The 44,652-nt window shown below is 68.2% G+C and carries 42 protein-coding genes; 18 read left to right on the top strand and 24 right to left on the bottom strand.

Going from position 1 to position 44,652, the window contains the following annotated elements; genetic code table 11:
* Nucleotides 1-251: 251 nt before the first annotated feature.
* The 3 genes from VLA96_05845 (at nt 252) to VLA96_05835 (ending at nt 2,307) form a co-directional block, all read left to right on the top strand.
* On the top strand, nt 252-800 hold the full coding sequence (locus VLA96_05845) for a dihydrofolate reductase family protein (GenBank protein HSE48713.1): 549 nt from the start codon (nt 252-254) through the stop codon (nt 798-800).
* Between the two features lie 182 nt (nt 801-982).
* Nucleotides 983-1,891, top strand: a complete 909-nt coding sequence (locus VLA96_05840; GenBank protein ID HSE48712.1) for a hypothetical protein — start codon at nt 983-985, stop codon at nt 1,889-1,891.
* Between the two features lie 128 nt (nt 1,892-2,019).
* Nucleotides 2,020-2,307 (top strand): hypothetical protein, encoded by a 288-nt coding sequence (locus tag VLA96_05835; protein ID HSE48711.1) that lies wholly within the window; start codon nt 2,020-2,022, stop codon nt 2,305-2,307.
* A 31-nt stretch (nt 2,308-2,338) separates the two neighbouring features.
* Here the strand turns inward: VLA96_05835 and VLA96_05830 are convergent, their stop codons facing one another.
* On the bottom strand, nt 2,339-2,509 hold the full coding sequence (locus VLA96_05830; protein ID HSE48710.1) for a hypothetical protein: 171 nt from the start codon (nt 2,507-2,509) through the stop codon (nt 2,339-2,341).
* 69 nt (nt 2,510-2,578) lie between these two features.
* On the opposite strand from VLA96_05830, the gene VLA96_05825 reads away from it, so the two are divergent.
* The 3 genes from VLA96_05825 to VLA96_05815 all read left to right on the top strand — a co-directional run bounded on the left by VLA96_05825 (nt 2,579) and on the right by VLA96_05815 (nt 4,758).
* On the top strand, nt 2,579-3,643 hold the full coding sequence (locus VLA96_05825) for a methyltransferase (GenBank protein ID HSE48709.1): 1,065 nt from the start codon (nt 2,579-2,581) through the stop codon (nt 3,641-3,643).
* A 121-nt stretch (nt 3,644-3,764) separates the two neighbouring features.
* Nucleotides 3,765-4,097, top strand: a complete 333-nt coding sequence (locus VLA96_05820; protein ID HSE48708.1) for a hypothetical protein — start codon at nt 3,765-3,767, stop codon at nt 4,095-4,097.
* Nucleotides 4,098-4,206: 109 nt separating this feature from the next.
* The gene (locus VLA96_05815; protein ID HSE48707.1) at nt 4,207-4,758 is read left to right on the top strand and encodes a hypothetical protein; all 552 of its coding nucleotides are present in this window, start codon (nt 4,207-4,209) and stop codon (nt 4,756-4,758) included.
* Nucleotides 4,759-4,803: 45 nt separating this feature from the next.
* Here VLA96_05815 and VLA96_05810 read toward each other — a convergent pair whose 3' ends face one another.
* Together VLA96_05810 and VLA96_05805 are read right to left on the bottom strand one after the other, a co-directional pair.
* The gene (locus VLA96_05810; GenBank protein ID HSE48706.1) at nt 4,804-6,117 is read right to left on the bottom strand and encodes a heparan-alpha-glucosaminide N-acetyltransferase domain-containing protein; all 1,314 of its coding nucleotides are present in this window, start codon (nt 6,115-6,117) and stop codon (nt 4,804-4,806) included.
* A gap of 142 nt (nt 6,118-6,259) precedes the next feature.
* A complete protein-coding gene (locus VLA96_05805) occupies nt 6,260-7,396 on the bottom strand; it encodes a hypothetical protein (protein HSE48705.1) in 1,137 nt (378 codons plus the stop codon).
* A 59-nt stretch (nt 7,397-7,455) separates the two neighbouring features.
* Between VLA96_05805 and VLA96_05800 the strand changes: the two genes are divergently transcribed.
* The 3 genes from VLA96_05800 to VLA96_05790 all read left to right on the top strand — a co-directional run bounded on the left by VLA96_05800 (nt 7,456) and on the right by VLA96_05790 (nt 9,710).
* Nucleotides 7,456-8,205 carry a hypothetical protein gene (locus VLA96_05800; GenBank protein ID HSE48704.1) on the top strand — a complete coding sequence of 250 codons (750 nt, stop codon included), beginning with the start codon at nt 7,456-7,458 and terminating at the stop codon, nt 8,203-8,205.
* 92 nt (nt 8,206-8,297) lie between these two features.
* Nucleotides 8,298-8,891, top strand: coding sequence for a Holliday junction branch migration protein RuvA (ruvA, locus tag VLA96_05795; GenBank protein HSE48703.1), 594 nt, complete (start codon nt 8,298-8,300; stop codon nt 8,889-8,891).
* Nucleotides 8,892-8,966: 75 nt separating this feature from the next.
* Nucleotides 8,967-9,710: a hypothetical protein gene (locus tag VLA96_05790; protein ID HSE48702.1), complete on the top strand. Its 744-nt coding sequence runs from the start codon at nt 8,967-8,969 to the stop codon at nt 9,708-9,710.
* Between the two features lie 72 nt (nt 9,711-9,782).
* Here the strand turns inward: VLA96_05790 and mnmE are convergent, their stop codons facing one another.
* From mnmE to VLA96_05775, 3 genes are all read right to left on the bottom strand, one after another.
* The gene (mnmE, locus tag VLA96_05785) at nt 9,783-11,132 is read right to left on the bottom strand and encodes a tRNA uridine-5-carboxymethylaminomethyl(34) synthesis GTPase MnmE (GenBank protein HSE48701.1); all 1,350 of its coding nucleotides are present in this window, start codon (nt 11,130-11,132) and stop codon (nt 9,783-9,785) included.
* A gap of 56 nt (nt 11,133-11,188) precedes the next feature.
* Entirely contained in the window at nt 11,189-11,584 is a 396-nt protein-coding gene (locus VLA96_05780) for a thioesterase (protein HSE48700.1), read from the bottom strand.
* A 101-nt stretch (nt 11,585-11,685) separates the two neighbouring features.
* Nucleotides 11,686-12,372, bottom strand: a complete 687-nt coding sequence (locus VLA96_05775) for an iron-containing redox enzyme family protein (protein ID HSE48699.1) — start codon at nt 12,370-12,372, stop codon at nt 11,686-11,688.
* Between the two features lie 163 nt (nt 12,373-12,535).
* On the opposite strand from VLA96_05775, the gene mnmG reads away from it, so the two are divergent.
* Complete coding sequence (gene mnmG / locus VLA96_05770) at nt 12,536-14,473, top strand: tRNA uridine-5-carboxymethylaminomethyl(34) synthesis enzyme MnmG (GenBank protein HSE48698.1); 1,938 nt, start codon at nt 12,536-12,538, stop codon at nt 14,471-14,473.
* A gap of 65 nt (nt 14,474-14,538) precedes the next feature.
* Here the strand turns inward: mnmG and VLA96_05765 are convergent, their stop codons facing one another.
* Both VLA96_05765 and VLA96_05760 read right to left on the bottom strand, forming a co-directional pair.
* Nucleotides 14,539-15,816, bottom strand: coding sequence for an MFS transporter (locus tag VLA96_05765; GenBank protein HSE48697.1), 1,278 nt, complete (start codon nt 15,814-15,816; stop codon nt 14,539-14,541).
* Nucleotides 15,817-15,986: 170 nt separating this feature from the next.
* The gene (locus VLA96_05760; protein ID HSE48696.1) at nt 15,987-16,679 is read right to left on the bottom strand and encodes a hypothetical protein; all 693 of its coding nucleotides are present in this window, start codon (nt 16,677-16,679) and stop codon (nt 15,987-15,989) included.
* Nucleotides 16,680-16,780: 101 nt separating this feature from the next.
* Here VLA96_05760 and VLA96_05755 point away from each other — a divergent pair, with 101 nt between their 5' ends.
* The 3 genes from VLA96_05755 to VLA96_05745 all read left to right on the top strand — a co-directional run bounded on the left by VLA96_05755 (nt 16,781) and on the right by VLA96_05745 (nt 19,389).
* The gene (locus tag VLA96_05755; protein HSE48695.1) at nt 16,781-17,575 is read left to right on the top strand and encodes a gamma-glutamyl-gamma-aminobutyrate hydrolase family protein; all 795 of its coding nucleotides are present in this window, start codon (nt 16,781-16,783) and stop codon (nt 17,573-17,575) included.
* Between the two features lie 112 nt (nt 17,576-17,687).
* Nucleotides 17,688-18,458, top strand: a complete 771-nt coding sequence (locus VLA96_05750; GenBank protein ID HSE48694.1) for an SDR family NAD(P)-dependent oxidoreductase — start codon at nt 17,688-17,690, stop codon at nt 18,456-18,458.
* 82 nt (nt 18,459-18,540) lie between these two features.
* The gene (locus VLA96_05745; protein ID HSE48693.1) at nt 18,541-19,389 is read left to right on the top strand and encodes a hypothetical protein; all 849 of its coding nucleotides are present in this window, start codon (nt 18,541-18,543) and stop codon (nt 19,387-19,389) included.
* 3 nt (nt 19,390-19,392) lie between these two features.
* Here the strand turns inward: VLA96_05745 and VLA96_05740 are convergent, their stop codons facing one another.
* Nucleotides 19,393-22,002 (bottom strand): protein kinase, encoded by a 2,610-nt coding sequence (locus VLA96_05740; GenBank protein ID HSE48692.1) that lies wholly within the window; start codon nt 22,000-22,002, stop codon nt 19,393-19,395.
* Between the two features lie 99 nt (nt 22,003-22,101).
* Here VLA96_05740 and VLA96_05735 point away from each other — a divergent pair, with 99 nt between their 5' ends.
* The gene (locus tag VLA96_05735) at nt 22,102-24,054 is read left to right on the top strand and encodes a serine hydrolase (protein ID HSE48691.1); all 1,953 of its coding nucleotides are present in this window, start codon (nt 22,102-22,104) and stop codon (nt 24,052-24,054) included.
* A 9-nt stretch (nt 24,055-24,063) separates the two neighbouring features.
* Here VLA96_05735 and VLA96_05730 read toward each other — a convergent pair whose 3' ends face one another.
* The 10 genes from VLA96_05730 to VLA96_05685 form a co-directional block, all read right to left on the bottom strand.
* The gene (locus tag VLA96_05730) at nt 24,064-26,652 is read right to left on the bottom strand and encodes a protein kinase (protein HSE48690.1); all 2,589 of its coding nucleotides are present in this window, start codon (nt 26,650-26,652) and stop codon (nt 24,064-24,066) included.
* Nucleotides 26,653-26,730: 78 nt separating this feature from the next.
* Nucleotides 26,731-29,337 (bottom strand): protein kinase, encoded by a 2,607-nt coding sequence (locus VLA96_05725; GenBank protein ID HSE48689.1) that lies wholly within the window; start codon nt 29,335-29,337, stop codon nt 26,731-26,733.
* Nucleotides 29,338-29,370: 33 nt separating this feature from the next.
* The gene (locus VLA96_05720) at nt 29,371-32,040 is read right to left on the bottom strand and encodes a protein kinase (protein HSE48688.1); all 2,670 of its coding nucleotides are present in this window, start codon (nt 32,038-32,040) and stop codon (nt 29,371-29,373) included.
* Nucleotides 32,041-32,101: 61 nt separating this feature from the next.
* Nucleotides 32,102-32,251: a hypothetical protein gene (locus VLA96_05715; protein ID HSE48687.1), complete on the bottom strand. Its 150-nt coding sequence runs from the start codon at nt 32,249-32,251 to the stop codon at nt 32,102-32,104.
* 13 nt (nt 32,252-32,264) lie between these two features.
* On the bottom strand, nt 32,265-33,425 hold the full coding sequence (locus tag VLA96_05710) for a hypothetical protein (GenBank protein ID HSE48686.1): 1,161 nt from the start codon (nt 33,423-33,425) through the stop codon (nt 32,265-32,267).
* Nucleotides 33,426-33,428: 3 nt separating this feature from the next.
* Entirely contained in the window at nt 33,429-35,198 is a 1,770-nt protein-coding gene (locus VLA96_05705; GenBank protein HSE48685.1) for a YCF48-related protein, read from the bottom strand.
* 190 nt (nt 35,199-35,388) lie between these two features.
* The gene (locus tag VLA96_05700) at nt 35,389-36,276 is read right to left on the bottom strand and encodes a ParB/RepB/Spo0J family partition protein (GenBank protein ID HSE48684.1); all 888 of its coding nucleotides are present in this window, start codon (nt 36,274-36,276) and stop codon (nt 35,389-35,391) included.
* Nucleotides 36,273-37,118, bottom strand: a complete 846-nt coding sequence (locus VLA96_05695; GenBank protein ID HSE48683.1) for a ParA family protein — start codon at nt 37,116-37,118, stop codon at nt 36,273-36,275. Before VLA96_05695 ends, VLA96_05700 begins: the two co-directional genes overlap by 4 nt.
* A gap of 584 nt (nt 37,119-37,702) precedes the next feature.
* Entirely contained in the window at nt 37,703-38,335 is a 633-nt protein-coding gene (rsmG, locus tag VLA96_05690) for a 16S rRNA (guanine(527)-N(7))-methyltransferase RsmG (GenBank protein HSE48682.1), read from the bottom strand.
* Nucleotides 38,335-38,811: a RidA family protein gene (locus VLA96_05685; protein HSE48681.1), complete on the bottom strand. Its 477-nt coding sequence runs from the start codon at nt 38,809-38,811 to the stop codon at nt 38,335-38,337. Before VLA96_05685 ends, rsmG begins: the two co-directional genes overlap by 1 nt.
* Nucleotides 38,812-38,927: 116 nt before the next feature.
* On the opposite strand from VLA96_05685, the gene VLA96_05680 reads away from it, so the two are divergent.
* The 3 genes from VLA96_05680 to VLA96_05670 are packed head-to-tail and all read left to right on the top strand — an operon-like array spanning nt 38,928 to nt 40,876.
* The gene (locus VLA96_05680; protein HSE48680.1) at nt 38,928-39,716 is read left to right on the top strand and encodes a hypothetical protein; all 789 of its coding nucleotides are present in this window, start codon (nt 38,928-38,930) and stop codon (nt 39,714-39,716) included.
* Complete coding sequence (locus VLA96_05675) at nt 39,713-40,231, top strand: hypothetical protein (protein ID HSE48679.1); 519 nt, start codon at nt 39,713-39,715, stop codon at nt 40,229-40,231. The genes VLA96_05680 and VLA96_05675 overlap by 4 nt, the downstream gene beginning before the upstream one ends.
* Nucleotides 40,232-40,261: 30 nt before the next feature.
* Nucleotides 40,262-40,876 (top strand): transglycosylase domain-containing protein, encoded by a 615-nt coding sequence (locus VLA96_05670; protein HSE48678.1) that lies wholly within the window; start codon nt 40,262-40,264, stop codon nt 40,874-40,876.
* A gap of 64 nt (nt 40,877-40,940) precedes the next feature.
* Here VLA96_05670 and VLA96_05665 read toward each other — a convergent pair whose 3' ends face one another.
* From VLA96_05665 to VLA96_05650, 4 genes are all read right to left on the bottom strand, one after another.
* Complete coding sequence (locus tag VLA96_05665; protein ID HSE48677.1) at nt 40,941-41,228, bottom strand: HU family DNA-binding protein; 288 nt, start codon at nt 41,226-41,228, stop codon at nt 40,941-40,943.
* Between the two features lie 422 nt (nt 41,229-41,650).
* Nucleotides 41,651-42,217 carry a 2-amino-4-hydroxy-6-hydroxymethyldihydropteridine diphosphokinase gene (gene folK, locus VLA96_05660; protein ID HSE48676.1) on the bottom strand — a complete coding sequence of 189 codons (567 nt, stop codon included), beginning with the start codon at nt 42,215-42,217 and terminating at the stop codon, nt 41,651-41,653.
* A 4-nt stretch (nt 42,218-42,221) separates the two neighbouring features.
* Entirely contained in the window at nt 42,222-42,908 is a 687-nt protein-coding gene (locus tag VLA96_05655) for a PilZ domain-containing protein (GenBank protein ID HSE48675.1), read from the bottom strand.
* A 40-nt stretch (nt 42,909-42,948) separates the two neighbouring features.
* Entirely contained in the window at nt 42,949-43,323 is a 375-nt protein-coding gene (locus VLA96_05650) for a hypothetical protein (GenBank protein ID HSE48674.1), read from the bottom strand.
* 225 nt (nt 43,324-43,548) lie between these two features.
* Between VLA96_05650 and VLA96_05645 the strand changes: the two genes are divergently transcribed.
* Nucleotides 43,549-44,301, top strand: coding sequence for a response regulator (locus VLA96_05645; GenBank protein ID HSE48673.1), 753 nt, complete (start codon nt 43,549-43,551; stop codon nt 44,299-44,301).
* On the opposite strand, the gene VLA96_05640 is transcribed toward VLA96_05645, so the two are convergent.
* The coding region (locus tag VLA96_05640) for a UDP-3-O-acyl-N-acetylglucosamine deacetylase (protein ID HSE48672.1) at nt 44,270-44,652 on the bottom strand (383 nt) is incomplete at its 5' end. The two genes, VLA96_05645 and VLA96_05640, sit on opposite strands and share 32 nt — an antisense overlap.

The raw sequence follows: 44,652 nt of genomic DNA, 5'->3' as shown, positions 1-44,652 counted from the left end.
GGGATCTGCCACGTCTTCACGGGCGCATTCTATCTCGGATCGTTTGTGCGCTCCTTCGCGCTGACGCGCTCGGTCGCGCGGGTTTTCTTTGGGGGGCGGGTGGCCCACCCTTCCGGCCCGACGAGGTTCTTGAGGGTGCCCCATCCTTTGCCAAGCGCGTTTTTTCGCGAGGCAAAGGGTGGGAGGCCGGGGTGCCCGACCCCAGCCGCTTTTGCTTGGGTGGGAGATTCCCCCGGCGGTACGCTTACCCGATGCGACCTCTACGGTACTCCATCAACGTCACCCTGGACGGCTGCTGCGACCATCGTGCGATCCCCGCCGACGAAGAGCTCCACCGTCACGCAAGGGCGAACCTCGAGCAGGCCGACGCCCTGCTTTTCGGGCGCGTGACCTACCAGATGATGGAGGCAGCCTTCCGTCCGTCCGCACAGGCGGTAGCGCGACCCGACTGGACCGACCCGTTCGCCCGCACCATCGACGCCGCGAAGAAGTACGTGGTGTCGAGCACCCTGGACCGGGTCGATTGGAACGCGGAGCTGGTGCGCGGCGACCTGGCGACCGCCGTGCGGAAGCTGAAGAGCGAGCCGGGCAGGGGACTCGGCGTGGGCGGCGTGAAGCTCCCGCTGGCCTTGGCCGAGCTGGGATTGATCGACGAGTACGAGTTCATCGTGCATCCCCGGGTGGTGGGCCACGGGCCGGCGCTGCTCGCCGGGCTCGCGCGGCCCCTCGACCTGAAGCTCGTAAGCCGGCTGGAGCTCGGCTCGGGCGCGGTCGCGCTGCGCTACGAGCCTAGAAGGTAGTCCTTCTCACGCGTTGCCTCTCACCGCAGGGCTCCTATCAGCGGAACGTGCTCCAGTCCCGCCCTGCGGGACGGCGAGCGATCCATCCCGTCGGCTCGCTCTCCACGTCACCGGCGGCGCGCGTCCTTGAATTCGGCTCTTCGCAGGCGCACAATCCGCGCATCCGTCTCCCGAGGTGCCCGATGAGTTGGAAGAAAGCAGCCGGGCTCGCGCTGTTCGTCGTGATCCTTCTGGGCGCCGGCCTCCTTGCCTGGCGCTACCGCATGAAGCAGCCGGAGTTCGTGGTGGAGCTCTCCGTCCCCAGCTCGGCCTTCACCCATGTCGTCCTGCTCGCCGACGGCCGCCCGGTGGCCGAAGGCTCCACCGCCTTCCGCGGAGTGGATCGGCCGACGCTGAGCGCGCACATCGCCGGGCACCCGCGCCGCAGCTACGGTCGCGAGATGTTCCCGGAGCTGAGCGCACGGCTCGAAGGTCCCTGCGGCAGCGAGACGGCGGAGGTCCGGCTCCAGACCCGGCTCGACCCGTCGGAGATGCAGCGCGCGCTCGCCCGTGGTGTGGCGATGACCGTGCAGGCCTACACCCAGCGGCGGGGGGAGCTCGCCGACGAGTCGGCGGACGTCTGGGTCGACAACCGCGAGCACGCCGAGGTCAAGCTAGTGGTCGGCGGGCACGAGGAGCACGTAGCGGCGAACAGCAAGGGCGTCTACCACATCTCATATCAGCCGGCGTGTGCGGCGGGCCGCGAAGTGCGCCTCGACGATCAGCTCATCGGCGAAGTGCGCGAGAGTGTCACCGACATCCCGCTGGACGGGACCGAGTACCACCCACTCGACATGAAGTACTCACGCAACTACCTGGTCGATACCTCCGGCAAGCGCTGCTACACCTATTCGTTGCTGTGCTACGTCCGCCCGGGGGGCTTTGGCTGCTCGGAGGCTCGCTCCTACCGCGGCAAGCTGCTGCATCGCATTCCGGGCGAGAAGGTCCATTACTTCCTGGAGCCGTCGCCCGAGCGGCTGGAGGTCCCGGGCCATGTCACGATGGAGTGGCGGTACCGCCTTAGCTCCGGCTCCTGCGGCTGGTACGAATAAGAAACGGGAGGAGAGCAGGAGCCAGTCGTGAGCTCCTCGCGTCTCATCGCTGCCGATTCTATCCGCGGGAACAATCCTCTCGCCGCGGTGTCCATTCCGGCATGGAGGGTGAGGACATGCATGAACCGATGGCCGCGAAGCGAGACCTGAAGCGCGCGCCCATCCACCGCTCCCTGGTGCTTTCCGCCTGGGTCCTCGTGCTGGTGATGGCGCTGGGCGTGGGCGCCGTGCTCACGCGGCCGGAGATCTTCGGCCAGCTGAAGCAAGACGACGCGACACACGGGCTCGGCAACCTGACCGCCGAGATGGGCGGTGTCGCGGTGCTGAGCATTGTCGCCGGGCTCGCGGTCGGCGTGCTGTTGCTCGCGCGCCGCAAGATGGAGCGCCTCGACACCGACCGCATCTACCGGATGTGAGTGGCGGGCGAGTCGCCCGCCTCCCCATGAACTACGCCCCCTTGCGGTGGCCTTCTTCCTTGTGGTGCTTCATCACGGTGCGCGCCGCGACCTCCTTGGCGCGCTTGCCGTAGCGGCCTTCCTTCTCCGCGCTCTCCTTGATGTGCTCGTACATGCGCTGCTCCTTCGATCCGACCCCGCGAACGTGCTTCTTCCCTGGCATATGCCCTCCTCACTGATGGGAGTGTCGCGGCGCACTGCGCGTTGCCGCCCGGCGTGCTACGATTTCTGGATGTCCACGGCGCCGAAACCTCCGCAGTCCGCCTCTGCCGCGCAGTCCGAACCCCTGGCTCCGCCGCGTCCCGACCAGCTCCTGATGCAGCTGGCGACCGGCTACATGGCCTCGGCCGCGCTGCACATCGCCGCCAGCCACGGCCTTGCCGACCTGCTCGCGAAGGGCCCGAAGCCCGTGGCCGAGCTGGCGCGTGCCGCTAACCTCAACGAGGACGCGCTCTACCGCGTGCTGCGCGCGCTGGCCTCCGCCGGCGTCTTCGAGGAGCGCGCGCCGCGCGTCTTCGCCAACACGCTGACCAGCGACCTGCTGCGCCGCGACGCCGGCCCGCTCCGCGCCATGGTCGAGTGGATGGGCGACCCCGTCCACATGAAGGCCTACGCGCACTTCCCGCACTCCGTCGCCACCGGCGAGACGCTCTGCCAGCCCGCCTGGGGCATGAACTGCTGGGACTACTTCGGCACGGACCCGCGCTTCGCCCGCATCTTCGACGACGCCATGACCGGCTTCAGCGCCGTCGTCATCCCCGCCGTGCTCGAGACCTATGACTTCGGCGGCATCGGGACGCTGGTCGACGTCGCCGGCGGGCACGGCTTCGTCCTCACCGCCATCCTGGAAAAGTATCCCGCGATGCGCGGCGTGCTGTTCGACATGGAGCGCGTCACCGCGGGCGCGCGCGAGCGCATCGCCAAGCTGCCCGCTGCGATCTCCAGCCGGGTGCGCGTCGAGTCCGGTGACTTCTTCCAGCAAGTGCCCCAGGGCGACGCCATCGTGATGAAGCACATCATCCACGACTGGAACGACCCCGAGGCGCGCGCGATCCTGCAGAACTGCCACCGCGCGCTCCCCGCCGGCGGCAGGCTCATGCTCATCGAGAGCGTGCTCGTCCCCGGCAACGACCCCGACCTCGGCAAGTGGATCGACCTGGAGATGCTGGCGCTGCCCGGCGGACGCGAGCGCACCGAAGAGGAGTTCCGCGCGCTGTTCGCCGGCGCCGGCTTCCGCCTCACGCGCGTGGTGCGCAACGCCTCGCCGCTCGCGGTGGTCGAGGCCGTCAAGCAGTAGCCGCTAACCCACACGATCGACGGGCTCAGAACGGCGGTAACGTTATCTCGTAATGGAGGTAACGTTACCCTCATTACCTCAGTAATTTGTGCGACTTCCCGGTTTAGGCCATCCTCAGGGTGTGAGCAAGACCAACCACATCCTGTCGGTATGCGCCGACCCTGACCTGGCCGCGGCGCGGGCGCTGCTGCTGCGCGATCACGGGCTCCAGGTCTCCACCGCGGCCACCCGGATCGAGGCCGAGCAGGCCATCGCGGGCGGCGAATTCGACGCCCTCGTCGTCGGACACACCGTCCCTTCCGAGGTCGCCACCGCCGTCACCGAGGCGTTCCGCAAGATCAACCCCAAGGCGCGCGTGGTGTTCGTGGCTTCGGGGTGGTTCATCCCCATCCGCGCCGACCGCGTGGTGCAGGTGGGCGACGGTCCCCACGCCCTGCTCGCCGCGCTGACCTAAGCACTGCCGGGCGCGCCTGCTTGACCGTTGCTCGGCGCGGGCGTAGGCTGCGCCCACTACATCCAGCCTAGAACCCTGGCCAAAAAAATCAGCGCAAGGAGCGATTCGAATGGTCCCTCTGGTCTCGCTATGGCTTCCCATCGTGGTGGGCGCGGTGATCGCGTTCGTCGCCAGCGCCATCCTGCACATGGTCCTGCCCTATCACAAGAACGACTACAAGAAACTGCCCGACGAAGAGGCGGCGCGCGCGGCGATGCGCGGCGCGGCGCCCGGCCTCTACATGACGCCGCACTGCACCCATGAGCAGATGAAGTCGCCCGAGGCGAAGGAGAAATTCAAGCAGGGGCCCAACACCATCGTCACCGTCATGCCCGCCGGCGAGGTCACCATGGGCAAGTACCTCGGCCTGTGGTTCGTGTTCCTGCTGATCGTGAACTTCTTCGTGGCATACCTGGCCTCGCGCACGCTCGCGCCCGGCACGCACTACCTGCAGGTGTTCCGCGTGGTGGGCACCGGCGCCTTCCTCGCGCTCGGCCTGGCCAACATGGCCAACGGCATCTGGAAAAGCATGCCGTGGAGCTTCGTGGTGAAGGAGATGGCCGACGGCCTGATCTACGCGCTGCTCATCGCCGGCAGCTTCGGCTGGTTGTGGCCCAGGTAGCGCCGCGGAGCTCAGCATCGCCGGCTGCGGCCGGCGATTTCTTTTCTACAAGTAGCTCAGCCACCAGTCGCGTCGCCGCTGCTTCAGGTGCATGAACCACCGGCAGGGGAAGTACAGGATGGCGATGGCGAGCGCCCACGTGGCGTAGAGGAACGGCAGGTGGTGTCCGTAGCCGGCGGGCAGCGGGTTGGCGAACATCGCGCCGCGCAGCAGCCAGTGCGCGGGCTGCCCGGTGGCCAGCGCCGCGAAATACGCCAGCAGGTGCACCACGTAGAGGTGCAGCACGTAATAGAAGAACGGCACGCGCCCGAAGACGACGAAGAAGCGCGCGACCGCGTTGCCCAGGCCCGCCCCGTCGATCTTCATGCGGTCGAAGAGCGCGATCAGGAGGAGCGTGGGCCCGAGCGTCATCAGCAGGAACTGCAGCGACGGCGGATACTTCTCCACGTCGGTGAACAGGATGAAGGTCTTGGCCAGCGTCGGCTGGAGGTGGAAGGTGGCGTCGATGTCCGGCCCGGCGGCGGCCAGCGTCTTGGGATTGCCGTACAGGTTGAACGCGCGCAGGACCACGAACGCGGCCGTGAGCGCGGCCCCGGCGCGCAACATCCAGCGCTGGCGCTCCGCGGCGGCGCGGCGCAGCACCGCGCCGAAGACGAACCCCAGCGACATCACCCCCACCCACGGGATCAGCGGATACACCACGAAGATCCCGAATGGGAAGTTCGGCGGCACGTGCAGGAACGCCGGCGGCTTCACCGGGATGAATCCCTGCGTGTGGAAGAGCACCCAGTACCACGGCACCTTCCCGAAGTTGGCGAAGCCTCCGGGCGGCTGGATGTAGTCGAGCAGGTTGTGGCCGGCGACCAGGAGCGCGCCGAAGGCCGCCACCCAGCGCAGCGGCAGGCGGATGAGGAACGAGTTGATCACCATCGACCACCCGATCACCCAGATGACCTGCGCGAAGCCGAACGGGAACAGGAACGACCACCCGAACCCGATGATGGTGTACTCGGCGAAGACCAGCCACAGTCCGCGCGTCCACAGGAAGCGCGAGGTGCGCGCGACGTCGCCGTGGCGCGCGTACGAAAGATACGCGCCGGTCCCCGCGAGGAAGACGAAGGCGGGCGCGCAGAAGTGCGTGATCCAGCGCGTGAGCCAGAGGGCGAGCGAGGTGGTCGTCCAGTGCTCCGGCGTGGGCTGCGCGAAGCTCATGTAGTCGCGCACGTGGTCCAGCGCCATGATGACCATCACCAGGCCGCGCATGACGTCGATCGCGTCGAGCCGCAGCTTCCCGGGGACGAACGGCCCCGAGACCTGCGGCGGCCGCAGCTCGCGCTCGACTTGGGAATCGGCCGCCATGGAAGCGCGGAAGGGTACCACGGTTGGACGGGCGGACCTCAAAACCGTTAACCACGAAGGCCACGAAGGGTCACGAAGGGAGCGGGGTCTCGAAACACAAATGCCTTCGTGCTCCTTGGTGACCTTCGTGGTTACAGATCCCCTAGCGCGAGCTGGACAGCACCTGCGAGAGGAAGTGCACCAGCTCCACCTCGTCGCCGCCGGTCGGCTTGGTTTCCGTCTCGACGTGCGAGATGACCGGGCTGATCAGCAGCGCGCGCACGCGCGTGATGCCCAATTCCTGCGCCAGCCACTCCGATTCGGCCGACGGGATCACGTTGTCGCCCGCCCCGTGCAGCAGGTAGACGCGGCTGCGCACGCCGTCCAGCTTGCCCGCGGGCGAGACCGCCGCGAACTCCTCCTTATGTTTCTCGATCGACTGCAGCAGCGCCGCGCGCAGCTCGGGCGCCGGCTGCCATTTCACCGCCAGCGACTCCAGCAGGGCGCGCGAAGGAGGCGAGAGCCTCGCGGCAGCGGCGCGCGCCTCTGCCTCCTTCTCCTGGAGCGCGAGCCGCAGCGCTTCCTTCGCGATCGGCGCCTCCTGCGGCGAGAAGAAATCTTCCGGATGGGTGTAGATGAGGATCATCGCGCCGTAGGGATGCGCGGGCAGCTTCTGCACGCCGGCGGCGGGGCGCTGGTCCTCGTCGGTGGCGTAGTAGCGCGCGACGCGCGCCATGTCGTGGTGCGCGCCGACGGCGAACACGTACGCGATGGAGCGGCGATAGCGCTCGTCGGCGGCCGCCAGCAGCGCGAGCCCGCCGGCGAAGCTCAGCCCGAAGACGCCGACGCGCCGCCCGGTGCGCCGCTGCATCTCCTGCGCGGCGGCGCCGACGGACTCGATCTCGCTCGGCTCCACGCGCAGCTCGGTCAGTGCGGTGACGTGCGGCGTGAGCACCGGGATGCCGGCGCCCGCCAGCGCGCGCGCGAAGCGCCGCATGCGCGGGTCGTCGATGCCGTCGAAGTGCACGCCGTGCACCACCACCATCGCGGTCCCCGCCGGATGCACCGGCTGGTAGAGCCGGGCGCGCATCGGCCCGCCGGGCGCCGGAACGGCGATCTCGCTCTCCACGAAGCTGCGCTCCACCAGCGCGGCCAGCGGCGGCCTGGCGTTCGCGTCCTCCAGCTTCAGCAGGACGTAGAGCGCGCGCAGGTGCCACAGCAGCGAGGGCGTGCCGAGCGCCGCCACCACCAGCACGACCACCGCCACGCTGCCGAGCACGCGTTGGGTCTTGCGCTGCATGGGATGAGGGCTCGTCGCGATAGTAACCGCGCGCCCACAGGCGATAAAATGAAATCCGCATGTCGAGCACAGCCCAGGCCGGCACCCGGACCGCCCAAGAGGTCATCCGCCACGCGCCGGTGTCGCAGGCGCCCAACGGCGTGTGCTTCGCCGCGGCGGGCGAGACCGCCATCGCGGCCGCGGAGCTGGAGCGCATGGTCGCCGCCGTGCCGCGCGGCATCGCCCGCGCCCTGGTCGACGCCCGCAAGGCCTACTACTTCGTGCCGCTGGCGGTGAACGAGGGCGACGAGACCCTGGTCGCCGACCGCTACGACGTTGCACTCTCCGACCGCGCCGTCTGCCATCGCAACCTCACCGTCGGCGACGCGCAGTGCGTCTTCATCTCCACTCGCCTGATGGACGACAAGTTTTCCGTCGCCTTCGAGTTCTATATCAATGTGGGGCACGCCTTCGTGGAGCGCGCCGGCGTCGCCGAGCAGTTCGCCGACCTCGCCTGGAAGCAGGTGGAGGAGGGCGTGCGCGGCGAGACCTCGCTCGACGCCCACGACGCCCGCAAGGTCGCGCTGCCGCAGGCCGGCGGCCCCATCAACGAGCGCGCGCGCAACGACTTCCTCTCCGCCGCCTTCGCCGACGCCATCGCCATCTACATGCTCTCGCTCTATCTCGACGTCGACTACTACGAGCTGCGCGAGCGCGAGTATCCGCTGCTCGCGCCCCCGGCGCTGGCCGAGCGGCTGAAGCAGGTCGCCGCGCTCTTCCCGCCCGACCCGGGCTTCGAGTTCAACGTCTTCTACCGCAGAAAAAGCTAGTCGACCACGGAGACACGGGGGAGTCCTTTTTTCTCTGGTTTCTCCGCGCCTCCGTGTCTCCGTGGTGAGATTTGCGGCTACAATCGCGGCAAATGATCGCGCATCTTCGCGGCAAGCTGCTCTCGAAGCGTCCCGGCCAGGCGGTGGTCGAAGCCGCCGGCGTCGGCTACGACGTCGCCATCAGCGTCCCGACGTTCACCGAGCTGCCCGCCACCGGGGCGGAAGTCGCGCTGCACGTCCACACCCACGTGCGCGAGGACGCGCTCGCGCTCTACGGCTTCCTGCGCGCCGAAGAGAAGCAGTTGTTCGAGAAGCTCATCTCGGTCTCCGGCGTCGGTCCGAAGCTGGCGATGACGATCCTGAGCGGAATGCCGAGCGCGGGCGAGATCGTCGGCGCGATCCGCGGCAACGACGTCGCGCGGCTGACGAAGATCCCCGGCGTAGGCAAGAAGACCGGCGAGCGGCTGGCGCTCGAGCTCAAGGACAAGCTCGATTCCTTCGGCCCCGCCCCGGCCCGAGCCGCCGCCGGCTCGCCGCTCGAGGAAGACGTGCTCTCCGCGCTCGTGAACCTCGGCTACCAGCGCCCGCTCGCCGAGCGCGCGGTGGCCGCGGCGGCGGCCAACGGCGGCAAGCCCGGCTCCTTCGACGCGCTCTTCCGCCAGGCGCTCGCATCGCTTTCCAAGTAGTCCCCAGTCCACAGTGCACGGTCCACCGTGGCCCGATCGGTCCGACCGAAACACCGGCTGCGGCCACTGTGGACTGTGTACCGTGGACTGTGGACTTCGCCGGGAACCACGCGCGGCAACCTCGTCCTGCCGGAACCGCGCTATAGTCCGGACATGCGCACGCTGCGCGCCCTGACCGCGGTGTCTCTGCTCGTGCTGCTGGCGACGCCGGCGGTCGCGAAAAAACCGAAGCCCGGATTCATCCGCAAGCCCGGCACCGCGCAGGTCGCGAACTTCTCCGTCGTCCCGCCCGCCTTCGAGTGCAGCAACTGGGCGTGGGCGGCGGCCACGCAGAGCATCCTCGCGCTCGACCAGGTCGCGGTCGACCAGCACGACCTGGTGCAGCGGATCTTCGGCGGCGAGCTTTGCCTCGACACTCCCCTCGACCTCGAGAAGATGGGCAGGATGGTCGGCGGCATCTATCCGGCCGGTCCCAAGCGCAAGATGAAGGTGGTGGCGCGCGTGGTCCCGGCGGGCGGCACCATCTCGGCCGAGGCGCTGCTGGCGGGCATCAAGCGCGAGCGCCCGATGATCGTCTTCTGGAAGTCGCGCGCCTACGTCGCCGTGGGCGCGGCTTACAACGAGTGGATCGGGCCCAACGGCGCGCGCTTGTGGGAGGTCACCGAGCTCACGCTCTTCGATCCCGTCGCGCAGAACACCGTCACCTTCCAGAAGGGACGCGACGACGTCGCCGACCTCGGCGGTGCCATCGAGTACCAGTTGATGGAGATGCGCGAGCTCGACTGGGTCCCCACCGTCGCCACACCCACCCCGCGCTAGGAATTTGCAATTGGTGATTTGTACTTTCTGATTTGCGATGTGTGTGATCCACGGCAAATCACAAATCCTCTTCTACTTTCCAATGCAGAACTGGCTGAAGATGCGGTGCAGGATGTCGTCGGCCGTGGTGGCGCCGGTGATGGCGTCGAGCGGGCGCAGGGCGCCGTAGAGATCGAGCAGCAGCATCTCGTGCGGGACGCCGGCGCGCGTGGATTCCGCCGCCGCCCCGAGCGCGGCGAGCGATTCGCGCACCAGCGCTTCGTGGCGCACGTTGGTCAGGAAGCCGGTCTCCATCTCCGCGCCCATGCCGACGTGCCGCAGGATCTCGTCGCGCAACTGCGGCAGGCCCTCGCCCGTCGTCGCCGAGGTCCGCAGCGCGCCGTTACCGATAGCCTCCGGGCGCGCGCCGCCCGCCAGGTCGATCTTGTTCGCGACCACCACGTGCTTGCGCGCGCGCGCCGCCGCCAGCAGGCGCTCGTCTTCGGTGGCCTTCGGCTGCGAGGCGTCGAGCACCACCAGCACCAGGTCCGCGTCGGCCAGCGCCTCGTAGCTTTTCTTCACCCCCAGGCTCTCGGCTTCGTCGGCGGCTTCGCGGATGCCGGCCGTGTCCACCAGCTTCACGGGGATGCCGCCGAGCGCGACCGTCTCCGAGACCAGGTCGCGCGTCGTCCCGGGCGTGGCGGTCACGATGGCGCGCTCGCGCTCCACCAGCCGGTTGAACAGCGACGACTTCCCCACGTTCGGCCGCCCCACGATGGCCAGCGTCATGCCCTCGTGCACCGCCTTGCCGTAGGCGAACGACGCCCGCAGTCGCTCGAGCGGCGCGCGCACCCGCGCGATGTGCTCCACGATCTTCTCGGCGGGGAGCGTGCTGACGTCGTCTTCGGCGAAATCGATGCCCGCCTCGAGCAGCGCGATGAGCTGCACCAGCTCTTCCTTGATGGGCTGCAGGCGGCGCGAGAGCGCGCCTTCCAGTTGCTGCGCCGCGACCTTGGCCTGGTGCAGCGTCTGGGCCTCGATGAGGTCGCGCACCGCCTCGGCCTGCGTCAGGTCGAGCCGCCCGTTGAGGAAGGCGCGCATGGTGAACTCGCCCGGCTCGGCCAGCCGCGCGCCCCGCGCCCCGCACAGCTCCACCACGTGCCGCAGCACCACCGGCGAGCCGTGCGTCGAGAGCTCCACCACGTCGTCGGTGGTGTAGGAGTGCGGCTTCGCGAAGTACGTGGCGACGACTTCGTCGATCTTCTCGCCCGTCTCCGGCTCCACGAGCTCGCCCAGGCGCGCGTGCCCCGCCGCCAGCTCGTGCTTCAGCCGCAGCAGCGGCGCGGCGATGGCGCGCGCCTCCGGCCCCGACAGCCGCACCACGCCGATCCCGCCGCGTCCCGCGGCCGTGGCGATGGCGACGATGGTGTCGTCCAGGTGCACGGGGACATTCTAGTTGCGAGTGGTGCGTTGCGCGGTCCGGGCGGCCCGGGAGACTTCTACACTCTCGTCTTCTCGAGGAAGGTCGGCACGTGGACCGCGGCGCGGTCCACCGTCCCGCGGCCGATCTCGCGGTGCGCGCCGTTCTCCGTGACCCACGCGCGGCAGCGCATGGTGTAGAAGCGGCCGTCGAAGCGCTCCAGCTCCGCCGACGCGTGCACCTGGCTCCCGATGCCGGTCGCGGCGCGGTGCTCCACGTGGATCGCCGTCCCCACGTTGATCTCGCCCGGCTCGTGGTACGGCAGCAGCGCGTGGAAGCACGCCGTCTCCATCAGGCGGATCATGTCGGGCGTGGAATACACCGGCGGAAGCTCGCCGTGATGATGCGCGAGCGTGTGCTTGCGCTCGACCGTCTCGCTGACCTCCGCGCGCGCTCCGATGGGGACCGTTTTCATTTGTGATTTGTAATTTGTGATTTGTAATTTTGAAACAACGAAGCGGCCCACCGTGGCGGGCCGCCTCACAAATTACCAATTACAGATCACAAATTACAAATTCACGCGGCTCGCCTGGTCTGCCGCTCGCGCTCGATGCCGCTGAGCGCGCGCCACAGCGCCTGCGCAATGGTCTCGGCCGCGGCCAGCGCCTTCTTCGCGTCGCCGCCTTCGGCGATGCGCTTGCCGAGTTGCTCGCGCCACACGCCGGAGTGGTGCACGTCGGCGGTCTCGTGGATCTCGAAGTACTTGCAGGTCCTGGCGTCGGCGCCGTAGCGCTCGCGCAACCCCTTGGCCTTCTCCTTCGCGACCCGCGGCACCTGCGACTCGTAGGCGTAGAAGGCGGCCAGCGCCTCTTCCGGCGCGCCGTTGCGCGCGATGTCGCGGAACAGCGCCATCAGGTCGCACATCTCCAGGATGGGCGGCCGCGGCGCGCGTGTCCCGTCCATGCCCTCGGCGAAGTCCAGCCAGATCTCGTCGTGCGGACGCCGGTCGGGCGCTTCGATGCCCACCTCGTCCCAGTAATTGTGCAGCACCGCCTCGCGCAGCTCGCCGTTCGGCAGGCGCGCGTGCAGCGTCGAGAGCGCGATCGGGAAGCTCGCCACCTGGTTGTAGTACTGCCCGGCGTACTCGCGCAGCTCGGCGCGCGTCAGCTCACCCGCCGCCCACGCCTGGTAAAAAGGATGGCAGAGCAGGTCGTACTTCGCGATGCGGCGGTCGAGCTCGGAGAAGAATTGCTGGACGTCCATGGCAGGGTCCTTTCGAGGGAAAAAGGAGATCCCCTGAAATATACGGGAGCAGACCTCGGCGCGCCAGTGAGCGCGGTCACAATGACCAGGTGGGAAACATCACAGGGAGCGGCCAAGACCCGCGATTTCCGCTGATAAAATCAACCTGCAGGCATTCGCGGGGATGCACTTCACCGAACAATTCGACGTCGTGGTCGTGGGCGCGGGGCACGCCGGCTGCGAGGCCGCCGTGGCCGCCGCGCGCATGGGGCTGAAGACCGCTCTGTTCACGCTGAACGCCGGCCTGATCGCGCAGATGTCGTGCAATCCTGCCGTCGGCGGCATCGCCAAGGGCCATCTCGTGCGCGAGATCGACGCCCTCGGCGGCGTGATGGGCGAGGTCACCGACGCGGTCGGCATCCAGTTCCGCCTGCTCAACACCTCGCGCGGCCCCGCCGTCTGGTCGCCCCGCGCGCAGTGCGACAAGGCCCAGTACCGCGCGAAGATGCGCCAGGTGCTCCAGCGCGAGCCCAATCTCGTCATCCAGCAAGCGGAGGTAGCGGACGTCATCGTGGAGTCGTCGGCCGACGACCGCCCGCGTCGCGCCATCGGCATCAAGCTGCGCGACGGACGCGCCATCGGCGCGCGCGCCGTCATCGTCACCACCGGCACGTTCCTCAACGGGCTCATCCACTGCGGCGAGCAGACGCATCCCGCCGGGCGCTCCGGCGAGCCGCCCTCGCAACTGCTGGGCGAGGCGCTCAAGCTCCTCGGCCTGCGCGGCACGCGTCTGAAGACCGGCACGCCGCCGCGCCTCGACGGCCGCACCATCGACTGGTCGCGCTTTGCGCAGCAGCCCGGCGACGCCGAGCCCACGCCCTTCAGCTTCCGCACGTGCACCATCGCGCAGCCGCAGGTGCCGTGCTACATCGCGTTCACCACCGAGCAGACGCACCGCATCATCCGCGAGAACGTCCACCGCTCGCCCATGTACTCCGGCCAGATCCAGTCCATCGGGCCGCGCTACTGCCCGAGCATCGAGGACAAGATCGTCAAGTTCCCCGACAAGCTCCAGCACCAGCTCTTCCTCGAGCCCGAAGGCCTGGACACCCACGAGATCTACGTGAACGGCATGTCGACCTCGCTCCCGGTAGACGTGCAGCTCGCCATCATCGCCTCCGTTCCCGGCCTGGAGAACGCGGCGATGCTGCGCCCCGGCTACGCCATCGAGTACGACGCCATCGACCCCACCGAGCTGGAGCGCACGCTCGAGACCAAGAAGATCCGCGGCCTCTATCTTGCCGGGCAGATCAACGGCACCTCGGGCTACGAGGAAGCCGGCGCGCAGGGCATCATGGCCGGCATCAACGCCGCGCTCGCCATCAAGGGCGCGCCGCCTCTGGTGCTCGACCGCACCGAGGCGTACATCGCCATCCTCATCGACGACCTCATCTCCAAGGGGACGAACGAGCCCTACCGCATGTTCACCTCGCGCGCCGAGTTCCGCCTGCACCTGCGCATCGACAACGCCGACCGCCGCCTCACGCCCCACGGCCGCCGCGTCGGGATGATCGCCGAGGCCGACTGGGCCGCCTTCCAGGCCAAGCAGGAGCGGATGGGCCGGATGACGGCGCTGCTGGAGACGACGAAGTGGTCAGTGGCCAGTGACCAGTGGCCAGGCGCCGTCGGGCAGACGCTCGCCCAGTTGCTCAAGCGGCCTGAAATCACGATCGACGACCTTCGCCCGACCCTGGAAAAACTCTACCCCGAGTTTTTCCAAGCGCATGTGGAGGCGGGCGACTCGCCCGCCATCGCAGCGGCAGCCACGCGCAACGAGCTGAAATCCGTCGAGACCGAGATCAAGTACGCCGGCTACCTCGCGCAGCAGCAGAAGGCCATCGAGCGCCTGAAGAAGAGCGAGCAGCGCGCCATCCCCGAGTGGTTCGACTACACCTCGGTCAGCGGCCTCTCGCGCGAGATGAAGGAGAAGCTCGCGCACGTCCGCCCGCGCACCCTGGGCCAGGCCTCGCGCATCCCCGGCGTCACGCCCGCCGCCGTCTCGCTCGTCAACGTCTACATCGAGATCCAGGGGCGGAAGAAGCAATCAGCGATTAGCAGTTAGCGATCAGCGATTGCGCAGGTAGGCGCCGGCGACTCGCCGGCGCGCTAATCGCTAATCGCTAGTTGCTAATCGCTCGCACGTTTCCGCGCCCCGAACGCCGCCCACGCCCCGCCCGCGACCAGCGTCACCAGCCCCGTCACGAACGACACCATCCGCACGTCCACGCCGTGGTCGATGGCATAGCCCGCGGCCTGCGCGCTGACCGCCAGCATCACGGTGCAGAAGGCCAGCTCGGCGGCGAAGACGCGCCCGCGGAAGCGGTCGTCGGTGATCAGTTGCAGCAGCGTGGTCGAGAACACCCACACCAGCGCGCCGCCCATGTGCGAGAAGATGACCGCGGCGTACGCCACCGGCGCGGTCGCGATGTGCCCCAGCGCGACGTATCCCAGCCCGTAGAGCGCGAACCCGAGCACGATCCCGATGCGCAGCCGGTCGGGGCGCTGCTCCGCCCAGGGCGCCACCGCCAGCGGCCCCAGCAGCGTGCCCAGCCCGCGCGCTCCCATCAGCATGCTGATGCCGAGCAGCACGCCCTGCTCCGCGCTGACGCCCGCGCGGTGCAGCGGGAACACCTCCTTGCCGAGCACGGGGAAGATGACCCAGCTCGCGCCCGTCACGCCGAGCACGCCTTTCACCACCAGCGGCGAGAACAGGCGATTCTCGCGCACGTAGCGGAAGCCCTCGACCACGTCGGAGTGGTCGAAGAAGTCGCGCAGCCGCGCCGGGCCGCGCGCTTCGGTGTGCGGCTCGGCGAACCGCATGCGCGAGATCATGAACGCGGAGAACAGGAACGACGCCGCGTCGAGCGCGAACACCGCGTCGCGCCCCAGCCACACCGCGGCCGCGCCCCCGAGGGCCGCGCCCAGGAACAGATTCACCGACCACGTGCTCGACGCCAGCGTGTTGGCGACCAGCGTCTCGTCTTTCTCCACGACGTTGGGGATCACCGCGGTGCGCGCCGGCTCGAACAGCCCCCACATCGTCGTCTCGAGGAACAGCAGCGGGTAGACCAGCCAGACCATCGCGGGCGTCCGCACGAACAGCACGCAGGCCACGATGACGGCGCGCACCAGGTCGGTGGCGATCATCACCTTGCGCCGCGAGATGCGGTCGTTGATCACCCCCGCGAACGGCCCCACCAGCGCCTGCGGCAGCACTTGCAGCACGAACGCCATCGCCACCGACTCCGCCTTGCCGGTGAACTCCAGCAGCATGGCGTAGAGCGACACCATGTAGAACCAGTCGCCGATCTCGGAGACGATCTGCGCCGTCCACAGCCGCCGGAAGTTCGCGTTCCCGCGGACCAGCCGCCAGTACGAGCCGAGCGAGATGGACCTCTGAGCCACGCGGATTTCTTTGTATCACGCGGTTAGAAACATCCCGAGCCCGCCCCGGCGGGCGAGGGATCCCTATGGCCAGATCGCTCTTCGGTGGGGTCGTGGAAGCGGTAGGGCTTTCTCACCGCGGCGCGACGGCTGCGCCGCGGTTCGAAATGTCCTTGCAACGGCGCGCCGGCTCAATAGTGCGTCGCGCCTTCGCGCTCGAACCGATGCTTCTCCTCGAGCGCGTGCAGCGCCTCCCGCATCTCGTGCTCGAGCTGGTGCGCGAAGCTGAGCAGCTTCTCCGTCGGCCGCGCCCAGCCTTTGCCGAGCGTGATCAGCCCGTGCTTGGCGAGGTGGTCGTTGGCGAGCGCGAGCATGTGCTCCGACGTCGTGTTGAGGTACAGCAGGTCGAGCGGCTCGGCGACGCGCACGTCGTCGCCGCCCGCCAGCTTCGACAGCCAGAACACCTTGCGCCGGATGAACGCCGTGAGGTCCTCGTCGTTGGCGCGCGCGAAGATCAGCTTGTTCTGCTTGAAGTCGTAGTGGCGGCTCGAGACCGGCACCGGCTGCCGCTTGCCGCTCTTCAGCAGCTCGAGCTGCTTGCGGTCGAAGTCTTTGCGGATGGCGTTCACCACCGCCGCCTCGGAGTGCTCGCGCTCCAGGGACGGCAGGGCTTCCTTGATGACCTGCGTGATCTGCACCGAGACGTCGGCGTGCAGGCCCGAGCCGTCGGCCAGCGTGGCCTTGCCGTGGATGACGTGGAAGTCCGAGCCCGCCGTCGCGGGATGGAACGGCCACTGCATCTCGATGGTGAGCGGCAGTCCGCCGAGCGTCATGAATTGCCCGGCCGCGGCGCCGGTGGGCTTCTGTTGCGGGACGGTGCTCACTGCTGTTCTCCTCTGGTGTTCGGAATCCACGATTCTATCAATCGCCCTTCTCCGTGTCTCCGTGCCTCCGTGGTGAAAACCCTGCGACTAGAATGAAGGACGTGCGCCCCCGCATCGCCATCCCGCTGCCCACCTCCGACAAGCCCGACTACAACGCGCGCGCCTTCCCGCAGTACGCCGAGGCGGTGCGCCGTGCGGGCGGCGAGCCGGTCGAGGTCGCTCTCCACGCCACGCCGGAGGAGGTCGCGCGCATCGCCTCGCAGTGCGCCGGCGTGCTGCTGCCCGGGTCGAACGCCGACGTCGACCCGGAAAAGTACGGCGAGCAGCGCGGAGCGAAGACCGCCGCCGCCGACGCGCTGCGCGACAACGTCGACGAGCTCCTCATCCAGGACGCCTACAACCTCCGCAAGCCGCTGTTCGGCATCTGCTACGGCATGCAGATCCTCAACGTGTGGCGCACCGGCACGCTGCGCCAGCATCTGGAGACCGGCGTGAACCACGAAGCCGGCAAGGCCGTCGTGCGCGCGCACCAGGCAGCCATTCCCGCGGATTCGGTGCTCGGCCAGATCGTGGCGCTGGAGGTGCTCGACACCACGCAGCCCTCGCTGAGTCCGGGGGAAGAGACCAGCGAAGGCCACGGCCCGGTCGAGGAGCCGCGCGAGCTGGTCGTGCCGGTGAACTCCAGCCACCACCAGGCGGCGGAAACGGTCGGCGACGGCCTGCGCGCGGTGGCAAAATGCCCCGACGACGGCGTCATCGAAGCGGTCGAAGGCACGCAGCCGGAACACTTCGTCCTCGGCGTGCAGTGGCACCCCGAGCGGACGTACGATGAGGAACCGGTCTCGCGCGCGCTGTTCGCGGCGTTCATCGCGGCGGCGGGCCGGTGGAAGCGGTAGGTTTTACCACGGAGACACGGAGGGCCCGGGGAAAGACTAAAGAGCCTCCGTGAACTCCGTGCCTCCGTGGTGAATGGTCCCGCCGCGCACCGTCTATAATTCCACGCGTCGCATGCCTCTCGAGCTCTCACTCGCGAACAAGGTCGCGCTCGTCTCCGGCGGGTCGCGCGGCATCGGCGCCGCGACCGTCAAGCTGCTGGCGAAGGCCGGCGCCAAGGTTGCATTCAGTTACGAAAAGGCGACCGTCCGCGCCGACAAAGTCGTGGAAGAATGCGGGCGCGAGAACGCCGCCGCCTTCCAGCAGCAGCTTTCCACGCCCGAGCACGCGCGCGCTCTGGTCGAGGCCGCCGTGCGGCGCTTCGGCCGCCTCGATATCCTGGTCGCCAACCACGGCATCTGGCCGCCGCACGACGCCCCCATCGACAAAATGGCCGACGAGCAGTGGCTCACGACTATCGGCGTCAACCTGAACAGCGTCTTCGGCCTGGTCAAGCATTCGGTCGCGCAGATGAAGCAGCAGGCGCAAGGCGGCGCGATCGTGCTCATCAGCTCGACCGCCGGCCAGCGCGGCGAGGCCTTCCACTGCGACTACGCCGCCACCAAGGGCGCGGTCATCAGCATGACCAAGGGCCTCTCCACCGAGCTGGCGCGTGACAAGATCCGCGTGAACTGCGTCGCGCCCGGCTGGGTCTCGACCGACATGGCCGCCCCCGCGCTGGAAGACCCCCAAGTCGCCCCCCGCGTCTTCGCCACCATCCCGCTGGGCCGCGTCGGGACGCCGGAAGAGCTGGCCGCCTGCATCGTTTTCTTGTGCACCGAAGGCGCGGGCTTCGTGACCGGCGAGGTCTTCAACGTCAACGGCGGCGCGGTACTAGTCGGGTAGAGACGCCCAAAAGGGCGTCTCTGCCGTGGATCGTTATGCTAAGCAGCTACACTGCTGGTTTGTGCTTCTAATCAGAGAGTCCATGAGAAAGCTTCGCTGTTCCCTCGCCCTGTTGCTGCTCGCACTCGCGCCAGCCGCCATCGCGCAGAAACCCGCCGTGACCTCGAGCGCGCCGCCGGCGCCGCCGGTGACCGCGCCGCTGCCCGTCGACGACGAGAACGCGCGCCAGGCCCGGCAGATCCTCGACCGCATGCTGAAGGCGCTCGGCGGCGACGCCTATCTCACCTACCAGGCCCGCACCGAGATCGGCCGCACCTACGGCTTCTACCACGGCGAGCCCAAGGGCGTGGGCGTGCAGTTCTGGCGCTTCTGGCGCTGGCCCGACAAGGACCGCATGGAGCTCACCAAGCAGCGCGACTGGATCGTCATCTACGACGGCGACCAGGGCTTCGAGACCACCTTCCGCGGCACTCGCCCCATGGACAAGGACGACATGAAGGAGTACCTCGAGCGCCGCCCCTACTCCAACGAGCACGTCCTGCGCCAGTGGCTGAAGGCGCCCGGCACGGTGCTGTTCTACGACGGCCGCACCGTCGCCGAGCGCAAGCCCGCCGAGAAGATCACCATCATGGACGCGCGGAACCGCTCGGTCACCTTCTTCGTCGACGCCGACACGCACCTGCCCATCAAGAAGACCTTCACGCTGCGCGATCCCGAGACGCGCGAGCGCAGCAACATCGAAGAGATCTACGACAACTACCGGCCCATCGCCGCGCAGGGCGGCGTGATCCAGACGCCTCTCAGCCTGGCCTGGAAGACCGACGACTGGATGACCCGGCAGCGCTTCCTCAACACCGTGACCTACGACCCGCCGATGTCCGCCTCGCTCTTCGACCCCGGCCCGCTCAACTACGACCCGAAGAAGAAGTAGGGCTCAGCGCTTCACGGTGGACGGCCAGTTCAGGATGACGGTGATGGGCGCGGTGCGGCCCTCGTTGGTCGGCTTGCTGAAGATGAACTGTCCGTTCTTCAGCACGGAGTAATCGCCATGGATCGCGTCGAACAGCGGCTGCGGCACGCCCGCATCGAAGCGCGCGCCGGGCGTGATGTTCACGGCCATCACCTTCCCCTGGGCGGAGACGTAGAACAGCTGGCGGCCGTCACGGCTCCAGCGCGGCTTTTCACCCCCGGCGTCCGAGATCTGCCAGCGCCCCTCGCCGGAGGGGAAGCTGGTCACGTAGATCTCGGAGCCGCGCGTGTCCGCCGCCATGAAGGCCAGCCAGCGGCCATCGGGCGAGATGCGGCCATCTCCCTCGTGCGCGCGCGTGCGCACCACCACCGTTGCCTGGCCGCCGCCCCCGAGCGGCAGCGCCCATATGTCCGAGTGGGTCTCCTGATCTACGTCGCTGTAGATCAGGTATCTCCCGTCGGGGCTGATGTCGCTCGCGATCTTGTCGTGGAGCGTCTCTGCCAGGCTCACCTCGGTGTTGTTCGCGGCGTGGCGATACAGGTCGTACATCCCCTTCGGGTCGCTGCTGTAGAAGAGCTCGCGGTCGTCGAGCGACCACGTCGGGCTCATCTCGTTGGCGCGTGAGCTCGTCACCCGCGAGAAGATGCGCCGTGGAATGCTCCACACCCAAATATCGTTCGAGCCCACGGCAGGGTCGATGCGCGTGACCGCCACCTGCGTCCCGTCATGCGAGAGTCTGAGTTCCTCGTAGGGTCCGGCGGGCGCGAGCGTGCTCACCACCTTGCCGCCGCGGTCCACCAGCACCAATTCGCGCTGCCGCGTCGTGGTGCCGCTCTGGTAGACCAGCGTCCCGGTGCGCGAGATGGATGCGTAGACGAAGCCGTCGTCCCCGTTGAACGCCACCTTGTCGGTGACGAGGAACGGCTGGCCGGTCGCCTGGTAGCTGCGCGGGCTCACTGCAATCCCCATCAGCGCGCCGTCGCGCACGTAGATCACGTAGCCCGGATCCGCGTAGCCGACCACCCCTTCGCCCTCGGTCAGCACCTTGAACTCTTTGCTGTCGAGGGCCCCGACGCAGATGTGGTTCGCCTGCGTCAGGCTGCTGCGGTTCAGGAAAACGAAGTGCTTGCCGTCGGGCAGGAACTTCGGCCAGGCGTGCACCGTCTCGCCCTTTCCCAGTTCGGTGAGCGGTCGCACGTCGCCACCCGCCGCCGACATGCGCGAGAGCCCCGCGCCGTAGCGCGGAGCGAAGACGATCACGCCTTCCCGACTCCACGCCGCCCCGACGCCGGCATTGTCGCCGAGCACCTGCACCGCGCCGCTCGCCAGGTCGATGCGGCGCATCTTGCCCTGGCTCATGAACCCGAGCTGCTGCTCGTCGGGCGACCAGAACAGGGTGCTCGCGTGCTCGGTGCCGGGCAGCGCCCGGGTTTCCAGGCTGTCCAGCGCGCGCACGAAGACGATCGCGGAATTGTTCTGGACCCCGATGAACGCGACCTGCCGGCCGCTGGGCGAGATGGTCGCGCCGAAGATGGCCGCCGAGGGCGCGAGCTCGAACTTCACCGGCGCTGCCGCCGGCGCCGGCCGCAGGAACCACGAGAGCGCGAGCGCGGCCAGCAGCAGCAGCGTGAGCGCGCCCCACGCCAGCCGCTCGCGGTTGCGCCGCGAGCGCAACAGCGGCGCCGCCGCCACCTGCGAGGTCCGCCCATCCGCGATCCACTTGAGCTGCAGCTTCACGTCGTGCGCCGTCTGGATGCGGTCTTCCGGATCCTTCGCCAGGCATCCGCGCACTACTTGCTCGAGCGCCGGCGGAGTCAGCGGCTCGACCGTCGAGATCGGCGGGGGCTCTTTTTCCAGGATCGCGCTCGCCACCGACAGCGTGCTCTTGCCCTCGAACGCCCGCTTGCCGGTGGCCATCTCGTAGAGCACCGCGCCGAGCGAGAAGATGTCGCTGCGCGCGTCCGGCTCGCCGCCCTCGATCTGCTCCGGCGACATGTACTGGAACGTCCCGACGACCGTGCCTTGCTGCGTGATGGGCGAGATGGGCGTGGTCTTGGTGAGGGCGCCGGAAAAGCCCGTGCTGGCGGCCACCGCCGACTGCGACGGCTTCGCCAGGCCGAAATCCAGCAGCTTCGCGCCCGCTTTCGTCAGCACCACGTTGCCGGGTTTCAGGTCGCGGTGCACGATCCCGCTGCGGTGCGCTTTCTCCAGCGCCTCGGCGATCTGCTGCCCGTAAAGCAGGATCTGCTGCACCGGCATCCGGCCGCGCTGCAGCCGCTCGGCGAGCGATTCGCCCTCCAGCAGCTCCATCACCAGGTAGTCGATGCCGTCCTGGTGCCCGACGTCGTAGAGCGCGCAGATGTGCGGGTGGTTGAGCGCGGAGATGGCGCGCGCCTCGCGTTCGAACCGGGCGCGCAGCTCGGGATTCGCGGAGAGTTCGCCCGGCAGCACCTTGATCGCGACCTCGCGCTGCAGACGCGTATCGCGCGCGCGGTAGACCTCACCCATCCCGCCCGCGCCGATGGCCGCGACGATCTCGTAGGGGCCGAGCCTGCTTCCGGAGGCCAACGCCATAAGGGTTGGCGATTATAGCGTGTAAATCCGGGCGCGAGGCCGCGCGTCGTGGCCGGCGTCACAGCGGCACTTGCGCCCCGCTCGTATAATGCGCCCGCCATGAAGCCCCGCAAGCTGTGCGCACTCTTCCTGCTCATCCTTTCTCTGGGCGCGTTCGCGCAGGTCCCGAAAGAGACCAAGCCGCAAAAGGCCGTCGCGCCCGCCCCGCAGCCGCCCGCCGCGGCGCATCCGCTCACCGCCGAAGACCTTGCCGGCTTCTTCGACGCCGCGGTGCCGATGCAGCTCGAGCGCGAGAACATCGCCGGCGCCGTCGTCGCCGTCGTCAAGGACGGCCAAGTCATCTTCGAGAAGGGCTACGGCTACGCCGACGTGAAGACGCGCAAGCCGGTCTCTCCGACCGATACCCTCTTCCGCCCCGGCTCGGTCTCGAAACTCTTCACCTGGACCGCGGTCATGCAACTGGTCGAAGCCGGCAAGCTCGATCTCGACCGCGACGTCAACGACTACCTCGACTTCAAGATCCCCGCGACCCATCCGCAGCCCATCACCCTCCGCCACCTGCTCACGCACACGCCCGGCTTCGAGGAGACCGACAAGGACCTGTTCGTCGCCCAGCCCGAGCGCATGCAGCCGCTCGGCGACTACATGAAGCAGCACCTGCCGCGCCGCCGCTTCGCGCCCGGCACCACGCCGTCCTACTCCAACTACGGCGCGGCGCTGGCCGGCTACATCGTGCAGCGCGCCTCCGGCCAGCCCTTCGACGATTACGTCGAGCAGCACATCCTCGGGCCGCTAAGCATGAAGCATTCCACCTTCCGCCAGCCGTTGCCGAAGGAGCTCGCGCCGCTGATGTCGAGCGGCTATCGCAAGGCCTCGGACGACGCCAAGGAATACGAGTGGGTGAACGTGCCGCCGGCCGGCAGCATGGCCGTCTCCGCCGACGACGTCACGCGCTTCATGCTCGCGCACCTGGAGGGCGGCCGCTGGGGCTCCGCGCAACTCCTCCAGCCCGCGACCCTGGCGCAGATGCACGAGCGCCAGGCCAGGACCTGGTCCAACCCCGCGCTCAATGGCATGGCGCTCGGCTTCTACGAGGAGAGCCGCAACGGACAGCGCATCCTCGGCCACGGCGGCGACACGCTGTGGTTCCACAGCGACCTCCACCTCATCCCCGCGCAGCGCCTCGGCTTCTTCGTCTCCTACAACAGCGCCGGCAAGGGCGAGATCTCGCCGCGCGGCCCGCTCTGGCGCGCCTTCCTCGATCGCTATTTTCCGTACCGGCCGCCCGACCTGAAGGCGAGCGGCGACGACAAGGCTGTGCTCGGCTCGTACGCCACCAGCCGCCGCTGCGACGGCTGCATCCTGCGCATGGCCGCGTACCTCGAGCAGCTCCGCTTTCATCCCGGCAAGGACGGAACCATCGTCGCCGACGGCCTGAAGTCCGCCAACGGCACGCCCCGCCAGTGGAAGCAGGTCGGACCCATGCTCTTCCAGGACGTCAACGGCCAGGAGAAGCTCGGCTTCACCCGCATGCCCGACGGCACGATGCGCATGTCCGCCAACGCCAACATCGTCGTCTTCGAGCGCGCACCCTGGTATCTCTCCAGCCACGTGGTGCTGGGCGCGCTGGTCGGCTCCATCACCATCTTCGCGCTCACGCTCATCCTGTGGCCGGTGGGCGCGCTGGTGCGCCGCCACTACGGCCGCCCGCTGCCGGAAACCGCCGCCGGCCGCGGCCGCCTCGCCGTCTACCTGGTCTGCGCGCTCCAGCTCGCCGTGCTGCTCACCTGGATCGTCTGGCTCTCGATGGCGGGCGACGACATCGGCATGCTCGCTTCGCAGAACGACAAGTGGCTGCACCTGCTGCAGCTCGCGCAGTGGCTGGCGGTGCTCCTGACGCTCGTGCCGCTCGCGGCGATGGCGCGCGCCTGGTTCCGCCCGGGGCTGTGGTGGTGGGCACGCGTCTGGTACACCGCGATCGCGCTGGCCGCGCTCGCCTTCGTCTGGTTCACCTTCACCATGCGGATGCTGGACTGGAGCTTGCGCTACTGAGGGACGCGGCTACTTCACGCCCCCCACGCTGAACAGCTGTGCGGCATCGCGCGAGTAGCTGTAGGCGTACCACCGCTCGTCGCTGGAGAACGAGACTCCCGTGATGCCGGTGACACCCGAGCGATCTGCCGGGGCAAGCTCCCGCAGCAGCGTGCGACGGCCGCTGGCCACGTCCACCTTCTCCACGCGCACCGGCAGGACGTTAGCGCGATATACCAGCAGCGAGCGCCCGTCGCCGCTCCAGCGGATCACCAGGTCGTCGCGCGTCAGGTGAGGCAGCGCCCTCGGCTCGCCTGCGCTTCCCAGCGGATAGAGCAGGAAGGCGCCGGCGCCGGTACGGCCGAGCAGCAACCTTCCGTCCGGCGACACCCACCCGCTCCCCGTGCCCTCTGGAGTCAGGGGATGGAGCGCACCTCCGCTCACCTCCTGGGCGTAGCAGCGGCTAGCGCGGCCGGGCTCGTTCCCGCAGACCAGCAGCCGCCGGCTGTCGGGGAACCAGCCGCCCCCGAAATAGTCGTAATTCTCCAGGCTGCCCCGTGGCATCACCCGCGCCTCGCCCGCGCCGGTGGGATAGAGCACCAGCTTCGGCGGCGTCGTCGGCACCAGGGCCATCACCCACCTGCCATCCGGCGACGCGCCCGCACTGGACCCCTCTCCCAGCACCACCGCCGGCGAGCCATCTGTCTTGCGCAGGCAAACCGCGTAGTTCGCGCCCGTCGCCGAACTGTACTCGGTGAAGACGACCACCTTGCCGTCTTCCGAGATCCGCGGGAACGCGGAGAGATCCAGCCAGGAGAGATCGCGCTCCTTGCCGGACGCCGGATCCTTGGCCGCTACCCCGTTGGCCGAATCCTCGCGCGCCACCAGCCAGCGTCCATCGGCCGCCACGTCAAAGACCACAACACTCCCGGCAGCAGGCAGCACCAGCCGCCCCTTGCCGGCCAGCGTCACTCCTTGTGGCAGGTAATTCGCGCCCGCCGCGCTCGCCGAGAAGAATATCTCGTCGCCGTCGCGGGACCACGCGAGCCCTTCCATGCCCCAGAATCCCCCCGCCAGCTCGGTCTTCTTTCCCGCCAGGTCCACCACCGCCACGATGCCGCGGTCGTCATACTTTGCCGGGTGATCGAAGAAGCCGATGTGCTTTCCGTCCGGCGAGAAACGGAGGTCGCTCACGTAACCCGCCGTCTCATATAGGACTTTCCCCACCGGATATTCCAGACGGCTCTGGCCATTCACCTCGCGGATGATGGCAAGCTCGCTGCCGTCGGGCGTCCAGTCCGCCTCCTGCACCTCTTCCAGGATCTCGCGCGGCGCGCTGCTGCCCAGCGGCATGCGCGCCAGTGTTCCCCGGAACAGCCGATGGCCCAGGAACTGCGCATGCGTCAGCACCGCCAGCTCCCCTTGCGGAGAGATTGAAAGCAGTTGCACCCCGGTCAGCCCCGTCGATCGCGCCTCGGGATACTCCGACTGGATGGTGTAGAGCGTCGGATTCGTGCCCTCACTGGCCGCGCTGAAAACGATCGTCTTGCCGTCGGGCGAGAAACGCGCCTGGAAGATGGTCTGCGCGCGGTAGCTCACCTGCTTGTAGCTGATCTCGCTCGCTCGCGGCGCGCTTCCCCGCCCGGCGACGTAGGCCGCTGCGGCCAGCAGCAGCAGCCCCGCGACCAGCGCGGGCGTGCGCCAGTGGCGCGCCCTCGGCGCTGCCATGGCCGGCGCGATGCCCGAGGCGCTCGAGCCGTGCGAGAGTCCCGAGACCGCTTCCAGCGCGAACGCCAGGTCGCGCGCCGACTGGAAGCGCTGCTCCGGCGCCTTCTCCAGGCAGCGCCGCACGATGCGCTCCAGCCCCGGCGGCACCGGGTGCGCCGCGTCGCTGAACTCCGCCGGGTCCTCCTTCAGGATCGCCGTCATCGTCTCCGCGCCCGTCTCGCGGTGGAAGGCGCGGCGTCCTGCCAGCATCTCGTACAGCATCGAGCCGAGCGCGAAGATGTCCGAGCGGTGGTCGGCGGCCTGGCCGCGCACCTGCTCCGGCGACATATATTCCACGGTCCCCAGCAGCATGCCGGGCGAGGTCGCATGGTCGATGGTGCGGCTGTCGCTCGTGCCCGCCGCCGCCTCTCCGCGCGTGAGCTTCGCCAACCCGAAGTCCAGCACCTTCACCCGGCCGTCGCGCGTCAGGAACACGTTCTCCGGCTTCAGGTCCCGGTGCACGATGCCCTTCTCGTGCGCCGCTGCCAGCCCGTGCGCGATGCCGGTGGCGTACTCCAGCGCGCGTCGCGCCGGCAGCGCGCCTGCCTTCATCCGCTCGCGCAGCGGCTCGCCTTCCAGCAGCTCCGTGACGAGATACGGCGTGGCGCCGTCTTGGCCGATGTCGAAGATCGCCAGGATGTCGGGATGGTTGAGCGTGGCAACCACGCGCGCTTCCTGCTCGAAGCGTCGCAGCCGCTCCGTATCCTGCGCGAAACCTGCCGGCAGGACCTTGATCGCGACGTCGCGCTCCAGGCGCGTGTCGCGCGCGCGATACACCTCGCCCATGCCGCCGGCGCCGATGGCGCCGACGATCTCGTAGGGCCCGAGCTTGCTGCCGGGAGTGAGGGCCATCAGGTTTCCGGGAGTCGCGCGATTATACGCGGGAATGCCGGCCTGCCCGGTTTTTTCCCGCCTTCCAGCGGCCCACGCTCACTTGCCGAGCTGCGTCCAGTCAGTCACGAGCGTCAGCGGCGCCGCAGCGTCTTCGCGCGGGATGGAGTTGATGAGGAAGCGCTTGCCGTCGGGCGAGACGTCGTACTGGAACAGCGCGAAGCGCGATGCCCGCATGCGCGTGCGGAACAGCGGCCGCGGCGTCGAGAGCTCCAGCGTCCCGCCTTTCTCCCGCACGGAGACCGCCATCAGCCGCTTGTCCTCGTTCACGTAGAAAAGCTCGCTCCCGTCAGGACTCCAACGCGATTGCGTGCCGCCACCGGGCGAGACTTGGAGCCGGCCGCCGTTGCCAGGGAAAGGGCGGATGTAGGTTTGCGGCGAGGTTCCTCTTCCAAGGGTGTACGCCAGCCACCTGCCGTTGGGCGAGATCTGCCCCTCGGCGCCCTGCACCTGGAGGTCGATCGCCTTGTTCTCCGCGAGGTCGAACGCCCACAGCTCCGGGAAGCCACGGACCATGTTCATGAAAACCAGGTATCGCCCGTCCCGGGACCACGAGTTCGTCATCATGCGCTGGCTTTCCATGATCACCTTCGGGCTGCCCGTGCCGTCAGCCGCGCGCACGATGAGCTGCGATCCTTCGCCGTAGGTCGCGTACGCGATGCGCTTGCCGTCAGGGGACCAGACCGGCGCTTCGTTGCGCTGGCTGTCTCCCGCGATCAGCGTCACCGTCCCGCGCGCCAGGTCCAGCGTATGCACGCGCATGTGGCCGTCACTGCCGCTGTCGCGCGTGAGTGCGACCTGCCGCCCGTCCGGCGACAGGGTGGGATGGTACGGGCCCGGCGGCCCCACCGCCTCCAGCTCCTGGCCGCTGCGGTCGAACCACACCAGCCGCGAGCTGTAAGAACGCCTCGACTGATAGACCAGCGTGCGGTTGTTCGCGATGCTGAAGCCCGAGCGGCTGAAGCCGCTGTCCTGCTCCAGTTCCTGGTTCACCAGCGGCTCGGGCTCCCCGCTCAGCCTGTGCTTCGCCAGGTCGAAGGTCTGCGCGTACAGCGTCCCGTCGCGCACGTAGAAGACCTTGCCGTCGGCGAATGCGGTGTTCCCCCAAATGCCGCGCGCCACCAGCACCGGCGTGGGATCGTCGAGCGAGGCCATGTACAGCCCGTCGCGCGCCGACCAGTCGATCATGAACAGGAAGTGCTTCCCGTCCGGCAGGAACGTCGGCCAGCGGTGGCTCTCGCCCGCGCCGGCCGGAAGAACGGTGGCCGCGCTGACCGCGCCCCCGTTCGCCGAGACGCGCGCCAGACCCGTGGCCGACATATCGACGTACAGGATCGTGCCGTCCGGCCCCCACGCGCCGCCGCGCGCCGCGATCGCCGACGCCAGCGGCTGGGTCGCGCCCGTGCGCGTGTCCACTTTGAGCAGCCGCCCGCCCGCGAAGAACGCGATGTAGCGGCTGTCCGGCGACCAGAAGGGAAAACTCGCGCCCTCAGTCCCCGCGAACTCCTGGTTCGAATCCGAACTCAAGTCCTTCAGCCATAACGTGGTGACCCCGTCGGCGCTGGTAGCGGTGAAGGCCAGCTTGCTGCCGTCGGGCGAGATCAAGAAATCGTAAGCCACGAACGAGTGGTCGCGCGGTGGCAGCAGCGACGCGCGGTAGAGCGCACCTGCCGCCTCCGGCGTGCGCCCCCGCGCCAGCCACCATGTCCCCGCCACCACCGAGAGCAGTAGCGCGGCGCCCACAGCCGCCCACGGCCACATGCGTCGCCCGCCGGGGACGCTGCTCGGCGCGCTGCCCGCGGCGCGCACGAAGCCGAGTTCCAGCTTCACGTCTTGCGCGCTTTGCCAGCGCCGCTCCGGGTCCTTCGCCAGGCACGTCGCCACCACGCGGTCCAGCTCCGGCGGCGAGACCGCTTGCACTGCCGAGATCGGCGGCGGATCCCTCTCCAGGATCGCGCTCGCCACCGAGATCTGCGATTTCCCCTCGAACGCCTTCTTGCCCGTCGCCATCTCGTACAGCACCGCGCCCAGCGCGAAGATGTCGGTGCGCGCGTCCGCTTCCTTGCCCTCGATCTGCTCCGGCGCCATGTACTGGTAAGTCCCGACGATGGCGCCTTCCGCGGTGATCGGCTGGCTGCGCGTGGCCTCCATCGTCGCCGCCATGTGGTGCGCCACCGGCTTCGCCAGCCCGAAATCCAGCAGCTTCGCGCCGCTCTTCGTCAGCACGATGTTGCCGGGCTTGAGGTCGCGATGCACGATGCCCTTGCGGTGCGCGCGCTCCAGCGCGTCGGCGATCTGCTCGCCGATGGTGAGCGACTGCTCCAGCGGCAGCGGCCCCCGCTCCAGCCGGTCGGCCAGCGTCTGCCCTTCGAGCAGCTCCATCACCAGGAAGTCCGTGCCTTCGTGGTTCCCGATGTCGTGCAGCGTGCAGATGTGCGGATGATTGAGCGCCGAGATGGCTTTCGCTTCGCGCTCGAAGCGCTGCTTCAGGTCGGAGCTGAAACCGCCGGTCGTGGAGAGGATCTTGACCGCGACTTCGCGGTTGAGCCGCGTGTCCTTGGCGCGGTACACCTCGCCCATGCCGCCCGCGCCCAGCGGCGCGACGATCTCGTACGGCCCTAGCTTGCTCCCCGGTGCGAGCGCCATGGAAGGTTCGCGATTATAGCGCGGCGGCGCGGCCTACTTCCTGAGCGACGTCATCCAGTTCACGACCAGGGTCAGGCTATTGGTGCCCAATTCCGGCCTCTCCAGCACCAGGAAGTGCTGCCCATCGCGCGTGACGTCGAACGCATACAGCACGTTCGTGGTGGGCGCGGCGAAAAGCGGCGTCGCGGCGCCGACCTGCAAGGTGTTCCCGCTGGCCGTGAGCGCCACCCCGACCACGTGGCCGTCGTCGGCGTAGTAGAACAGCTCCTTCCCGTCGCCCCGCCACTTCGGAGAATTCCCTCCGCCGGTCGAGATCTGGAACTTCGCTCCCGTCGGCGGGAACGAGGTCACGTACACCTCGGTGCGCCCCGATTCGTTCGAGATGTAGGCCATCCATTTCCCATCCGGGGAGAAGACCCCCAGCCGCTCGCTGAACCCCGAGCTCGCCACCGGGATGGGCTTCTTGTCGCCGAACAGCGGCAGCACCATCACGTCGTACTGGTTCTTGTTCGACGGGTCCATGGTGTCGTACGCCAGGTAGCGTCCGTCGCTGGAGACGCTGGTCGGGTACTTCACGTTGCTGTTGTCGAGCAGCAGCTCCTCCGTCCCGGAACCATCCGCCGCCTTGCGGTAGAGGTTGTAGGAGCCGCTGCGCGAGGAGTCGAAGTAGATGGTCTTGCCGTCCGCCGACCACACCGGGTCGTCGTCATCGCCCGGCGCGAAGGTGAAGCGCGTGCGCAGGTTGCGCTTCAGGTCCAGCATCCAGATATCGAGCGCCGCTCCCGCTTCGCTCATGCTGGCGGCCGCGCGCGTGCCGTCGGGCGCCAGCCGCATCACCGACGCCGAGCCTTGGATCGCCAAGGGGGATGACTTGCCGTCCCGCGCTCGCCACCGCAGGTCGGTCGTCTGCGCGAGCCCCGAGAGGTACGCCAGCTTGCCGTCCTGCGACACCGAATAGGAAGCCGTCCAGCGGTCGTCGGTGAGCAGTCGTTCCACCACCGGCGTCGGGTTCCCCAACACTTTCCGCTCCCGCGCGTCGAACGCTTGCGCTTCCAGGTAATTGTCGTGCGGATAAAGGATGTAGCCGGCCGCGTACATCGGGCGGCGGTCGCCTTGGGCCACCTGCGTGATCTCGCCCGAATCGAGCGCCCCGATGAAGATCCCGCTCTGGCTGTCCTTGCTCTTGCCCGCGGCGGCCGCGTTCGTCCCGCCCCGCACCAGCAGCAGGAAATGCTTGCCGTCGGGAAGGAACCACGGCCAGCGGTGCGAGGTTTGCGACTTGCCGTCCAGGTGGGTGAGCTGCGTGACCGGTCCGCCCGTCGCCGGGATGCGATAGATCGCGTCGCCCGTGGTCGGCGTGAACAGGATCACGCCCTCCGGATTCCAGGTTCCCCCGCGACCCTCCGAGGCGTCCGCCAGCGTCTGCACCGGGCCGCCGGTGGCTTCCACTCGCTTCAGCTTGCCGACGGCGAAGAACCCGATGCTCCGGCTGTCGGCCGACCAGAACGGGAACGAGGCCCCATCCGTATCCGCGATCGGTTGCGCCGCGTTGCTGTCCAGCCCCCGCACCCAGAGCTGCGGACGGCTCCCCTCCGCGATCGTCACGAAGGCGAGCTTGTTGCCGTCCGGCGAGAGCGCGAAATCGAAAGCGGAGAAGGAGCGCTTTTCGGGCGCCAGCAGGCTGGCCTCCAGCCGGCGCGGCGCCGGAGGCGACCACGGGACCAGCCACGCCATCCCGGCCGCCAGCGCCAGCGCCGCCGCCAGTCCCGCCCACAGCAGCCGCTCGCGCAGCTTGCGGTGCGTCGCCTTCAGCGCCGGCATCCCCACCGCCGTCGAGCCGCCCACCGCGATCCACTTGAGCTGCAGCTTCACGTCGTGCGCCGTCTGGAAGCGGTCTTCCGGATCTTTCGCCAGGCAGGTCACGACCACGTGCTCCAGCGCCGGCGGCGTCATCGGCTGCAGCTTCGAGATCGGCTCGGGGTCCTTTTCCAGGATGGCCGAGGCCACCGAGAGCTGCGACTTGCCCTCAAACGCGCGCTTGCCGGTCGTCATCTCGTACAGCACCGCGCCGAACGCAAAGATGTCGGAGCGCGCGTCCGCTTCCTGTCCCTCCACCTGCTCGGGGGACATGTACTGGAACGTCCCCACCACCGTCCCCTGCTGCGTGATGGGCGAGATGGGAGTGGTCTTGGTGATGGCGCCGGAGAAGGCGGCGCCCGCCGCCGCCGCGCGCGGCTTGGCCAGCCCGAAGTCGAGCAGCTTGGCGCCGCCCTTCGTCAGCACGATGTTCCCCGGCTTGAGGTCCCGATGGATGATGCCCGAGCGATGCGCCTTCTCGAGCGCGTCGGCGATCTGCTGCCCATACGCCAGCACCTGCTCCACCGGCAGCGCTCCCTTGTGCAGCCGCTCTGCCAGCGACTCGCCCTCCAGCAGCTCCATCACCAGGTAGTCGGTGCCGTCGTGCTGGCCCACGTCGTAGAGCGTGCAGATGTTGGGATGGTTCAGCGCGCTGATGGCGCGCGCCTCGCGCTCCAGCCGCGCGCGCAGGTCGGGATCGGAAGCGAGCGCGCTCGGCAGCACCTTGATCGCGACCTCGCGGTCGAGCCGCGTGTCTTTGGCGCGATACACCTCGCCCATGCCGCCCGCGCCGACGGGCGACACGATCTCGTAGGGTCCAAGCTTGCTGCCAGGGGTGAGGGCCATGGTCTTTCTGGGGTCGCGCGATTATACGCGCGAACCCAGCGCAGGCCAGTATCTTCGGGCCTTAGCCCCGCTTGGAGAATTGCACCGCGCGCTCGTGCTTCTTCGCCGCGGCTAACGACGAGAACGTCCCCAGGTTCCGCCGGCGGCCCGTCTTCGGGTCCTTCTTGCGCGAGTACAGGCGGTACTTGCCGCTCGCAAGCCTCCGGATCATGCGTGATGCGCTCTCACTTCTTGCACTCTGCCCCGATCGCGGCGTTGAAGGCCGCCGTCGTCCGGTCCATCAGGTTGAAGTTCGATGCGTTGGTGAGCGCGTCTTCGATCATGTTCTTGGCGATCTTGTCGAGGTCGTTCTGCAGCGGCTTCAGGTTCAGCTCCCCGATCCGCCATTTGATCTCCGGCTTCCCCACGCCGCCCAGTTGGCACTGCTGCATGTCCAGCACCGGGTCGAAGCGCATCACCAGCTTCACGTCCTTCGCGGTCCCGCCCACCTTGTGGCGCTTGCTGAAGCTGCACGGGTTCTTCATCAGGTTGGTGTTCGGGCGGATGCGGACCTTCAGCGCGTGCATCGCGATGCGCGGGATGTTCAGCGTCATCTTCACGCCGCTGCCGTCCAGCCGCAGGTCGGGATTCTCCAGCTTCAGCGCGAACGTTCCCGTGCTCGCCTTGATCCCCAGGCACTTGTTGATCATGTATTTCTCGCCCCGGATCAGCGCCACGTCGATCTCGCGGTCCTTCAGCCCACGCATCACTTCCTTCAGGATCTTGTCGGCGTAGGGCACCTCGCTGAGCTTCTTTGTATCCTTGCCGCCCGCGCGCCCGGTCACGCCCTTCGGCTTCACCAACGCCGCCCGCGCCGGCTTCGGGTCGGGCGGCTCGCCGTCGTCCTCGTCCTCCCCTTCCTGCATGGTCGCCGCTTGCGCTTCGCTGGGCGCCGGCCGCGCCGCCTCCGCCTGCTCCTCCGCCTCGCTCTCCGGACGCCCCCGCGTTGCGCCTGCCGTCGACGAGGTCTCCTCCGCCTTCCCCTTCGTGGTGTCCGCGCTCGTGCTCGCGATCTTCTCCCCGCTCTTCTTCTGCGCGGTCGCCGACGACGCCGCGCTGCCCACCGGCTCGGCCGGCTCCGCGATCGCGATGATCCTGCAGCACGCGCTCTTGCCGTCGAGCGACACCTGCTTGCCGGTCAGGTTCGCGTAGATCCCCTGGCCCACCTTCAACCCGGCCAGCGTCTGCGCGTTCTTCACTTCGAACGTGAAGCGGCGCCCGGTCTGCTTCACGACCGCCGTCACCCGGCCAGTCGCCTGGTCGATGGAAGTGATGCTGCAACACGGTTCCGCCGCCCACGCGCTCACGACCCACAGCACCATCGCCAGCAATGTCGCCTTCTTCATGCGCTATTCCTCCTCCGGGCTCTCGCCGCTCGTCCGCGCCGTCACTTCCTGCGTCAGGCTGTCCGCGCTGCCTGCCAGCTTGTTGAGAGCGGCCATCGCCGAGTCCGCGTCCTTCGCCCCGCGCAGCTCGGCGAACGCCGACTTCAGCTCCTTGCCGCGGTTCATGAAGTCCTGCACCATCTTCAGACCCGCGCTGAACAGGTTGAGGTTGCGGAACTGCCCGCCGAACTTCGGCAGCTCCGCCGCCGTCTCCTGCACGGTGCTCTCCACCTCCTGGAGCTGCTCCGGACAACAATCCTGCACGAAGCCGCCCTCTTCCGCCGCGGGCTCGGCGCTCTCCCCGCCCCCGCCCGTCTCGGTGGCGCCTTCCGCCGCCTGCTCCTCCGCCGGCTCGCTCGCGCTGCTCTCCGCGCTTTCCGCCGACGCCGTGCTGCCCGTCGCCGGCCGCCCCTTCGCGCCTCCGCTCTTCGCGCCTCCCGACGACGTTGCCGCCGAGCTCTTCGCCGACGTCCCGCCCGCCTTCTTCTGCGCCGCCGCCAGCTTCGTCCGCAGCGCGCCCACTCCCGACTTCATCTTTGCCAGGCGCTGCGTCATCTGCTCCGCGCTCGCGCTCGTCATCGCCGGCGCCTCGATCATGCCCTCCGACGTGTACTCCGCCGGCACCACGCTGTAGCGGTAGATCATTCCGCCCCGTCCCGCCACGTAGCCGCGCTGCCGCGCCGGCAGGCTGAACGACTCCCCGCCCGAAAGCGCCGAGAACTCGCGCGAGTTCCAATGCTTCCCGCCGTCGGTCGTCCAGGTCCACTTGCCGCCATCCATCACCCAGCCCACCTCGGGATCGGCAAAGCGCAACTCGCCCTTCGCCGTCGCCGTCAGCTCCTCCCAGCTCTCGCCCCCGTCGGTCGTCTTCAGGATCTTCCCCGCGCGCGGCAGCACCAGGTACCCGTGGCGCTCGTCCAGGAAGGAGATCGTCTGCTTGAAATGGTCTTCGTCGCGGTGCCCCACGTCCGGCTGCACCCACAGATAGTCCCAGCTCGCGCCGCCGTTCTGCGTCTTCATGACCACGGCCGTCCCGCCGCTTGCCGCCCCCGCCGCGTATCCCACGTTCTCCGACACGAAACGCACCGACTTCATCGCGCAATTCGCCTGCTTCGCCACCCCATCGACCTCGGTCTGCACCTCGCACTTGGGGAGCGCCTCGCGCCATTTCTTGCCGCCGTCTCGGGTGTGAAAGATCTTCCCGCCCGTCAGGAACACGCCGCTATTCGCTGACGTGAACGCGTAATCGGTGCAGGCCAGCAGCTCCGCGCAGATCGTCCCCACCGGACGCCACGTCTCGCCGCCGTCGCTGGTCGCGAACAGCTTGCGCTGCACCACCGACTTCGACGGCCCCATCACCCATCCCTGCCGCTCGTCGATGAAGTACAGGTTGTCGAACGTCTCCTCGCTGTTCTGCGGGTCGCCTCCCATCTGCGTCTCCCACGTCTTGCCCGCGTCACGCGTCCGCACGATCGTTCCGTGCGCTCCCGCCGCCCAGCCCGTCTTCGCGTCCACGAAGTACACCGACCGGAACTCGATCGGCTGCTCGTAGTTCACCGGCTCCCACACGCCTTTGTACTTGGCTTTCGCTTGCTGCGGAACGCCGCGTTGCGCGCCGCTGCGCGGCTTTTGCGCGCTCGAACCCTTGGGCTTCTGGCCAAGCGCCGGCGCGCCGGCAGAGAGAAGGACCAGCAAGAGGACGCTGAGGTTTACCAACAGGCGGGAACGATGCATGAGAGGCGCCTCCACAGTACAGGTGCTCCCGTCGCGGAGGGCTCTCGTTCGACTTACTGGCCGACCGCGCAAGGGCCGGGGCTCAGAACGCGGCACAAGCTACTGCCGCCAGGCGCTCCCGTCAAGCACTTGCTGCCGGCGCCCTGGGAGGGCGACGGGATCCCATTGCATATCGATGAGCATCAATGTGCTACGGCTTCCGGCCCAGCATCTCCACCACCCGGTCATAGTCCTCGAGCGAGCCGTAGCGCAGGATGATCTTGCCCTTGCCCCCGGAGTCGCGGATCTCCACGCGCACGCCCAGCGCGCGCTCCAGTTCCCTCTCCGCCTCGCGGATGTTGGGATCCACCTGGCGCGCGGCACGCGTCGCCTTCGGCTCCGGATGCATCAGGTCGTGCACGATCTGCTCCAGCTGCCGCACCGAGAGCGCGTCGTCCACCGCGCGCTTCGCCAGCTCCAGCTGCGCTTCGCCCGACTCCAGCATCATCAGCACCTTCGCGTGCCCGAACGAGAGCCCGCCGCTCTCTACGTCGAGCTGCACCTCGACCGGCAGCTTCAGCAGCCGCAGGAAGTTCGCCACCGACGACCGGTCCTTGCCGGTGCGCTGCGCCATCTGCTCCTGTGTCAGGTTGAACTCGCGCGACAGCCGCTCGTAGGCGCGCGCCTGCTCGATCGGGTTCAGGTCCTCGCGCTGCAGGTTCTCGATGATGGTCATCTCCATCGCCTGCTCGTTCGAGGCTTCCTTCACGATCGCCGGCACCGTCTGCTTCCCCGCCAGCTTCGAGGCGCGCCAGCGCCGCTCGCCCGCGATGAGCTGGTAGCGCCCTTCCACGCGCCGCACCACCACCGGCTGCACCACGCCGTTCGAGCGGATCGAGGCCGCCAGCTCGTGCAGCGCGACTTCGTCCAGCCGCGTCCGCGTCTGGTACGGGTTGCGCTCGATCTCCTCGATCGGGATCTCGCGGACCCCGCCGGACTCGGCCGCCGCCGCCACCGGGGCGGGCGCCGTCGCGGTAGCCCGCGCTCCCGGCAACAACGATTCCAGGCCGCGGCCCAGCACTTTGCGCTTGTCGTTCATAGGCTCTCCACTTCGGAAGTCGAGGGCGCGGCGGCAGCCGCGACCTTCTCCTGCACCTGCGCGCCGGCGGCTTGCCGCTTCTCCGCCCGCGTGATCAGCTCTTTCGCCAGCTTGATGTAGGCCTCGGCCCCGCGCGATTGCGGGTCGTAATCGAGCGCCGGCTTCCCGAAGCTCGGCGCCTCCGCCAGCCGCACGTTGCGCGGGATGCTGGTGCGGCACAGCTGGTCGCCGAAGAATCTCTTCAGGTCGCGCGTCACCTGCTGCGCCAGGATGGTGCGGTCGTCGTACATCGTCAGCACGACGCCCTCGATCACCAGGTCCGGGTTGAAGCTCTGCCGGATGCGCTCGATAGTGTCCAGCAGCTCGCTCACGCCTTCCAGCGCGAAGTACTCCGCCTGCATCGGGATGAGCACGGAATCCGCCGCCACCAGCGCGTTCAGCGTCAGCAGGTCGAGCGCCGGCGGGCAGTCCAGCACGATGAACTGGTAGCGGTCGCGCAGCGGTCGAAGCGCGTCGCGCAGGCGATATTCGCGGCGCTCCGCGCTCACCAGCTCCAGGTTCGCGCCGATCAGGTTCTTGTGCGCCGGGATGGTCGCCAGCCCCTCGACCGCCGTCGGCAGCACCGCTTCCGGCGCCTCGGCTGTGGCCATCAGCAGGTCGTAGGTCGAGAGCCGGTTGGGGTCGCGGGCAAAGCCCAGGCCGCTGGAGGCGTTGGATTGCGGGTCGCAGTCGACCAGCAGGGTCGCGACCTCGGCGGCCGCAAAGGAGGCCGCCAGGTTGATGGCCGTCGTGGTCTTGCCCACGCCGCCCTTCTGATTGGCAACCGCTATGACGCGCGCCATGCTGTCGGGAGAACTCAGAGCAACGCCAGAATGCAGCAGCTCGTGAAAGCGCGCAACAGAGGATTTCTCGGCTTTATCTGGAAAATGAGGAAAAGTGTTCCACGTGGAACGCGCAACTCGCTGGCGCCACGGACGATGTTCCACGTGGAACATCCCCTGTTAACTGTTCTGGTTCTCGGGCGATTTTTATGCCTGAAACAATCGCCCAGCGCCCGTGATTGACCGGTATCTTCCGGTTTTCTCCGCTTTTGGCCGTCTTTATACCACTATTACTCGGCTGGTTCCGATGCTCGCCGATCTCCCCGGACTCCGCCGCGTTGTCGGTGCCGGCCCCATTCTGCCAGTTTATCCCACTTTGCTGCGTCGCGCGTGCCGATTCAGACTGCTTAGCCATCCGAGGGAGCACCATTTTGCGGTCATCGCTCCACTTTCCATCGCTGATGTTAACTCTCCTGGTTCCACCACGGAACCCAGCCCGCCAACATTGACGGCCAAGGTTCAATCAAGAGGGAATCCGCCAGGCGCGCTCGCCTTCCCACCCGTCCCGCCAAAACGAGCAGAAAGCCGGCGGCACGGACCACTTGTTAGCCCGCTGATTCTTGCCGTGCCTGGTTCCCCACCAGCAGCACGCGGTTGCGGGACTGCGGCACCGGCTGCGGTGCCTCCCAGGAGAACTCCGGCAGTTGGTGCGCCACGCCGACCTGGCCGGTGCCGATCAGCAACCCCAGCCGCCCACCCGCGCGCACCAGCCGCGCCGCCGTCGGCAGGATCTCGTCGAACTTCTCCACCGCTCGCAGCGTCACCAGTTCCGCCTGGTCCTTCAGCGTCTCGGCGCGCTCGGCCCGCACCTGCACGTTGCCGAAGGCGAGCGTGCGCACCACTTCCCTCAGGAACGTCGCCTTCTTGGCGTGCGCTTCCACCAGCGTCAGCTGGATGCGCGGCGCCCACAGCTTGAGCGGCAGTCCCGGAAATCCCGCGCCCGAGCCGATGTCGATCACCGCGAGCGCCGCGTCCGCCGCGAGCAGCGCCTGGGCCGCGAACAGCGACTCGCCGAAGTGGCGCAGCACGATCGCCTCCGGCTCGCGCACCGCGGTCAGGTTCGTCTTCTCGTTCCACTTCAGCACTATATCGATGTACGTCGATATTTGCCGCAGCCGCTCCGGCGGCAGCTCACCCGCGAACGGCGCCAGCAGTTCGGCGATGCGCGCCTCTTCCACTAGCGCTTCTTTCCCGCTGTTTTCGCGGCTTTCGGCTGCCGCACCGCGATGGTCGTCATCTCGAAGTGTCCGCCGAACAACAGCGGCCCCGACCCGATGAACGCCCGCGCCGGGTACTTCCCTTCCTTGAAATACGTCTTGTAAATGCCGTTGAAGCGCTCGTACAGCGTCAGGTCCGGGCAGTAGATGGTGACGCTCACGACGTCGTCCATCGCGAGACCGGCGTGCTCGACGGCGGTCTTGATCGACTCCATCAGCACGCGCACCTCTTCTTCGATGGTGTCGGGCACCTTGCGCGTCCCGGGCACCAGCCCGATGCGCCCCGAGACGTACAGCGTGTCGCCGGCCAGCACGGCATCCGAGAACGGCAAGCCCTCGATGTGCGCGGGGATGTTCACGTACTGGTGCGGCTTGTCCTCGGCCGCGGCGGCGATCCCGAACAGCAGCAGGCAGCACATCAGCAAGACGGCTTTCATCACGTCACCTCCGGACGCCAACACCATACGCGGCAGGAACCGGAAAGGGAACGGCGATATCCGTTGCAATCGCGCGCCGGCTGCGCATAATCAACGCAAGGCATCTGTCGAAACCCATGCGCCGCGCGCCCTGCCGCACCTGCAAGAACCCGCTCCCGATCGGCAAGCTGTATGTGATCGACGGCGTCATGGTGTGCGAGCCGTGCGCCACGCGCCGCGTGCAGGACGCGCAGGCCGGCGGCCGCCAGGTCGTGGTCGAGCACGCGCAGGATCCCACCGTCTGCGCCCAGTGCGGCGCCGACCGCGGCGAGCAGGACTGGATGAAGGTCGCCGGCACGCCGCTGTGTTTCCAGTGCCGCCAGCGCTTCTACGAAGTCCCGTATCCCGCGTGGATGCGCATGTCCCTGCTCCTGCTCGCGCTCTTGGCGGCCTACGCCGTCTGGCACGGCGGGCAGTACGTGGAGACCGGCATCGCGCTCGCGCGCGGCGAAAAGCTGCTCGCCCAGGCGCGCTACGCTGAAGCCGCCGTCGAGCTGCGCCAGGTGCTCCAGGCCGGCAGCGAGTCCGACCAGACGCTGCTCGAGACCGTGAAGGCCTGCTTGCTGGCAGGGGACTACGAGCACGCGCGCCTCCTGATGAACGGCCACCCCAAGTTCGAGAGCGGCGAGCTTTACTACGAGGTGCTGAAGATCTGGGAGCGCGCGGTGAAGGCGAACGACCTCGCCGGCGAGGCGCAACGACTGGCCGCCGACCAGGACTTCGCCGCCGCCGCCGGCAAGGCCAGGGAAGCCGCCGAGCTCTATCCCGAAATGTCGTCGTTAGGGAAGTCGGCGGCCGACCTGACCGCGCAGGCGAGCGCCACGCCGCCGCCTGCCCAGATCGCGGCAGGGAAGGGCGCGCGATGAACTTCCTCGGCGTCGTCTTCACCACGCTCACCTTTCCCGGCGTGATGGTGCGCGAGGCCGCGCACTTGTTCTTCGTGCGCTGGGCGCACCTCGCCATCTTCGAGGTCCGCTTCCTCAGCCTGAAGCCGCCCTATGGCTACGTGCGCCACGAGCCCTCGCCGCGCTTCGGCCTCGCGCTCGTCGAAGTCCTCGGCCCGTTCTTCGTCAACAGCGCGCTGTGCCTGCTGTTCTGCTCCACCGCCTACCTGCCCGCCTTCGCGCTGCAGATCTGGGACCCGCTGGCCTGGTTCTTCTACTGGCTGGGACTCTCCTTCGGCGTGCAGGCATTTCCCGCGCGCGACGAGTTGCAGCATCTCCGGAGACTCGCGGGCCGCGGCGGCGCGCTGGCCATCCTTTCGTATCCGCTGCTCGCGCTCCTGCTGCTGGTTAGCGCGCTGCGTCCGGTCGGCGACCGCGCGTTCGGTCTCGCCCTCGGCCTGCTGCTGCCGATGGTGGCCTTCCGATTGCTGGTATAGCGGTCAGCGACGGTCTAACGACTTTTCGACATGAAAAAAGCCATCCTGCGCTGGACTGCAGTCTTGGCCGCCTTCTGCTTTGTGGCCACGATGCTCGCGTACTGGAGCTATGCGAGCCTCAGTGACCAATACCTCGCATCTGCTTTCGGCAGCCGCCTGCAGACGAAGCGAACCCTGGCAGGGGAGCCGGCAGTGGAGCGCTCCTTCCGGGCCACATTTCTGCCTCCTCGACGCAGCACTCCGGAAGGGCGCTTGGCACTGCTCGCACTGCGCGATTTTCGTGGGCGAATCATGCATCACCACCTCCTTGCCGTCCTCATCGCACAGCGGCTCAGCCAGCGCTACGCGCCCGACGAACTCTTGGCTCTCTACGCCGACACCATCTATCTCGGGAACATAGGGAATCAGGCGGTCTACGGTGTTCGGGAAGCGTCACGGGCGTACTTCAACAAAGATCCGGAGCAACTCAAAATCGGGGAAGCAGCTTGGTTGGCGGGGTTGGCGGAGCGACCTAGCTTCAGCGCCCATCCTGATCGCGCCTTGGAAAAGCGTGATCAGCTCATAGATCGAATGGTGGAAACACACCTGATCACCACCGCTGAGGCGGACACCGCCAAGCGCGAACCCGCACCAGCGCGTCAATAGCTTCAAAAAACACGAAGGCCGGCGTTTCCGCCGGCCTTCTCGTTGGGACTGCGTTGCGCCCGGCTTACTTCTTCGGGGCGATGGAATCCTTCACGTGCTTCGCGAGGTAGAACTTCGCGGTGACCTTGGCAGGGATCTTGATCGGCTCGCCGGTCTGCGGGTTGCGGCCCATGCGCGCCTTGCGGTTGACCTTCTTCAGGCGGCCCAGTCCGGGCAGCACGAACACGCCGCTCTTCTTGGCTTCCTTGATCGCCATGTCCGACAGGTTCTCCAGGAACGCCGCCGCCGTCTTGTTGTTGGTGCCGATCTTCTCCGCCATTGCGCGGACGATCTGGGTCTTGGTCATCGACATTGAGACTATCCTCCTTAAATTGACAATAAAACCGTGCTTCGCCGCTATATTACATGGTTTCGCGTGGGGGGCAAGCGCGGAAGCCGCATTTTTATTGGGGTTTTTGCACATCCGCCTCCGGTACTTTGTACACACCTTAGGAGCCCTGCCACGTTGCGCTGTTGGTTATCAGCCATCGCGCCGCGGCGGGATGTGCGCCGCACCCGCTGAAAATGAGCGTTTGCGCGAGACCTTCGCCGCAAGCTGAGGAAAAGAAACGCGTTCCGCCCGCGTCCGAGCGCGTCATTTTCCCCACGCGTCGCCTCAACCATGCGAAGGGAAGGCGCATTTTTAGCGGCTTTTGCGCATCTCCGCCGGGCGGGTTTCGCGCGCATCCGGCGACCGCGCCCCCGACCAGGGCGCGAAGATTTCTGTGGAAATCTTCACTCCGACGGCGGCTTTGCCGCGCGCTCCTTGCTCTCCACCGTCCACTCTCCACTGTCCACTCGCTTGACCGCGCCCGCTTCCTTCGGCAGCGCGTCCCGCAGCTCGCGCATGCTGCGCTTGAACACCGGATGCCGCGCCTCCGGAGCAATCTCCGCCAGCGGCTCGAGCACGAACCGCCGCTCGTGCATCGCCGGATGCGGCACCACCAGCGCCGGCGTCTCGATCACCGAGTTACCGAACAACAGGATGTCGAGGTCGATGGTGCGCGGCTGCTTCTTGCCGGCCTCCGCCGCCGGCGCGCGCTTTCGCCCCAGGCCCCGCTCGATCTCCAGCAGCCGCGCCATCAGCTGCTTGGGCATCAGCTCGGTCTCGAGCGCGAGCGCGCAGTTCAGGAACCACGCCTGCCCGCCGGGGACCCCGGCCATCCCCACCGGCTCGGTCTCGTAGAGCGAGGATCGCGCTTGGACGGCGCCCAGCTGCGCGAGCTGCGCGATGGCCGCCTCCAGGTTCCCGCGGCGGTCGCCCAGGTTCGAGCCCAGCCCGAGATAGACGAGCTTCTTCACGCCCTCAGCTGAGGAACTCCTCCACCCACTTGCGCAGCCGGTCCTGCTCGACGCCGCGGTCGAACTGCACGCCCACTCGCTCCGCCGAGATCCAGCAGACCACGCCCTGCAGCTGCAGCGGCTCGGTCGACGGCAGCACGATGCGCACCGCCACCGCCTTGCCCACCGACACCACCGCCGGCGGCACCGCCAGCGCCGAGATCCCGCCCGCGCTCAGGTCTTCCGTGATGGCGGTGAACGACAGACCGTCCACGAACATGTTCAACGGCACGTAGATGGGCACGCGCGTGTACCGCCGCAGCTTGCCCGCCAGCAGCAGGTACGTATGCTCCACCGCGCGCGCGATGGCCGCGTCGCTCAGGTTCTCCAGCGCCGCGTTGACCCCGAAGTTCGCCAGCCGCGCGATCTCCGGCATCGGGCCGATCAGGTAGATCAGCATCCGGCGGTTCACCGAGCGGAGCGCGTTCAGGCGCTGGGCCGCGTCCTTGTCCACGCGCAGGACGGCGGCGTCGAAGATCGGCTCGTTGGGCGGCGCGGCGGCCGGAACCACCTCGACCGTCAGCTTCACGTTGCGGAAGGCCTGGGCGATGCGCTCGCGCTCGCCCGCCTCCAGGTCGAAGGCCGCCATGCGCGGCACCGGGTAGGTGCGCGCGCCGTAAGTCGGGATGCCAGGGGCGACAGGAGTGCTCATGCCGGCGTTGGCGCGATTTTGACTTTGGCCGCGACCCAGGTCAACCGCTCTGCGAGTCCCGCGGCTTCAGCACCGCATCCACGATGTCCGAGATCCCCCGCGCGCCGCCCGTCGTGGGCCCTTCGTTCTCATGCAGCACGCGCAGCAGCTCCGTCACCCGTACCAGCCGCGCCGTCTGCAGCGCCTCGTTCATGCTCACGTTCGACCCTGAGGTCGCTTCGATGTACGCCCACAGGAAGCGCCGCATGTTGTCCACCGCTACCTTGAACGAGCCCAGCAGCGCCACGCTCTCGCTCTCGTCGATGATGCCGATGTGTTGCGCCGCGTTCGTGTCTTGGCTCAGCCGTTGCAGGTCGCGCTCGATCGAGTGCAGCTCTTCGGTAACGCGCTTGATGCGCGTCATGATCGGATCCATGGTGTCCTCTGCATCGCCGCCCGGCCGGGCCTGCAACCCATCGCGCCGCGATACTTCCGTATTCTAACGGGGAGCTTTGGTTGCGTTCATCTTACGCCCGTCGCCGGCCCCGGCGCAGTTACCTTCGCGGGACACCTGGCCCTCCCGCCCTGTCCACCCGGACACTGTCCCTGCCCGCCCTTGGTTATCTCGCGCCCGCCGCCCGCCGGCGATACGCTTCTCCGCATGTCCCCACAAGCGCTGCTCTGCAGTCCTGACCCGCAAGCCGTCGCCGCCCTGCAACGCCTCCTCAACAGCTCCGGCGTGGAGCTGGAGATCTGCAGCCAGGCCGACGCCGGCATCTGCCGCCTCAACCAGCAGAAGTTCGACGCCGTCTTCGTGGATTGCGACGACATGCCCCTCGGCCAGGAACTGCTCCGCGAGCTGCGCAAGACCGCCTCCAACCGCCAGGCCATCGCCTTCGCGCTGCTCAACGGCGGCACCGACACCAGGCGCGCCTATGCCCTCGGCGCCAACTTCACCCTCGACAAGCCCCTGACGGTCGACTTCACCACCCGCACCCTGCGCGCCGCCGTCGGCCTCATGCTGCGCGAGCGCCGCCGCTACTTCCGCCAGGAGGTCGCCGCCAACGTCCAGCTCTGGGTGAAGACCGCGCAGATGTCCGCACTCATGACCAATCTCAGCGAGACCGGCATGCGCCTCGCGCAGGTCAGCCTCAAGCCCGGCGCCAAGGTCCGCTTCCAGTTCACCCTGCCCTGGACCGAGGTCGAGGTCTTCGGCAACGGCGTGGTCGCCTGGGCGGGCAACGGCCTGGCCGGCGTGCGCCTCAACCTCTCGCGCACCCTGCAGCGCACCCTGGAAGACTGGGTCAACGACCGCGCCTTCCGCGATAAGCAGTTTTCCAGTTCGATCGGCGAGGTTGCCACCTTCGGCGTGCCCGCGGCCGCTACAACCCGCGGTCGGCGAGCGCGGGCGTGAACGCCGGCGCGGGGCGCGCGGGCGCTTCTTCCGTCGTTTCTTCCCACAACGTGCGGTCGCGCAGGATGCGCGACACCAGCGCCGTATGCATCGCGTGCCCGGCGCGGTCCGCCACCACCCGCCCGATGATGCGCTTGCCCAGCAGCGCCAGGTCGCCGATCAGGTCCAGCACCTTGTGCCGCACGAACTCGTCGCGGTAGCGCAGACCGTTGAGGGTCCCGCTCTTGCCGACCACGATGGCGTTGTCCAGCGAGCCGCCCAGCGCCAGGCCGTGCTTGCGCATGGTGCCCAGATCCTGCAGGAATCCGTAGGTGCGGGCGGGCGCGTACTCGTTGACGAACGACTCCTCGG

Source organism: Terriglobales bacterium (assembly GCA_035457425.1).
Lineage (GTDB): Bacteria > Acidobacteriota > Terriglobia > Terriglobales > Acidobacteriaceae > JACPNR01.
Note: the sequence above shows the minus strand (reverse complement) of the source record. Positions and strands in the feature narration are given on the sequence as shown.

Excerpts from the sequence above, each read along its gene's own strand:
- VLA96_05845 (HSE48713.1), top strand. The coding sequence starts at position 252 with ATGCGACCTCTACGGTACTCCATCAACGTCACCCTGGACGGCTGCTGC.
- VLA96_05840 (HSE48712.1), top strand. The coding sequence starts at position 983 with ATGAGTTGGAAGAAAGCAGCCGGGCTCGCGCTGTTCGTCGTGATCCTT.
- VLA96_05835 (HSE48711.1), top strand. The coding sequence starts at position 2,020 with ATGGCCGCGAAGCGAGACCTGAAGCGCGCGCCCATCCACCGCTCCCTG.
- VLA96_05830 (HSE48710.1), bottom strand. The coding sequence starts at position 2,509 with ATGCCAGGGAAGAAGCACGTTCGCGGGGTCGGATCGAAGGAGCAGCGC.
- VLA96_05825 (HSE48709.1), top strand. The coding sequence starts at position 2,579 with ATGTCCACGGCGCCGAAACCTCCGCAGTCCGCCTCTGCCGCGCAGTCC.
- VLA96_05815 (HSE48707.1), top strand. The coding sequence starts at position 4,207 with ATGGTCCCTCTGGTCTCGCTATGGCTTCCCATCGTGGTGGGCGCGGTG.
- VLA96_05810 (HSE48706.1), bottom strand. The coding sequence starts at position 6,117 with ATGGCGGCCGATTCCCAAGTCGAGCGCGAGCTGCGGCCGCCGCAGGTC.
- VLA96_05805 (HSE48705.1), bottom strand. The coding sequence starts at position 7,396 with ATGCAGCGCAAGACCCAACGCGTGCTCGGCAGCGTGGCGGTGGTCGTG.
- VLA96_05800 (HSE48704.1), top strand. The coding sequence starts at position 7,456 with ATGTCGAGCACAGCCCAGGCCGGCACCCGGACCGCCCAAGAGGTCATC.
- ruvA (HSE48703.1), top strand. The coding sequence starts at position 8,298 with ATGATCGCGCATCTTCGCGGCAAGCTGCTCTCGAAGCGTCCCGGCCAG.
- VLA96_05780 (HSE48700.1), bottom strand. The coding sequence starts at position 11,584 with ATGAAAACGGTCCCCATCGGAGCGCGCGCGGAGGTCAGCGAGACGGTC.
- VLA96_05775 (HSE48699.1), bottom strand. The coding sequence starts at position 12,372 with ATGGACGTCCAGCAATTCTTCTCCGAGCTCGACCGCCGCATCGCGAAG.
- mnmG (HSE48698.1), top strand. The coding sequence starts at position 12,536 with ATGCACTTCACCGAACAATTCGACGTCGTGGTCGTGGGCGCGGGGCAC.
- VLA96_05750 (HSE48694.1), top strand. The coding sequence starts at position 17,688 with ATGCCTCTCGAGCTCTCACTCGCGAACAAGGTCGCGCTCGTCTCCGGC.
- VLA96_05745 (HSE48693.1), top strand. The coding sequence starts at position 18,541 with ATGAGAAAGCTTCGCTGTTCCCTCGCCCTGTTGCTGCTCGCACTCGCG.
- VLA96_05740 (HSE48692.1), bottom strand. The coding sequence starts at position 22,002 with ATGGCGTTGGCCTCCGGAAGCAGGCTCGGCCCCTACGAGATCGTCGCG.
- VLA96_05735 (HSE48691.1), top strand. The coding sequence starts at position 22,102 with ATGAAGCCCCGCAAGCTGTGCGCACTCTTCCTGCTCATCCTTTCTCTG.
- VLA96_05730 (HSE48690.1), bottom strand. The coding sequence starts at position 26,652 with ATGGCCCTCACTCCCGGCAGCAAGCTCGGGCCCTACGAGATCGTCGGC.
- VLA96_05725 (HSE48689.1), bottom strand. The coding sequence starts at position 29,337 with ATGGCGCTCGCACCGGGGAGCAAGCTAGGGCCGTACGAGATCGTCGCG.
- VLA96_05720 (HSE48688.1), bottom strand. The coding sequence starts at position 32,040 with ATGGCCCTCACCCCTGGCAGCAAGCTTGGACCCTACGAGATCGTGTCG.
- VLA96_05715 (HSE48687.1), bottom strand. The coding sequence starts at position 32,251 with ATGATCCGGAGGCTTGCGAGCGGCAAGTACCGCCTGTACTCGCGCAAG.
- VLA96_05710 (HSE48686.1), bottom strand. The coding sequence starts at position 33,425 with ATGAAGAAGGCGACATTGCTGGCGATGGTGCTGTGGGTCGTGAGCGCG.
- VLA96_05705 (HSE48685.1), bottom strand. The coding sequence starts at position 35,198 with ATGCATCGTTCCCGCCTGTTGGTAAACCTCAGCGTCCTCTTGCTGGTC.
- VLA96_05700 (HSE48684.1), bottom strand. The coding sequence starts at position 36,276 with ATGAACGACAAGCGCAAAGTGCTGGGCCGCGGCCTGGAATCGTTGTTG.
- VLA96_05695 (HSE48683.1), bottom strand. The coding sequence starts at position 37,118 with ATGGCGCGCGTCATAGCGGTTGCCAATCAGAAGGGCGGCGTGGGCAAG.
- VLA96_05685 (HSE48681.1), bottom strand. The coding sequence starts at position 38,811 with ATGAAAGCCGTCTTGCTGATGTGCTGCCTGCTGCTGTTCGGGATCGCC.
- VLA96_05680 (HSE48680.1), top strand. The coding sequence starts at position 38,928 with ATGCGCCGCGCGCCCTGCCGCACCTGCAAGAACCCGCTCCCGATCGGC.
- VLA96_05675 (HSE48679.1), top strand. The coding sequence starts at position 39,713 with ATGAACTTCCTCGGCGTCGTCTTCACCACGCTCACCTTTCCCGGCGTG.
- VLA96_05670 (HSE48678.1), top strand. The coding sequence starts at position 40,262 with ATGAAAAAAGCCATCCTGCGCTGGACTGCAGTCTTGGCCGCCTTCTGC.
- VLA96_05665 (HSE48677.1), bottom strand. The coding sequence starts at position 41,228 with ATGTCGATGACCAAGACCCAGATCGTCCGCGCAATGGCGGAGAAGATC.
- VLA96_05655 (HSE48675.1), bottom strand. The coding sequence starts at position 42,908 with ATGAGCACTCCTGTCGCCCCTGGCATCCCGACTTACGGCGCGCGCACC.
- VLA96_05650 (HSE48674.1), bottom strand. The coding sequence starts at position 43,323 with ATGGATCCGATCATGACGCGCATCAAGCGCGTTACCGAAGAGCTGCAC.
- VLA96_05645 (HSE48673.1), top strand. The coding sequence starts at position 43,549 with ATGTCCCCACAAGCGCTGCTCTGCAGTCCTGACCCGCAAGCCGTCGCC.